54 protein-coding genes and 1 riboswitch (1 of these 55 only partly in view) are annotated in these 55,881 nt (G+C 71.7%); of the genes, 36 read left to right on the top strand and 18 right to left on the bottom strand.

Annotated elements, in window-relative coordinates:
* The 3 genes from HET64_RS02060 to galE form a co-directional block, all read right to left on the bottom strand.
* On the bottom strand, positions 1 to 1,048 hold the 5' portion of the coding sequence (locus tag HET64_RS02060; protein WP_215101559.1) for a bifunctional class I SAM-dependent methyltransferase/N-acetyltransferase. The gene continues 218 nt to the left of window position 1, outside the view; the window shows 1,048 of its 1,266 coding nt (coding positions 1-1,048); it begins with the start codon at positions 1,046 to 1,048; its stop codon lies beyond the left edge, outside the window.
* 239 nt (positions 1,049 to 1,287) lie between these two features.
* Complete coding sequence (locus tag HET64_RS02055) at positions 1,288 to 2,229, bottom strand: cation diffusion facilitator family transporter (protein ID WP_215101557.1); 942 nt, start codon at positions 2,227 to 2,229, stop codon at positions 1,288 to 1,290.
* 180 nt (positions 2,230 to 2,409) lie between these two features.
* Entirely contained in the window at positions 2,410 to 3,390 is a 981-nt protein-coding gene (gene galE, locus HET64_RS02050; protein ID WP_215101555.1) for a UDP-glucose 4-epimerase GalE, read from the bottom strand.
* Positions 3,391 to 3,706: 316 nt separating this feature from the next.
* On the opposite strand from galE, the gene HET64_RS02045 reads away from it, so the two are divergent.
* From HET64_RS02045 to HET64_RS01965, 17 genes are all read left to right on the top strand, one after another.
* Positions 3,707 to 5,461: a DUF5941 domain-containing protein gene (locus tag HET64_RS02045; protein WP_215101553.1), complete on the top strand. Its 1,755-nt coding sequence runs from the start codon at positions 3,707 to 3,709 to the stop codon at positions 5,459 to 5,461.
* Entirely contained in the window at positions 5,458 to 6,195 is a 738-nt protein-coding gene (locus HET64_RS02040; protein ID WP_007452390.1) for a sugar phosphate nucleotidyltransferase, read from the top strand. Before HET64_RS02045 ends, HET64_RS02040 begins: the two co-directional genes overlap by 4 nt.
* Positions 6,183 to 7,244, top strand: a complete 1,062-nt coding sequence (locus tag HET64_RS02035) for an iron-containing alcohol dehydrogenase family protein (RefSeq protein WP_215101551.1) — start codon at positions 6,183 to 6,185, stop codon at positions 7,242 to 7,244. Before HET64_RS02040 ends, HET64_RS02035 begins: the two co-directional genes overlap by 13 nt.
* Positions 7,222 to 8,001, top strand: coding sequence for a CDP-alcohol phosphatidyltransferase family protein (locus tag HET64_RS02030; RefSeq protein ID WP_215101549.1), 780 nt, complete (start codon positions 7,222 to 7,224; stop codon positions 7,999 to 8,001). The genes HET64_RS02035 and HET64_RS02030 overlap by 23 nt, the downstream gene beginning before the upstream one ends.
* A gap of 8 nt (positions 8,002 to 8,009) precedes the next feature.
* Positions 8,010 to 8,882, top strand: a complete 873-nt coding sequence (locus HET64_RS02025; RefSeq protein ID WP_215101606.1) for a glycosyltransferase family 2 protein — start codon at positions 8,010 to 8,012, stop codon at positions 8,880 to 8,882.
* 101 nt (positions 8,883 to 8,983) lie between these two features.
* A complete protein-coding gene (locus HET64_RS02020; RefSeq protein ID WP_069753943.1) occupies positions 8,984 to 9,913 on the top strand; it encodes an ABC transporter permease in 930 nt (309 codons plus the stop codon).
* Positions 9,906 to 10,691, top strand: a complete 786-nt coding sequence (locus HET64_RS02015; RefSeq protein WP_215101547.1) for an ABC transporter ATP-binding protein — start codon at positions 9,906 to 9,908, stop codon at positions 10,689 to 10,691. The genes HET64_RS02020 and HET64_RS02015 overlap by 8 nt, the downstream gene beginning before the upstream one ends.
* A gap of 716 nt (positions 10,692 to 11,407) precedes the next feature.
* Positions 11,408 to 12,319, top strand: coding sequence for a squalene synthase HpnC (hpnC, locus tag HET64_RS02010; RefSeq protein ID WP_215101545.1), 912 nt, complete (start codon positions 11,408 to 11,410; stop codon positions 12,317 to 12,319).
* Between the two features lie 29 nt (positions 12,320 to 12,348).
* On the top strand, positions 12,349 to 13,269 hold the full coding sequence (hpnD, locus tag HET64_RS02005) for a presqualene diphosphate synthase HpnD (protein ID WP_215101604.1): 921 nt from the start codon (positions 12,349 to 12,351) through the stop codon (positions 13,267 to 13,269).
* Positions 13,270 to 13,387: 118 nt separating this feature from the next.
* Positions 13,388 to 14,773, top strand: coding sequence for a hydroxysqualene dehydroxylase HpnE (gene hpnE, locus HET64_RS02000; RefSeq protein ID WP_215101543.1), 1,386 nt, complete (start codon positions 13,388 to 13,390; stop codon positions 14,771 to 14,773).
* 29 nt (positions 14,774 to 14,802) lie between these two features.
* Positions 14,803 to 15,873 carry a polyprenyl synthetase family protein gene (locus tag HET64_RS01995; RefSeq protein ID WP_374105528.1) on the top strand — a complete coding sequence of 357 codons (1,071 nt, stop codon included), beginning with the start codon at positions 14,803 to 14,805 and terminating at the stop codon, positions 15,871 to 15,873.
* Between the two features lie 107 nt (positions 15,874 to 15,980).
* Positions 15,981 to 17,978: a squalene--hopene cyclase gene (shc, locus tag HET64_RS01990; RefSeq protein WP_215101533.1), complete on the top strand. Its 1,998-nt coding sequence runs from the start codon at positions 15,981 to 15,983 to the stop codon at positions 17,976 to 17,978.
* Positions 17,978 to 18,625 (top strand): 1-hydroxy-2-methyl-2-butenyl 4-diphosphate reductase, encoded by a 648-nt coding sequence (locus tag HET64_RS01985; RefSeq protein WP_215101531.1) that lies wholly within the window; start codon positions 17,978 to 17,980, stop codon positions 18,623 to 18,625. The genes shc and HET64_RS01985 overlap by 1 nt, the downstream gene beginning before the upstream one ends.
* Before the next feature lie 5 nt (positions 18,626 to 18,630).
* A complete protein-coding gene (gene hpnH / locus HET64_RS01980) occupies positions 18,631 to 19,650 on the top strand; it encodes an adenosyl-hopene transferase HpnH (protein ID WP_215101529.1) in 1,020 nt (339 codons plus the stop codon).
* Between the two features lie 66 nt (positions 19,651 to 19,716).
* Positions 19,717 to 21,114, top strand: coding sequence for an aspartate aminotransferase family protein (locus tag HET64_RS01975; protein ID WP_215101527.1), 1,398 nt, complete (start codon positions 19,717 to 19,719; stop codon positions 21,112 to 21,114).
* Between the two features lie 81 nt (positions 21,115 to 21,195).
* The gene (locus HET64_RS01970) at positions 21,196 to 21,804 is read left to right on the top strand and encodes a helix-turn-helix domain-containing protein (RefSeq protein ID WP_215101525.1); all 609 of its coding nucleotides are present in this window, start codon (positions 21,196 to 21,198) and stop codon (positions 21,802 to 21,804) included.
* A gap of 64 nt (positions 21,805 to 21,868) precedes the next feature.
* Positions 21,869 to 22,042 (top strand): DUF6126 family protein, encoded by a 174-nt coding sequence (locus tag HET64_RS01965; RefSeq protein ID WP_003964843.1) that lies wholly within the window; start codon positions 21,869 to 21,871, stop codon positions 22,040 to 22,042.
* A 48-nt stretch (positions 22,043 to 22,090) separates the two neighbouring features.
* Here HET64_RS01965 and HET64_RS01960 read toward each other — a convergent pair whose 3' ends face one another.
* On the bottom strand, positions 22,091 to 22,903 hold the full coding sequence (locus HET64_RS01960) for a tyrosine-protein phosphatase (protein ID WP_215101523.1): 813 nt from the start codon (positions 22,901 to 22,903) through the stop codon (positions 22,091 to 22,093).
* A gap of 445 nt (positions 22,904 to 23,348) precedes the next feature.
* Positions 23,349 to 23,509, top strand: a riboswitch (cyclic di-AMP (ydaO/yuaA leader).
* 2 nt (positions 23,510 to 23,511) lie between these two features.
* Here HET64_RS01960 and HET64_RS01955 point away from each other — a divergent pair.
* Complete coding sequence (locus tag HET64_RS01955) at positions 23,512 to 24,465, top strand: LysM peptidoglycan-binding domain-containing M23 family metallopeptidase (RefSeq protein ID WP_215101521.1); 954 nt, start codon at positions 23,512 to 23,514, stop codon at positions 24,463 to 24,465.
* A gap of 161 nt (positions 24,466 to 24,626) precedes the next feature.
* Positions 24,627 to 25,451, top strand: coding sequence for an SGNH/GDSL hydrolase family protein (locus tag HET64_RS01950; RefSeq protein ID WP_215101519.1), 825 nt, complete (start codon positions 24,627 to 24,629; stop codon positions 25,449 to 25,451).
* Between the two features lie 12 nt (positions 25,452 to 25,463).
* Here the strand turns inward: HET64_RS01950 and HET64_RS01945 are convergent, their stop codons facing one another.
* The 6 genes from HET64_RS01945 to HET64_RS01920 are packed head-to-tail and all read right to left on the bottom strand — an operon-like array spanning position 25,464 to position 31,713.
* Complete coding sequence (locus tag HET64_RS01945) at positions 25,464 to 26,387, bottom strand: STM4011 family radical SAM protein (protein WP_215101517.1); 924 nt, start codon at positions 26,385 to 26,387, stop codon at positions 25,464 to 25,466.
* Between the two features lie 7 nt (positions 26,388 to 26,394).
* Entirely contained in the window at positions 26,395 to 27,789 is a 1,395-nt protein-coding gene (locus HET64_RS01940; protein ID WP_215101515.1) for an STM4012 family radical SAM protein, read from the bottom strand.
* Positions 27,786 to 28,616, bottom strand: coding sequence for an STM4013/SEN3800 family hydrolase (locus HET64_RS01935; protein ID WP_215101602.1), 831 nt, complete (start codon positions 28,614 to 28,616; stop codon positions 27,786 to 27,788). Before HET64_RS01935 ends, HET64_RS01940 begins: the two co-directional genes overlap by 4 nt.
* 43 nt (positions 28,617 to 28,659) lie before the next feature.
* Positions 28,660 to 29,817, bottom strand: coding sequence for an STM4014 family protein (locus HET64_RS01930; protein WP_215101513.1), 1,158 nt, complete (start codon positions 29,815 to 29,817; stop codon positions 28,660 to 28,662).
* On the bottom strand, positions 29,798 to 30,757 hold the full coding sequence (locus HET64_RS01925; RefSeq protein ID WP_215101600.1) for an STM4015 family protein: 960 nt from the start codon (positions 30,755 to 30,757) through the stop codon (positions 29,798 to 29,800). The genes HET64_RS01930 and HET64_RS01925 overlap by 20 nt, the downstream gene beginning before the upstream one ends.
* Before the next feature lie 5 nt (positions 30,758 to 30,762).
* The gene (locus HET64_RS01920; protein WP_215101511.1) at positions 30,763 to 31,713 is read right to left on the bottom strand and encodes an STM4015 family protein; all 951 of its coding nucleotides are present in this window, start codon (positions 31,711 to 31,713) and stop codon (positions 30,763 to 30,765) included.
* 174 nt (positions 31,714 to 31,887) lie between these two features.
* On the opposite strand from HET64_RS01920, the gene HET64_RS01915 reads away from it, so the two are divergent.
* Together HET64_RS01915 and HET64_RS01910 are read left to right on the top strand one after the other, a co-directional pair.
* Positions 31,888 to 32,214, top strand: a complete 327-nt coding sequence (locus tag HET64_RS01915) for a hypothetical protein (protein ID WP_215101509.1) — start codon at positions 31,888 to 31,890, stop codon at positions 32,212 to 32,214.
* Positions 32,215 to 32,280: 66 nt separating this feature from the next.
* Positions 32,281 to 33,282 (top strand): DUF6745 domain-containing protein, encoded by a 1,002-nt coding sequence (locus HET64_RS01910; protein ID WP_215101507.1) that lies wholly within the window; start codon positions 32,281 to 32,283, stop codon positions 33,280 to 33,282.
* Positions 33,283 to 33,320: 38 nt separating this feature from the next.
* Here the strand turns inward: HET64_RS01910 and HET64_RS01905 are convergent, their stop codons facing one another.
* Positions 33,321 to 33,977: a TetR/AcrR family transcriptional regulator gene (locus HET64_RS01905; RefSeq protein ID WP_215101505.1), complete on the bottom strand. Its 657-nt coding sequence runs from the start codon at positions 33,975 to 33,977 to the stop codon at positions 33,321 to 33,323.
* Positions 33,978 to 34,091: 114 nt separating this feature from the next.
* On the opposite strand from HET64_RS01905, the gene HET64_RS01900 reads away from it, so the two are divergent.
* Both HET64_RS01900 and HET64_RS01895 read left to right on the top strand, forming a co-directional pair.
* The gene (locus tag HET64_RS01900) at positions 34,092 to 34,532 is read left to right on the top strand and encodes a PPOX class F420-dependent oxidoreductase (RefSeq protein ID WP_215101503.1); all 441 of its coding nucleotides are present in this window, start codon (positions 34,092 to 34,094) and stop codon (positions 34,530 to 34,532) included.
* 104 nt (positions 34,533 to 34,636) lie between these two features.
* Positions 34,637 to 35,842 (top strand): MBL fold metallo-hydrolase, encoded by a 1,206-nt coding sequence (locus tag HET64_RS01895; protein WP_215101501.1) that lies wholly within the window; start codon positions 34,637 to 34,639, stop codon positions 35,840 to 35,842.
* Between the two features lie 83 nt (positions 35,843 to 35,925).
* On the opposite strand, the gene HET64_RS01890 is transcribed toward HET64_RS01895, so the two are convergent.
* Both HET64_RS01890 and HET64_RS01885 read right to left on the bottom strand, forming a co-directional pair.
* The gene (locus HET64_RS01890; protein WP_215101598.1) at positions 35,926 to 36,678 is read right to left on the bottom strand and encodes a MerR family transcriptional regulator; all 753 of its coding nucleotides are present in this window, start codon (positions 36,676 to 36,678) and stop codon (positions 35,926 to 35,928) included.
* Positions 36,679 to 36,824: 146 nt separating this feature from the next.
* Complete coding sequence (locus tag HET64_RS01885; RefSeq protein ID WP_215101499.1) at positions 36,825 to 37,322, bottom strand: hypothetical protein; 498 nt, start codon at positions 37,320 to 37,322, stop codon at positions 36,825 to 36,827.
* 149 nt (positions 37,323 to 37,471) lie between these two features.
* On the opposite strand from HET64_RS01885, the gene HET64_RS01880 reads away from it, so the two are divergent.
* From HET64_RS01880 to HET64_RS01865, 4 genes are all read left to right on the top strand, one after another.
* The gene (locus HET64_RS01880) at positions 37,472 to 37,945 is read left to right on the top strand and encodes a hypothetical protein (protein WP_215101497.1); all 474 of its coding nucleotides are present in this window, start codon (positions 37,472 to 37,474) and stop codon (positions 37,943 to 37,945) included.
* A 152-nt stretch (positions 37,946 to 38,097) separates the two neighbouring features.
* Positions 38,098 to 38,526, top strand: coding sequence for a pyridoxamine 5'-phosphate oxidase family protein (locus tag HET64_RS01875; protein WP_215101490.1), 429 nt, complete (start codon positions 38,098 to 38,100; stop codon positions 38,524 to 38,526).
* Positions 38,527 to 38,617: 91 nt separating this feature from the next.
* Positions 38,618 to 39,547 (top strand): oxidoreductase, encoded by a 930-nt coding sequence (locus tag HET64_RS01870; RefSeq protein ID WP_215101488.1) that lies wholly within the window; start codon positions 38,618 to 38,620, stop codon positions 39,545 to 39,547.
* Between the two features lie 62 nt (positions 39,548 to 39,609).
* Positions 39,610 to 40,101: a nuclear transport factor 2 family protein gene (locus tag HET64_RS01865; protein ID WP_215101481.1), complete on the top strand. Its 492-nt coding sequence runs from the start codon at positions 39,610 to 39,612 to the stop codon at positions 40,099 to 40,101.
* Between the two features lie 92 nt (positions 40,102 to 40,193).
* On the opposite strand, the gene HET64_RS01860 is transcribed toward HET64_RS01865, so the two are convergent.
* Entirely contained in the window at positions 40,194 to 41,639 is a 1,446-nt protein-coding gene (locus HET64_RS01860; protein ID WP_215101479.1) for a glyceraldehyde-3-phosphate dehydrogenase, read from the bottom strand.
* Between the two features lie 425 nt (positions 41,640 to 42,064).
* Here HET64_RS01860 and HET64_RS01855 point away from each other — a divergent pair, with 425 nt between their 5' ends.
* The 5 genes from HET64_RS01855 to HET64_RS01835 are packed head-to-tail and all read left to right on the top strand — an operon-like array spanning position 42,065 to position 46,196.
* Positions 42,065 to 44,209, top strand: coding sequence for an ATP-binding protein (locus HET64_RS01855; RefSeq protein ID WP_215101477.1), 2,145 nt, complete (start codon positions 42,065 to 42,067; stop codon positions 44,207 to 44,209).
* Complete coding sequence (locus HET64_RS01850; protein WP_215101475.1) at positions 44,206 to 44,640, top strand: roadblock/LC7 domain-containing protein; 435 nt, start codon at positions 44,206 to 44,208, stop codon at positions 44,638 to 44,640. Before HET64_RS01855 ends, HET64_RS01850 begins: the two co-directional genes overlap by 4 nt.
* 2 nt (positions 44,641 to 44,642) lie before the next feature.
* Positions 44,643 to 45,014, top strand: a complete 372-nt coding sequence (locus HET64_RS01845; RefSeq protein ID WP_006128964.1) for a DUF742 domain-containing protein — start codon at positions 44,643 to 44,645, stop codon at positions 45,012 to 45,014.
* Positions 44,992 to 45,615, top strand: a complete 624-nt coding sequence (locus HET64_RS01840) for an ATP/GTP-binding protein (protein ID WP_215101474.1) — start codon at positions 44,992 to 44,994, stop codon at positions 45,613 to 45,615. Before HET64_RS01845 ends, HET64_RS01840 begins: the two co-directional genes overlap by 23 nt.
* On the top strand, positions 45,612 to 46,196 hold the full coding sequence (locus HET64_RS01835; protein ID WP_215101473.1) for a GAF domain-containing protein: 585 nt from the start codon (positions 45,612 to 45,614) through the stop codon (positions 46,194 to 46,196). The genes HET64_RS01840 and HET64_RS01835 overlap by 4 nt, the downstream gene beginning before the upstream one ends.
* A 28-nt stretch (positions 46,197 to 46,224) precedes the next feature.
* Here the strand turns inward: HET64_RS01835 and HET64_RS01830 are convergent, their stop codons facing one another.
* Positions 46,225 to 47,247, bottom strand: a complete 1,023-nt coding sequence (locus tag HET64_RS01830; protein WP_215101596.1) for a LacI family DNA-binding transcriptional regulator — start codon at positions 47,245 to 47,247, stop codon at positions 46,225 to 46,227.
* Positions 47,248 to 47,503: 256 nt separating this feature from the next.
* Between HET64_RS01830 and HET64_RS01825 the strand changes: the two genes are divergently transcribed.
* The 3 genes from HET64_RS01825 to HET64_RS01815 are packed head-to-tail and all read left to right on the top strand — an operon-like array spanning position 47,504 to position 50,243.
* Positions 47,504 to 48,367 (top strand): ABC transporter permease, encoded by an 864-nt coding sequence (locus HET64_RS01825; protein ID WP_215101472.1) that lies wholly within the window; start codon positions 47,504 to 47,506, stop codon positions 48,365 to 48,367.
* A gap of 26 nt (positions 48,368 to 48,393) precedes the next feature.
* Positions 48,394 to 49,416, top strand: coding sequence for an ABC transporter substrate-binding protein (locus HET64_RS01820; protein WP_215101471.1), 1,023 nt, complete (start codon positions 48,394 to 48,396; stop codon positions 49,414 to 49,416).
* Entirely contained in the window at positions 49,413 to 50,243 is an 831-nt protein-coding gene (locus HET64_RS01815) for an ABC transporter ATP-binding protein (RefSeq protein WP_215101470.1), read from the top strand. Before HET64_RS01820 ends, HET64_RS01815 begins: the two co-directional genes overlap by 4 nt.
* 73 nt (positions 50,244 to 50,316) lie before the next feature.
* Here the strand turns inward: HET64_RS01815 and HET64_RS01810 are convergent, their stop codons facing one another.
* The 3 genes from HET64_RS01810 to HET64_RS01800 form a co-directional block, all read right to left on the bottom strand.
* A complete protein-coding gene (locus HET64_RS01810) occupies positions 50,317 to 50,763 on the bottom strand; it encodes a hypothetical protein (RefSeq protein WP_215101469.1) in 447 nt (148 codons plus the stop codon).
* Between the two features lie 136 nt (positions 50,764 to 50,899).
* The gene (locus HET64_RS01805) at positions 50,900 to 51,772 is read right to left on the bottom strand and encodes a sugar phosphate isomerase/epimerase (RefSeq protein WP_215101468.1); all 873 of its coding nucleotides are present in this window, start codon (positions 51,770 to 51,772) and stop codon (positions 50,900 to 50,902) included.
* A gap of 8 nt (positions 51,773 to 51,780) precedes the next feature.
* Complete coding sequence (locus tag HET64_RS01800) at positions 51,781 to 55,281, bottom strand: ThuA domain-containing protein (protein ID WP_215101467.1); 3,501 nt, start codon at positions 55,279 to 55,281, stop codon at positions 51,781 to 51,783.
* A gap of 224 nt (positions 55,282 to 55,505) precedes the next feature.
* Between HET64_RS01800 and HET64_RS01795 the strand changes: the two genes are divergently transcribed.
* Positions 55,506 to 55,877, top strand: coding sequence for an MmcQ/YjbR family DNA-binding protein (locus HET64_RS01795; protein ID WP_215101466.1), 372 nt, complete (start codon positions 55,506 to 55,508; stop codon positions 55,875 to 55,877).
* Positions 55,878 to 55,881 lie beyond the last annotated feature (4 nt).

The raw sequence follows: 55,881 nt of genomic DNA, 5'->3' as shown, positions 1-55,881 counted from the left end.
GCACCACGGCCTGCCCCGCGCCCTGCCGCTGGTACGCGGGAGAGGTGGCCACCGGGGCCAGGGCGAGCGCCGGGGCGTCGCCGACCCGGCAGCGGGTGAGCAGCGCGTACGCCGCCGGGGAACCGTCCGGGGCCTCGGCGACACGGCTGAGCCCCGGCAGCCAGGCCTCGGGGTCGGCCCGCAGGGCGTCCACGAGGTCCGCCTCGTCCCGGGTGGGGAACGCGGCCGTGTTGACCGCGTGCACGGCCGCACGGTCCTCCGGCGTCTCCGGACGGGTCTTCCACCGGGGATCGGCCGGGCGCAGCACATACGCGGCGTAGCCGTACTCCGTGCCGTGCTCCCGCCGCACCGCCAGCTCCTCACGGGTGGCCGCGAGCGCCCACTCCATGCCGGGAGTGCCGGGGTCGGCGCTCGCGACCCGTTCGGCGAGCGGTACGTAGTACTCGTCCCAGTCGCTCTCGGGCTGGACCAGCACGGCGTCGACCGTGCAGCCGGCGGCGACGGCCGCCGCGGTGGTCTCCGGCAGGGTGCGCGGGGAGCCGTTGCGGTCCCAGAAGTCGCGCGCCCCGGCGGACGGCGTGTCCGTGGTCCAGACACACTCGGAGATCATCATCGCGCCGCCCGGGGCCAGCAGGCGCTGCCAGTCGCGGACGGCGGTGTCGAACCCGACGCAGTACGCGGAGCCCTCGGCCCAGATCAGGTCGAAGGACCCCGCGGGGAAGGCGGGCCCGGTGAGGTCGCCCATGTCCGCCCTGACGGTACGGACACGGTCGCCGAGGCCACGGGCCCCGGACGCCTCGCGCAGCTCGTCCAGGAACGGCTGGTGCAGGTCGACCGCGGTCACCTCGGCGCCCGCCTCGGCGGCGAGCAGCAGAGCGGCCCGGCCGGGACCGCAGCCCAGGTCGAGGACGCGCGGGCGGTCGGGCAGCGGGCCGGTGAGAGCGAGCAGCCGACGCGTGGTCGCGTCGGAGCCGGGGCTCTGCCGGGGAAGACGGTGGTGCAGGGTGAAGAACGCCTCGGTGCGCGAGGCGTCGGTGTAGTCGGTCAACGTGGGAACCCTTGGGTGTGAGGGTTCCGACCCGATCCGGGAGAAAGAAGCGGACCTAGCCGGAGACCCGGGAGATGAGGAAGGACCGATTGCCGCGCCGGGAAGGCGTCGTCGCGACCGTCATCAACCTCAGCTCCTCTCGAAAGGGTCCCGGTGTCACCGGGTTCCGCTCCACCGCGAGACTCGAACGTCTCAGCGAAACCACCCTAGCACCGGCTCGGCCCGCACCCGGGGGCGCCTCAGTGGCAGAGCCGCGCCTCGTGCTCCGCGTGACCGCTCGGCTCCAGCTGGAAGGTGCAGTGCTCCACGTCGAAGTGGTCCCCGAGACAGCCCTGCAACTCGTGCAGCACCTTCTCGTGCCCTATCGAGTCGAGCATCTCCTGGCGCACCACCACGTGGGCGGAGAGCACCGGCATCCCCGAGGTGATCGTCCAGGCGTGCAGGTCGTGGACGTCAAGGACGCCGGGCAGCTCCGTGATGTGGGCCCGTACCTCCGCCATGTCCACACCCTTGGGCGCCGCCTCCAGGAGCACGTTCAGGGTCTCCCGCAGCAGCTTCACGGTCCGGGGGACGATCATCAGGCCGATCACCAGGGAGGCGATCGGGTCGGCGGGCTGCCAGCCGGTCGCCATGATGACGCCCGCCGAGATGATCACGGCGAGCGAGCCCAGGGTGTCGGCCAGCACCTCCAGATACGCGCCCCGTACATTCAGGCTCTCCTGCTGCCCGCGCGTCAGCAGGGAGAGGGAGACGATGTTGGCCACCAGGCCGACGGCGGCGAACGCGATGGCCAGGCCGCCCTTCGTCTCGGCCGGGGTGATGAACCGCTCGACCGCCTCGAAGACCAGATAGCCGCCGACCCCCAGCAGCAGCAGACAGTTCGCGAGCGCGGCCAGGATCTCCGCGCGGGCGAAGCCGAAGGTGCGGTTCGGCCCGGCCGGACGGTTGGCGAAGTGGATGGCGAGCAGCGCCATCCCGAGCCCCAGGGCGTCGGTGGCCATGTGGGCGGCGTCCGCGATCAGGGCCAGCGAGTCGGAGAGCACCCCGCCGACGATCTCCATGACCATCACGCTCAGCGTGATCGCCAGGGCCACCCGGAGCCTGCCCCGGTACGCGGATGCCGCCGTGCCCGTCGGGGGCGGCCCGCCGTGCGTGTGCCCGTGATCGTGGCCAGCCCCCATGCGAAACGCCTCCAGGTCCGTGCGACGGCGCGGGGCGAAACCGCCCCGGCATGGCCAGTGAACTACGGGCGGGGGGTATCGGGCAACACGGCACTGAACACCGTTGTCATGTGCCCTGACCTGCGGAAACGTTCCGCAGGTCAGGGCGTCGGCGCGATCACCGACGCCACCCGTGACCGATCATGAACGAGCCTCGGGGTGGCGCAGGCACCAGCCCTCCCAGGCCGACTCCACCATCTCGCGCACGCTCCGCCGCGCCGCCCAGCCCAGCTCCTCGGTGATCCGCGCCGACGACGCCACCGCCGTCGGGGCGTCACCGGCCCGGCGCGGCTCGACCACCGGCTCCGGGCCGTGGCCGCCCGTCACCTCGCCGATCACCTCGGCCAGCTCCCGGACCGATACGCCCTCGCCCCGGCCGACGTTCAGCGTCAGGTCGCCGGCGCCCGCTCCGTCCAGCCGCCGGGCGACGGCGAGGTGCGCGTCCGCCAGGTCGGCGACGTGGATGTAGTCACGGACGCAGGTGCCGTCCGGCGTCGGGTAGTCGTCACCGAAGATCCGCGGGGCCTCGCCGCGCGTCAGCCGCTCGAACATCATCGGGACGATGTTGAAGACCCCGGTGTCCGCGAGTTCCGGAGCGGCGGCGCCCGCCACGTTGAAGTACCGAAGACAGGCGGTCGAGAGCCCGTGGGCCTTGCCGGTGGCCCGCACCAGCCACTCGCCGGTGAGCTTGGTCTCGCCGTACGGGTTGATCGGGAGACAGGGTGTCTCCTCCGTGATGAGGTCCACGTCCGGTACGCCGTAGACGGCCGCCGAGGACGAGAAGAGGAAGCGCGGCACCCCGGCCGCGACCACGGCCTCCAGCAGCACGGCCAGTCCGGCCACGTTCTCCCGGTAGTACAGCAGCGGCTTCTCCACGGACTCGCCGACCTGCTTCTTCGCCGCGAGATGCACCACACCGCTCACCGCGTGGTCGGCCAGCACCCGGTCCAGCAGGGCCCGGTCGGAGGCCGACCCCTCCACCAGCGTGACGGCGTCCGGCAGCCGGTCCACGATGCCGCTGGAGCGGTCGTCGAGCACTACGACCCGCTCGCCCGCCGCCACCATGGCCCGCGCCACGTGTGCCCCGATGTATCCCGCCCCGCCTGTGATCAGCCATGTCATGACCGTCACCCTAAGCCGCCCGCCCACCGGCGCCGACCGGCGGTTTGTGGGCCGGGCCCCCGATCGATGATGATGATCGCCAACGCCGCCCGGGCCCGCGGGTTCACCCGTACAGCGCGCAAACGGGCGGTGAACTCGGTCTTCCGTTCATCCGATAGCCTCAGCCGACACGCCGCCGGCCCGCCTCGTGGCCGTGCCGCCGCGTGCCGTCCACGTCAGTGCCAAGGAGTGAGTTCGTCTGTCGACCGCCATTCTCACCGGTACGCCGGTACCCGGGTCGTCGCTCGCGGACGATCTGCGGTCCCTGGGCTTCGACGTGCAGACCGCCGCCGACGCCGGTGACGCCGCAACGCTCCTCGCCGCCGTCCCTGCCGGCCGCCGGGTCGCCCTCGTCGACCCGCGTTTCGTGGGCCACGTCCACGCGCTGCGGCTCGGGCTGACCGACCCGCGCTTCCCCGCCGCCACCGTCCCCGGCGCGCTCACCGCCCAGCCCGAGGCGCGCGGAGCCCTGCTGCGCGCTCTGGACCGCACCGCCGCCGCGGTCGGCGCGGGCGCCCCGGTCGTCGAGCCGGACGCCGACCCCGCGCCCGAGGACCGCACCGTCCCCGGCCGGATCGCCGTCGCGCTGGAGGCCGAGGGCACCGCCGTACAGCGACCCGCCCTCGGCTCGCTCGTCGCGGCCGTCCCCACGGACCCCGAGCAGGAGGCCGCCGCCGTGGCCGGGCTCACCTCGGTCGACGACGAGGCGGTACGGCTGCGCAACGCGGTGAAGGCCCACGACGGGTTCTTCACCACGTACTGCATCAGCCCCTACTCCCGCTACATCGCCCGCTGGTGCGCCCGCCGCGACCTCACCCCGAACCAGGTCACCACCGCCTCGCTGATCACCGCGCTCATCGCGGCGGGCGCGGCGGCCACCGGAACCCGGGGCGGCTACGTCGCCGCCGGCATCCTGCTTCTGGTCTCCTTCGTGCTGGACTGCACCGACGGGCAGCTCGCCCGCTACTCGCTGCGGTACTCCACGATGGGCGCCTGGCTGGACGCCACCTTCGACCGGGCCAAGGAGTACGCGTACTACGCCGGGCTCGCCATCGGCGCCGTCCGCGGCGGCGACGACGTGTGGGTCCTGGCGCTCGGCGCGATGGTCCTCCAGGCCTGCCGCCATGTCGTGGACTTCTCGTTCAACGAGGCCAACCACGACGCGGTCGCCAACACCAGCCCCACCGCGGCCCTCTCCGACAAGCTCGACAACGTCGGCTGGACGGTCTGGGTGCGCCGGATGATCGTGCTGCCGATCGGTGAGCGCTGGGCCATGATCGCGGTGCTCACCGCGCTCACCACCCCGCGCATCGTCTTCTACGCCCTGCTCGTCGGCTGCTTCCTGGCCGCCTGCTACACCACGGCCGGCCGTCTGCTGCGCTCGCTGACCCGCAGGGCCAGCCGCACCGACCGCGCCGCGCGGGCACTCGCGGACCTCGCCGACTCGGGGCCGCTCGCCCAGGGCGTCGCGACGGTCGCGCCGGGCCTCCGGGGCGCGTTCACGGCCCCGGCCGTCGCCCTGCTCGGCACGCTGGTCATGATCGGCGGCGCCCTCCTCCTCCCGTACGGCAGTTGGCTCACCGTCGCCGCGGCGGCGGTGTACGTGCTCCTCTCCGGCCTCGCCGTCGCCCGCCCGCTCAAGGGCGCGCTCGACTGGCTGGTGCCGCCGTTCTTCCGGGCCGCGGAGTACGTCACGATCCTGGTGCTGGCGGCCCGCAGCGACGTTCCGCACGCCGTTCCGGCGGCCTTCGGGCTCGTCTCGGCCGTCGCCTACCATCACTACGACACGGTGTACCGCATTCGCGGAGGCACCGGCGCGCCGCCCCAGTGGCTGGTGCGGACGATCGGTGGACACGAGGGCCGCACCGCGCTGGTGGCCGTCCTCGCCGCCGTACTCACCCACACCTCAGGTTTCACCACGGCCCTGACCGCGCTCGCGGTCGCCGTGGCTCTGGTGGTGCTCGTGGAGTCCATCCGCTTCTGGGTGTCCTCCTCGGCCCCCGCCGTACACGACGAAGGAGAACTCGCATGATCGGCCTCGTACTGGCAGCCGGTGCAGGACGACGTCTGCGCCCCTACACGGACACGCTTCCCAAGGCGCTCGTCCCTGTCGACGGCGACAAGACGGTCCTCGACCTCACGCTCGCCAACTTCGCCGAGGTCGGACTCACCGAGGTCGCGATCGTCGTCGGCTACCGCAAGGAGGCCGTCTACGCCCGCAAGGCCGAGCTGGAAGCGACCTACGGCGTCACCCTCACGCTCATCGACAACGACAAGGCCGAGGAGTGGAACAACGCCTACTCCCTGTGGTGCGCCCGTGACGTCATCAAGCGCGGCGTGATCCTCGCCAACGGCGACACCGTGCACCCGGTCTCCGTGGAGAAGACCCTCCTGGACGCCCGCGGCAAGGGCCAGAAGATCATCCTCGCCCTGGACACCGAGAAGGTCCTCGCCGACGAGGAGATGAAGGTCATCACGGAGGAGGGCAAGGGCGTCCAGCGCATCACCAAGCTGATGGACCCGGCCACCGCGACCGGCGAGTACATCGGCGTGACCCTCATCGAGGCCGAGGCCGCCGAGGAGCTGGCGGACGCGCTGAAGACCACCTTCGAGCGCGACCCCGACCTCTACTACGAGGACGGCTACCAGGAGCTGGTCAACCGCGGCTTCACCGTCGACGTCGCCCCCATCGGCACCGTGACCTGGGTCGAGATCGACAACCACGACGACCTCAAGAAGGGCCGTGAGATCGCGTGCCAGTACTGACCCGGCTCATTCCGTCCCCGGTCGTCGTCGACATCCGGCGCGGCGCCATGGACGATCTGGCGGGTCTCCTGGCCGATCAGCGGATCTCCTCCTCGGGCAAGCTCGCCATCGCGATCAGCGACGGCTCCGGGCGCGCCCTGCGGGAGAGGCTCGCCCCTGTCCTGCCGGGTGCCGACTGGTACTCGGTGTCCGACGGCACGATCGACTCCGCGGTGAAGCTCGCCGACGGCATCAAGGGCAACCGGTACGACGCCGTCGTCGGCCTCGGCGGCGGCAAGATCATCGACGTGGCGAAGTACGCCGCGGCGCGGGTCGGGCTGCCCATGGTCGCCGTCGCGACGAACCTCTCGCACGACGGCCTGTGCTCGCCGGTCGCGACGCTCGACAACGACAACGGGCGCGGCTCCTACGGGGTCCCCACCCCGATCGCCGTGGTCATCGACCTCGACGTGATCCGTGAGGCGCCCGCCCGCTACGTCCGTTCCGGCATCGGCGACGCGATCTCGAACATCTCCTGCGTCGCCGACTGGGAGCTGGCCCACGAGGTCAACGGCGAGGAGATCGACGGCCTGGCGGCCGCGATGGCCCGCCAGGCGGGCGAGGCCGTGCTGCGCCACCCCGGCGGGGTCGGCGACGACGCCTTCCTCAAGGTGCTGGCCGAGGGGCTCGTGCTCACCGGCATCTCGATGTCGGTCGCGGGCGACTCGCGTCCGGCGTCCGGCGCCTGCCACGAGATCAACCACGCCTTCGACCTGCTCTACCCGCAACGCGCGGCCAGCCACGGCGAGCAGGTCGGCCTCGGCGCCTGCTTCGCCATGCATCTGCGCGGTGCCCGCCAGGAGTCCCTCCTGATGGCATCGATACTGCGCCGCCACGGTCTGCCGGTCATGCCGGAGGAGATCGGGTTCAGCGTCGACGAGTTCGTGAAGGCCGTCGACTACGCGCCGCAGACGCGTCCGGGACGCTTCACGGTCCTGGAGCACCTCAACCTGTCCACCGACCAGATCAGGGACGCGTACGCCGACTATGCGACGACCATCAGTAGCTGAACTCCGTCCGGTCGTTCACCCCCCGGGGGTGAAGGACCGGCGCAGCGGCGAGCACTGGGCCGGGCGCATGTACATGCGTGAGGTCTCGCTGCGCGTGGACCGCTACCTGGTCAACACCCGCGTCTCGCCGAACCAGGTCACCTACGTGATGACGCTGGCCGGGGCGCTGGCCGCCCCGGCGCTGCTGGTGCCGGGCATCTGGGGCGCCGTGCTCGGCGTGGTGATGGTCCAGCTCTACCTGCTGTTCGACTGCGTGGACGGCGAGCTGGCCCGCTGGAAGAAGCAGTACTCGCTCAGCGGGGTCTACCTGGACCGGGTCGCCGCCTATCTGTGCGACGCGGCGGTGCTCGTCGGCCTCGGCCTGCGCGCCGCCGACATCTGGGGCGAGGGCCGGATCGACTGGCTCTGGGCCTTCCTCGGAACCCTCGCCGCACTCGGCGCGATCCTCATCAAGGCCGAGACGGACCTGGTCGGCGTGGCCCGCCACCAGGGCGGGCTGCCGCCGGTGAAGGAGGCGGCCTCCGAGCCGCGCTCCTCCGGCATGGCGCTGGCCCGCCGGGCGGCCGGGGCGCTCAAGTTCCACCGGCTGATCCTCGGGATCGAGGCCTCGCTGGTGATCCTCCTGGTGGCCGTGATCGACGCGATCGGGGGCGACCTCTTCTACACCCGCCTGACCGTCGCGGTGATGGCCGGCATCGCGCTGCTGCAGACCCTGCTGCACCTGGTGTCCGTCCTGGCGTCCAGCAGGCTGAAGTGACCTTTCCCATGAAACTGGGCGCGGTGATCATCACCATGGGCAACCGCCCGGACGAGCTCCTCGCCCTCCTCGATTCGGTCACCGCCCAGCACGGTGACCGGATCGAGGTCGTGGTGGTCGGCAACGGAGCCCCGGTCCCCGACGTGCCCGCCGGGGTGCGCACGGTGGAACTGCCCGAGAACCTGGGCATCCCCCGCGGCCGCAATGTCGGCATCGAGGCGTTCGGCCCCGGCGGTGCGGACGTGGACGCGCTGCTCTTCCTGGACGACGACGGGCTGCTCCCCAACCGGGACACCGCCGAGCTGTGCCGGCAGGCGTTCGCGGCGGACCCGAAGCTCGGGATCGTCACCTTCCGGATCGCCGACCCGGACACCGGCGCCACCCAGCGGCGGCACGTGCCCCGGCTGCGGGCCGCCGACCCGATGCGGTCCTCGCGCGTGACCACGTTCCTGGGCGGCGCCAACGCCGTACGGACCCGGGTCATCGCCGAGGTCGGTCCACTGCCGGAGGACTTCTTCTACGCCCACGAGGAGACGGACCTGGCCTGGCGGGCGCTGGACGCGGGGTGGATGATCGACTACCGCGCGGACATGGTGCTGAACCACCCCACCACCGCCCCGTCCCGGCACGCGGTCTACCACCGCATGGTCGCCCGCAACCGGGTCTGGCTCGCCCGCCGGAACCTGCCCGCCCCACTGGTCCCCCTCTACCTGGGGGTCTGGCTGCTGCTGACTCTGGTCAGACGTCCTTCCGCGCCCGCGCTGAAGGCATGGTTCGGCGGATTCGGGGAAGGCTGGACGACCCCCTGCGGGCCCCGGCGCCCGATGAAGTGGCGTACGGTGTGGCGGCTGACGAGGCTGGGCCGACCTCCGGTCATCTGAGAGGCTTTCCTCTGAGAGCATGAGGCGTATTTTCTTTCCGGAACCTGTCCGCCTGAGCCGCGCCCGCGACTGGCTGCGCGTGAAGACGAGAGTTTCAACTTGTGAGTGACACGACCCACGACGGTGGGGTAGCCCTCGGGACCCCGCCGTCCGCCGACGAGGGCCTCGACGCGGCCCAGCTGGCCGCCAAGTACGGCCTGACCGTGAGCGGCGCCAGGCCGGGGCTGTTCGCGTACATGCGACAGCTCTGGGGACGACGCCACTTCATCCTGGCTTTCTCCCGGGCGAAACTGACCGCGCAGTACAGCCAGGCCAAACTGGGCCAGCTGTGGCAAGTGGTCACGCCCCTGCTGAACGCCGCGGTCTATTACCTGATCTTCGGGCTGATCCTGGGGACCAGGGAGGGGATCTCCCACGACGTCTTCGTGCCGTTCCTGGTCACCGGCGTCTTCGTCTTCACCTTCACCCAGAGCTCGGTGATGGCGGGCGTCCGCTCGATCTCCGGCAACCTCGGACTGGTCCGGGCCCTCCACTTCCCCCGGGCCTCGCTGCCCATCTCCTTCTCGCTCCAGCAGCTCCAGCAGTTGCTGTTCTCGATGATCGTGCTGGTCGCGGTCGCCGTCATCTTCGGCAGCTATCCCTCGCTGTCGTGGCTGCTGGTGATCCCCGCCCTGATTCTCCAGTTCTTCTTCAATACGGGCCTGGCCCTCGTCATGGCGCGGCTCGGCTCCAAGACCCCCGACCTCGCGCAGCTGATGCCGTTCGTCATGCGGACCTGGATGTACGCCTCGGGCGTCATGTTCTCCATCCCGGTGATGCTCAAGGACAAGCCGGCCTGGATCGCGGACGTACTGCAGTACAACCCGGCGGCGATCTACATGGACCTGGTCCGCTTCGCCCTGATCGACGGGTACGGCTCCGAGAACCTGCCGGACCACGTCTGGGCCGTCGGCGTCGGCTGGGCCGTGCTGCTGGGCGTCGTGGGATTCGTGTACTTCTGGAAGGCAGAGGAACGGTACGGCCGTGGCTGAGGACAACGCACAGGGGCGCATCCCCACGGTGATCGCCGACGACGTGCACATCGTGTACCGGGTCAACGGCACGGGCGGCGGGCGCGGCAGTGCCACCGCCGCGCTCAGCCGCATGATGCGGCGGGGCAAGGGCGAGCCGCGCGGCGTCCGGAAGGTGCACGCCGTACGCGGCGTCTCCTTCACCGCCTACCGCGGCGAGGCCATCGGTCTCATCGGCACCAACGGCTCCGGCAAGTCGACGCTGCTGCGCGCCATCGCCGGCCTGCTGCCGACCGAGTCCGGCCACGTGTACACGGACGGTCAGCCCTCGCTGCTCGGGGTGAACGCCGCGCTGATGAGCGATCTGACCGGTGAGCGCAACGTCGTGCTCGGCGGTCTGGCGATGGGCATGAGCCAGGACGAGATCCGTCAGCGCTACCAGGACATCGTGGAGTTCTCCGGCATCAACGAGAAGGGCGACTTCATCACCTTGCCGATGCGGACGTACTCCTCCGGCATGGCGGCGCGACTGCGCTTCTCGATCGCCGCCGCCAAGAACCACGACGTCCTCATGATCGATGAGGCGCTGGCCACCGGTGACCGCAAGTTCCGGGTCCGCTCCGAGGAGCGGATCCGCGAGCTGCGCAAGGAGGCGGGCACCGTCTTCCTGGTCAGCCACAACAACAAGTCGATCAGGGACACCTGCGACCGCGCGCTGTGGCTGGAGAAGGGCGAACTCCTGATGGACGGCCCCACCGAGGAAGTCCTCAAGGCGTACGAGCGCGAAACGGGCAAGTAGCCCGAGCGTTCGCCGCGGCCCCCGCCGGGCCGGTCGACACCGTTGGCGAATTCCGGGCCTGAAAGTGACGTCGGCCTTCACCACCCGTCGTGGTCGTGAAGGCCGACGTTGCGTTGTGACGAGCACGATCCGCTGCGCGAGCCTCGTCCCGGTCATGCCCAAGGCGTCGAAGACGTGTCGGCCACACGCGAGCGGATTCGCCTGGAGCGTGCTACGTGCGGCGCGGACATGCCACACCATCAGGATCGAGTGGAGCCGGATCGGCTGCCTGCGCCCGTTCCTGCCCTGCGGCTCCCGACAAGTGCTTACCGGCATGCGCCAACAGCGCCGACCGGTCCGGCGGGGGCCGCGCGGTGCCCGGCGCCGTGCGGACCGTCCGCAGTAGGGGCCCAGGGGCGATCTCCTCCCGGCGGATGACGTCAATTCCGCCACGCGCGGGGAAGGTTGACGGGAACGGCCGGGAAGCGGCGGTGGGCCCTCCACCCCGCCGACCCCCTGTGAGCTGTGCAACGTAAGCTGTAGCGGTGCTGATTCATGGCAAGTAGGGCGATACGCCCCGGCACCGACCACTCTGCCGCAGTGCACTCGGAAGACTGAGCGGCGTGTCCGAAAAGGGTTGTTTTGGGTCAGCAGTGTAGAACGGGAGATGTGACGGCAATGACGGAAGATCTCCAGCTCCGGCGTGGTCTCGCCGTCCCCGCGCCGGGCGGTCCGCAGTGACCTCGACCCCCGAGACGCGCATCGGCGACGCCACCCTCGGCAAGGCCGCGGACGAGAACTTCCCCGTGGCGCCCTTCTTCCTGCCCCGCGCCTGGCGCGCCGACCTGATGGCGGTCTACGGCTTCGCCCGGCTCGTCGACGACATCGGCGACGGCGACCTCGCCCCCGGCGGCGCCGACGCCCGCCGGCTCGGCCTGGAGCCGGAGCAGAGCGACGACCGCCTCGCCATGCTCGACGCCTTCGAGACCGACCTCCACCGGGTCTTCGCCACCACCGGCGAGGAGCCGCACCACCCGCTGCTGCGCGACCTGCGCCCCACCGTGCGGCGCCGCGCGCTCACCCCCGAGCCCTTCCTCGGCCTGATCGAGGCCAACCGCCAGGACCAGAAGATCCGCCGCTACGGCACCTACGCCGATCTCGCCGCCTACTGCGAGCTCTCGGCCAACCCGGTCGGCCGCCTGGTCCTCGCCCTCACCGGCACCGCGAGCCCGGAACGCGTCCGCCGCTCCGACGCGGTCTGCACCGCGCTCCAGATCGTCGAGCATCTGCAGGACGTGACCGAGGACCTGGAACGCGACCGGATCTATCTGCCCGCCGAGGACATGGAACGCTTCCGGGTCACCGAATCCGACCTGGCCGCACCCTCAGCCGGAGCCTCGGTGCGTGCCCTGATCGCCTACGAGGCCCAGCGCGCGAGCGAGCTGCTGACCGAAGGCCTCCCGTTGGTGGGCAGCGTCGACGGCAGGCTCAAGCTGCTCCTCGCCGGATTCGTCGGGGGCGGGCGCAGCGCGCTCACGGCCATCTCGGCCGCCGGATTCGATGTACTGCCCGGACCGCCCAAGCCCACCAAGCCCAGCCTGCTGCGCGAAGTGGGAATCGTCTTGCGAAGAGCGCGTGGAGAGAGGTGAGCCGGACCGTGGAGGGACAGACGACGTACATGTCGCCGCCGGTGCAGGCCGCATACAGTTACTGCGAGGCCGTCACCGGACAGCAGGCCCGTAACTTCGCCTACGGCATCAGGCTGCTGCCGTACGAGAAGCGGCAGGCCATGTCGGCGCTGTACGCCTTTTCCCGTCGTGTCGACGACATCGGCGACGGGGAGCTGGACCCGGAGATCAAGCGGACCCGGCTGGAGAGCACCCGCGAACTGCTGGAGCGGATCCGCAAGGACGCGGTCGACGAGGACGACACCGACCCGGTGGCCGTCGCGCTCGCCGACGCCGCCCAGCGCTTCCCACTGCCGCTCGGCGGGCTCGACGAGCTGATCGACGGCGTCCTGATGGACGTCCGGGGCGCGACCTACGAGACCTGGGACGACCTGAAGGCCTACTGCCGGTGCGTCGCCGGAGCCATCGGACGCCTCAGCCTCGGTGTCTTCGGCACCGCGCCGGGCGCCCGCGGGGCCGAGCGCGCCGCGGAGTACGCCGACACCCTCGGCCTCGCCCTCCAGCTCACCAACATCCTGCGCGACGTCCGCGAGGACGCCGGCAACGGGCGCACCTACCTGCCGGCCGACGACCTGGCCAAATTCGGCTGCTCGGCAGGGTTCCACCGGACCACCCCGCCCCCCGGCTCCGACTTCGCGGGCCTCATCCACTTCGAGGTCCGCCGCGCCCGCGCCCTGTTCGCCGAGGGCTACCGGCTGCTGCCGATGCTCGACCGCCGCAGCGGCGCCTGCGTCGCGGCGATGGCCGGGATCTACCGCCGCCTTCTCGACCGGATCGAGCGGGACCCCGAGGCCGTGCTGCGCGGACGGGTCTCGCTGCCCGGCCACGAGAAGGCCTACGTCGCGGTGCGCGGCCTGTCCGGACTCGACGCCCGCCACATCGCGAAGCTCACGGCCAGGGGGCGGGCCTGATGCGTCCTCTCGGCCCCGGCTCCCGGGCAACCCTCCAGTGGCCCGACGCGTCACTGACTGCGACGATCTCCAGGGTGAGGATCCGGCGATGCGCACCGACCCGGCGAGAGGGGCACGCATGAACGACGAGAGCCCGCGCCCCGTCGCCGTCGTCGTCGGCGGCGGACTCGCCGGCGTCACGGCGGCGCTCCGCCTCGCCGACGCCGGACTCGACGTCACCCTCCTGGAAGGGCGGCCCCGCCTCGGCGGCCTCGCCTTCTCCTTCCAGCGCGGCGACCTCACCGTCGACAACGGCCAGCACGTCTATCTGCGCTGCTGCACCGGCTACCGCTGGTTCCTCGACCGGATCGACGCCACCCACCTGGCCCCGGTCCAGGACCGCCTCGACGTGCCCGTGCTGGACGTCGGCCGGGCCGCCGGACCGCGCCTGGGCCGGCTCCGGCGCACCGGCCTGCCCGTGCCGCTGCACCTGGCCGGCGGACTCGCCGCCTATCCCCACCTCTCGCTCGCCGAGAAGGCGAGCGTGGGCCGCGCCGCCCTCGCGCTCGGCCGCCTGGACCCCGCGGACCCCGAGCTCGACCGCGTCGACTTCGCGACCTGGCTGCGGCGGCACGGTCAGTCGGAGCGAACGATCGAGGCCCTCTGGGACCTCGTCGGGGTCGCCACGCTGAACGCCACCGCCCCGAACGCCTCCATGGCGCTCGCGGCGAAGGTCTTCAAGACCGGCCTGCTCTCCGAGCCCGGCGCCGCCGACATCGGCTGGGCCACCGTGCCGCTCGGCGAGCTGCACGACACCCTCGCCCGCAAGGCCCTGGACACCGCGGGCGTCCGCACCGAACTGCGCGCCAAGGCCGGCTCCCTCACCCGCACCGAGGACGGCCGCTGGAACGTCGAGACGGCGGGGGAGCGGATCACCGCCGACACCGTCGTACTGGCCGTGCCGCAGACCGAGACCCACGACCTGCTGCCCGCAGGCGCGCTGGACGAACCGGACCTGCTGCTCGACATCGACAACGCGCCCATTCTGAACGTGCACGTCATCTACGACCGCAAGGTGCTGCGCAGGCCGTTCTTCGCCGCGATCGGCTCCCCGGTCCAGTGGGTCTTCGACCGCACCCACTCCTCGGGGCTGACGGGCCCCGGGCAGTATCTGGCGGTCTCGCAGTCGGCCGCCCAGGACGAGATCGACCTGCCCGTCGCCGAACTGCGCTCCCGCTACCTGCCCGAGCTGGAACGGCTGCTCCCCGCCGCCCGCGGCGCGGGCATCCGCGACTTCTTCGTCACCCGGGAGCGCACCGCCACCTTCGCGCCCGCCCCGGGCGTCGGGCGGCTGCGCCCCGGCCCCCGCACCCGGCTGCCCGGTCTTCAGCTGGCGGGGGCCTGGACCGACACCGGCTGGCCCGCGACGATGGAGGGTGCCGTGCGCAGCGGCGCCGGCGCCGCCGACGCGGCGCTCCACGACCTCGGCCGCCCCCCAGGACATCCGCTGCAGGAGGCGGCATGAGCAGTACCACCGGAACAAGAGGAGAGTCTGTGACCCCGGCGAATCCGGCTTTCGACACCGTGGCGGACACCGCGGACGTCACCGCGCTTCTGGAGCGCGGACGAGCCCTGTCAGCGCCGGTCCTGCGGGCTGCCGTGGGCCGGCTCGCGCCGCCCATGGACACCGTCGCCGCCTACCACTTCGGCTGGATCGACGCGGAGGGACAGCCCTCGGACGGCGACGGCGGCAAGGCCGTGCGCCCCGCGCTCGCCCTGCTGTCCGCCGAGGCGGCGGGAGCCCCCGCCGAGGCCGGCATCCCCGGCGCGGTGGCCGTCGAACTCGTGCACAACTTCTCGCTGCTGCACGACGACCTGATGGACGGCGACGAGCAGCGCCGCCACCGTGACACCGTCTGGAAGGTGCACGGCCCCGCCCAGGCGATCCTGGTCGGCGACGCGCTCTTCGCGCTCGCCTACGACCTGCTGCTGGAGCTCGGCACCGTCGAGGCGGGCCGCGCGGCCCGCCGGCTGACCACCGCCACCCGCAAGCTCATCGACGGGCAGGCCCAGGACATCTCCTACGAGCACCGCGAGCGGGTCACCGTCGAGGAGTGCCTGGAGATGGAGGGCAACAAGACCGGCGCCCTGCTGGCCTGCGCCGTCTCCATCGGCGCGGTGCTCGGCGGCGCCGACGACCGCACCGCCGACACCCTGGAGGCGTACGGCTACCACCTCGGCCTCGCCTTCCAGGCCGTCGACGACCTCCTCGGCATCTGGGGCGACCCGGAGGCCACCGGAAAGCAGACCTGGAGCGACCTGCGGCAGCGCAAGAAGTCCCTGCCCGTCGTCGCGGCGCTCGCCGCGGGCGGCGAGGCCTCCGACCGGCTGGGCGAACTGCTCGCCGCCGATGCCAAGAGCAACGACTTCGACAGCTTCTCCGAGGAGGAGTTCGCTGCCCGCGCGGCACTCATCGAGGAGGCGGGCGGCCGCGAGTGGACCGCCCAGGAAGCCCGTCGTCAGCACGCGATCGCCATCGAGGCGCTGCACGCCGTCGACATGCCCCACCGGGTGAGGGAACAGCTCACCGAGCTCGCCGACTTCGTGGTGGTTCGAAAGAGATGACAACGCTTCGCATATGACTCGCAGTCGCCGGCCGGCGCCCCTCACCGGGCGCCGGCCGACGGTGACCCCAGCACAGCAGAGAACCGACTGCACGTAAGGGGAAGCTCATGACAGCGACGACCGACGGATCGACCGGGGCCGCGAACCCCGAGGCCACGGCCCACGATCCGACCGACACGACAACCGCCGCGGACGACCTGACCGTCGCCGCGCGTCGGGCCGCGGAACGCTCGGTGGAGCACCTCCTCGGCAGACAGGACGAGCAGGGCTGGTGGAAGGGCGACCTCGCCACCAACGTCACGATGGACGCCGAGGACCTGCTCCTGCGCCAGTTCCTCTCCATCCAGGACCCCGGGACCACCCGGGCGGCAGCCCTCTTCATCCGCGGCGAACAGCTCGGCGACGGCACCTGGAACACCTTCTACGGCGGACCGGGCGACCTCTCCGCCACGATCGAGGCGTACGTCGCCCTGCGGCTGGCCGGGGACCGCCCCGAAGAGCCGCACATGGCCCGCGCCTCCGGCTGGATCAGGGAACAGGGCGGCATCGCGGCCGCCCGCGTCTTCACCCGCATCTGGCTGGCGCTGTTCGGCTGGTGGAAGTGGGACGACCTCCCCGAGCTGCCGCCCGAGCTGATGTTCTTCCCCAAGTGGGTCCCGCTCAACATCTACGACTTCGGCTGCTGGGCCCGGCAGACCATCGTGCCGCTCACCATCGTCTCCGCGAAACGCCCGGTACGCCCGGCACCCTTCGCCCTGGACGAGCTGCACACCGACCCGGACCACCCCAACCCGCCCAGGAAGCTTGCCCCGCCCGCCAGTTGGGACGGGATCTTCCAGCGCCTCGACAAGGGGCTGCACCTCTACCACAAGGTCGCCCCGCGCCCGCTGCGCCGCATCGCGATGAACCTGGCCGCCCGCTGGATCATCGAGCGCCAGGAGAACGACGGCTGCTGGGGCGGAATCCAGCCGCCCGCCGTCTACTCCGTCATCGCCCTGCACCTGCTGGGCTACGACCTCGACCACCCGGTGATGAAGGCGGGCCTGGCCTCGCTCGACCGCTTCGCCGTCCGGCGCGAGGACGGCGCCCGCATGATCGAGGCCTGCCAGTCGCCCGTCTGGGACACCTGCCTCGCCACCATCGCACTGGCCGACGCCGGACTCAGACCCGACCACCCCGCCCTGGTGAAGGCCGCCGACTGGATGCTCGCCGAGGAGATCACCAGACCCGGTGACTGGTCGGTACGCAAGCCCGAACTCGCCCCAGGGGGCTGGGCGTTCGAGTTCCACAACAACAACTACCCGGACATCGACGACACCGCGGAAGTCGTCCTGGCGCTGCGCCGGGTGCGCCACCCGGACCCCGCCCGCATGCAGGCGGCCATCGACCGCGGGGTCCGCTGGAACCTCGGGATGCAGTCCCGCAACGGGGCCTGGGGCGCGTTCGACGCCGACAACACCAGCCCCTTCCCCAACCGCCTGCCCTTCTGCGACTTCGGCGAGGTCATCGACCCGCCGTCGGCCGACGTCACCGGCCATGTCGTGGAGATGCTCGCCGTCGAAGGGCTCGCGAGCCACCCCCGTACCCGCGAGGGCATCGAGTGGCTGCTCGCCGAACAGGAGGCGTGCGGAGCCTGGTTCGGCCGCTGGGGCGTCAACTACGTATACGGCACCGGCTCCGTGGTGCCCGCCCTGATCACGGCCGGACTGCCCGCCGGGCATCCCGCGATCCGCCGGGCCGTCGCCTGGCTGGAGTCCGTCCAGAACGACGACGGCGGCTGGGGCGAGGACCTGCGCTCCTACCACGAGGAGAAGTGGATCGGGCACGGTGAGTCCACGGCCTCCCAGACCGCCTGGGCGCTGCTCGCGCTCCTCGCCGCCGGCCGCCGCGACACCCGTTCGGTCGCCCGTGGCGTCACCTGGCTGACCGAGGCGCAGCAGGCCGACGGCTCCTGGGACGAGCCGTATTTCACCGGGACCGGCTTCCCCTGGGACTTCTCCATCAACTACCACCTCTACCGCCAGGTCTTCCCTCTCACCGCACTCGGGCGCTACGTGTACGGCGACCCCTTCGCCGACCGCGCGACCGCCGCCGAGGGGGTCTGATGGGCGATCCGCGACGGCCCGGGAGCCCCGCGACGCCGCTGCTGGTCGCCTGCGCTCTCGGCATCGAGCAGGTGGCCCTGCGCAGCGGCAGGGGCGCCCCGGGCCCGGTCCGGGTCCTGCGCACCGGAATGGGCCCCCGGGCGGCGGAGGCGGCCGTGGCGCGTCTCCTGGGCCCCGGGGGGATCTCCGACGCCGCCGTGATCGCCTCCGGCTTCTGCGCCGGCCTCACCCCGGGGATGCACCCGGGGGACCTCGTCGTCGCCGAGGAGACCCGGGACGCGGACGGCACCACCCCCTGCACGGGCACCGGCGTGCTGGTCGCCGCGCTCGCCAGGGCCCTTCCGGGCCGCAGGATCCACACCGGCCCGCTGACCGGCTCCGACCACGTCGTACGGGGCTCCGAGCGGGCCGCGCTGCGGGCGGGCGGGGCCATCGCGGTGGACATGGAGTCCGCCGCGACACTGCGTACCGCCCTGTGCCACGGGCCCCGCCCGGTTGCGGCCGTCCGGGTGGTCGTGGACGCTCCAGAGCATGAGCTCGTCCGTATTGGCACCGTACGCGGTGGAATATCGGCGTTCCGCGTTCTTCGTGCCGTACTTCCGGCTTTCTACGAATGGCACCGATCTTTACTGCTCCCCAGGAGGTGAGCCAGATGGCCATGCCGCTCCGTCAGTCCATCAAGGTCGCGACGTATCTCTTCGAACAGAAGCTCCGCAAGCGTGAGAAGTTCCCGCTGATCGTCGAGCTGGAGCCGTTGTTCGCCTGCAACCTCGCCTGCGAGGGGTGCGGGAAGATCCAGCACCCGGCCGGTGTCCTGAAGCAGCGCATGCCGGTCGCCCAGGCGGTGGGCGCGGTGCTCGAATCCGGCGCTCCCATGGTGTCCATCGCCGGTGGCGAACCGTTGATGCACCCCCAGATCGACGAGATCGTGCGCCAGCTCGTCGCGAGGAAGAAATACGTCTTCCTCTGCACCAACGCGATGCTGATGCGCAAGAAGCTCGACAAGTTCACCCCGTCCCCGTACTTCGCCTTCGCCGTGCACATCGACGGACTGCGCGAACGGCACGACGAGTCGGTCGCCAAGGAAGGCGTCTTCGACGAGGCCGTCGCCGCGATGAAGGAGGCCAAGCGGCGCGGCTTCCGCGTCACCACCAACTCCACCTTCTTCAACACCGACACCCCGCAGACCATCATCGAGGTCCTCAACTACCTCAACGACGACCTGCACGTCGACGAGATGATGATCTCTCCCGCCTACGCCTACGAGAAGGCCCCCGACCAGGAGCACTTCCTCGGCGTCGAGCAGACCCGCGAGCTGTTCAAGAAGGCTTTCGCCGGCGGCAACCGGGCCCGCTGGCGGCTCAACCACTCACCGCTCTTCCTGGACTTCCTGGAGGGCAAGGCGGACTTCGCGTGCACCGCGTGGGCGATCCCCAACTACTCGCTCTTCGGCTGGCAGCGCCCCTGCTACCTGATGAACGACGGCTATGTACCGACGTACCGTCAGCTCATCGAGGAGACCGACTGGGAGAAGTACGGCCGCGGCAAGGACCCGCGCTGCGCCAACTGCATGGCGCACTGCGGCTACGAGCCCACGGCGGTGCTCGCCACCATGGGGTCCCTGAAGGAATCCCTGCGCGCGGCGCGGGAGACCATCACCAGCAACCGGTGACACCGTGACGGAGAGGGGGGCCGGTCGCTCCGGCCCCCCGGAACGTACCGAAGGGACGAACGGGCGATGACGGACGGCGGGCACCGGGGCTTCGACCTGGGGCGGCTCCTGGCCGAGCGCGGGGGAGAGCGGTACGAGCTGCACACGCGCCACCTCAACCACCAGCTGCCGCGCATGCTGCACACCATCGGCTTCGACAAGGTCTACGAGCGGGCCGAGGGCGCGTACTTCTGGGACGCGGAGGGCAACGACTACCTCGACATGCTCGCCGGGTTCGGCGTCATGGGCCTGGGCCGCCACCACCCCGTCGTCCGCCGGGCCCTGCACGACGTCCTGGACGCCCAGCTCGCCGACCTCACCCGCTTCGACTGCCAGCCGCTGCCCGGACTGCTCGCCGAGAAGCTCCTGACCCACAGCCCGCACCTGGACCGCGTCTTCTTCGGGAACAGTGGCACGGAGGCGGTCGAGACGGCGCTGAAATTCGCCCGCTACGCCACCGGGAAGCCCCGGGTCCTCTACTGCGACCACGCCTTCCACGGGCTCACCACCGGCTCCCTCTCGGTCAACGGGGAGAGCGGCTTCCGCGACGGCTTCGCCCCCCTGCTGCCGGACACAGCCGTCCCGCTCGGAGACCTGGACGCGCTGCGCCGCGAGCTGAAGCGGGGCGACGTCGCGGCCCTCGTCGTGGAGCCCGTCCAGGGGAAAGGCGTGCACGCCGCGCCGCCCGGCTATCTGCGCGGGGCGCAGGAGCTGCTGCACCGGCACAAGGCGCTCCTGATCGTCGACGAGGTGCAGACGGGCCTCGGCCGGACCGGGGACTTCTACGCCTACCAGCACGAGGAGGGGGTGGAACCCGATCTGGTGTGCGTCGCCAAGGCGCTCTCCGGCGGCTATGTGCCCGTCGGCGCGACCCTCGGCAAGGACTGGATCTTCCGCAAGGTGTACTCCTCGATGGACCGGGTCCTCGTCCACTCCGCGAGCTTCGGCTCCAACGCCCAGGCGATGGCGGCCGGGCTCGCCGTCCTGACGGTGATGGAGGACGAGGAGACCGTCGCGAACGCCCGGCGCACCGGTGACCTGCTGCGCGAGCGGCTGGCGGCCCTGGTGGACCGCTACGAGCTGCTGCACGAGGTCCGCGGGCGCGGCCTGATGATCGGCATCGAGTTCGGCAGGCCGTCCTCGCTCAAGCTCCGCAGCCGCTGGACCATGCTCCAGGCGGCCCGCAAGGGCCTCTTCGCGCAGATGGTCGTGGTGCCGCTGCTCCAGAAGCACCGGATCCTCACCCAGGTCTCCGGCGACCACCTGGAAGTGATCAAGCTGATCCCGCCGCTGGTCATCGGGGACGCGGAGGTGGACCGCTTCGTGGCGGCCTTCACCTCCGTGATGGACGACGCGCACAGCGGCGGCGGACTGATGTGGGACTTCGGCCGGACGCTGGTCAAGCAGGCCGTGGCCGATCGCTGACCGCTCCGCTACCGGAGCGACAGGAATTGCCTCCGAGGCAAGTTATTTGCCTCAGAGGAAAGATCCTGGCCCAATGGAGCCATGAACCCTCCGGACGAAGGGGTGCCGGACGAGCTCCCCGGCGTCGCACCCCGACTGCGCGACCTGCGCCGCGATCGCGGCCTCACCCTGGAGACCGCCGCCGGCCGGGCCGGGCTCTCCCCGGCCCATCTCTCCCGGCTGGAGACCGGCCGCAGGCAGCCTTCGCTGCCGATGCTGCTGGGACTCGCCCGTATCTACGGTACGACGGTCTCCGAGCTGCTCGGCGAGCAGCCGCCCGAACGGGACGCGATCGTCCGCGGCGGCGGCTTCGAGGGGGCGGAGGCCGACGGCTGGATGTACCGGCGCGCAGGCGGATCCGGCCGCGCGATGCAGGCGCTGCGGGTGCGCGTTCCGTACGGGGCCCAGGGTGACCTGGTCCGGGTCCATCCCGGTGAGGAGTGGCTGTACGTCCTGGAGGGGCGGCTGCGGGTCGGGCTCGGCGACACCGTCCACGACCTCGAACCCGGCGACAGCGCCCACTTCGACTCGCTCACCCCGCACCGGATCGCGGCCGTCGACCGCTGCGGCGCGGAGCTGCTCTTCGTCCACTCCCTGCTCCAGAGCCCTGCCGCCGAGCTGTGCCTCGGCAACGCCCTCCACGCGCGCTGACCGGCCGTCCCCGCCGGCTCCATCCTTCGCTCCACCGGCCGCGAGGCCGACAGAGAGGACCGTCATGTCCGATTCCGAGCACTACGACCCGCTGGGCCCCGGCCGCCGCGAGAACGAGGACCCGCAGGAGAAGCGGATGCCGCGCGGTGTCATCATCCGGCTCTTCGCCTATCTGGTGGCGGGCCACGTCATCGCGGGCTTCCTCTACCTGCTCTTCGTGGTGGCCGGGAGCAAGTGACGGCGGTCGGACGACCACCCGCCCCGGACGGATCGCGTCCCGTCCGGGTCAGCCCTGGTCGAGGAGGCGCTCACGCAGCCGCTCCCGGGTCTCGGGGGAGACCTTCAGCCCCTCCGACAGGTAGCGGTCCGTCGTTCCCCAGTTCTCCTCGATGGCGGTGAAGGCCGCCGCGAGGTAGGCGGGCCGCGCCCCGAAGAGCGGGTCCAGCAGCTCCAGCACCTCGGGCGACATGCCGGTGTCGGACGCGTCGGAGCGCTTCACGGCGTAGCGGCGGTGGGGGTCGTTGGACTTGAGGTAGTCCTCCTCGATCGCCTCCGGCCCGACGCCGACCGCCAGCAGGGCGACCGCGATCGAGAGACCGGCCCGGTCCTTGCCCGCCGCGCAGTGCATCAGGGCGGGGACGCTGTCCTCGGCCAGGGAGTGCAGCACCCGGCTGTGCTCGGCGGTGCGGTCCTCGATCGTCGCGCGGTACATCCGGATCATGCGGTCGACGCCCTTGCCGTTCGCGAGGACCGAGCGCAGCTGCTCGATGTTCCCGGCGCTCACCAGCCGCCAGAACTCCGCGCCGTTGGCCGGGTCCGAGAGCGGAATGCTGACATTGCGGACACCGGCCAGCTCGATGTCGTATCCGTCGAGCCGGTGGTCGGCGGAGTGGCGGAAGTCGAAGATCGTGTGCAGCCCGAGCCCGCCGAGGAAAGCCGCGTCCTCGGCCGTGGCGTGTGCCAGGTGGCCGCTCCGGTAGAGCCGCCCGAATGCGGTGCGCCGGCCGTCCGCGGTGGGGAGCCCGCCCACGTCGCGGAAGTTGCGGACTCCGGTCAGCGCGGTCTCTGTCGGCGGGACCTGCGGCACCTGCTGCGTCACGGTGGCTCCTGGGGATCTCTGGCGTCGGCGCGGCTCGCCGGCGAGGGCGCTCCCGTGACGATACGACATCGATTCGACGGAAAATCATCACGGTCGCGCGCCCCGGTGCGGGGTGTCGAGGCGGCCCGCCTGACCCGGCGTCAGGGGTGAGGTCGACTGCATGTCCGTATTGGTGCATTTCGCAGAACATGCCCCGCTAATGGGGGAGATGGGATTTTGGAGGTGAGCGGGATCATACCCGTGACGGTCCGTGGTGAGCGCGCCCCGGAGTATTCCCCTGGCCCGCACGGAAATCCAAGATCCGTAATCCACGGAGTGTGACGGGAAATCCGGGGCGAAATCGAATCGATGATTCCGGTGCGCAACCGGTGGCTTGTTCCGCTCGTCCTCACTCGTTTACGGTCGCCGCAATCCGGACGGACCGCCTAATCCTGCCGCCGCCCGGAATTCGCACCCACCCACTCACGTGCGGCAGGAGCGGGGGAACCAGGTAAGCCGCCGATCCGGAGCGATCCGGACCGGCTCGGGGTGAAGTCGCCGCAACGCGACCGGGCATCTCCAGCCCGAACCCGACAGCTCACCTCGCAGGCGCCGGAGAGGAACTTCCCATGCCCGCAAAGGGTAAGCACCGTCGTCCGAAGTCCGGCCCGATCTCCCGCGGCGTCCTCGCCGCAGGGACCGGCGGCGCCGCACTCGCCCTCCCGCTCATCGGCGCCACCGTCGCGAGCGCCGCGGACCAGGCCGCTCCGGCCGCGAAGCCCGCCGCCGCCTCGGTCGCCGCCGCGCACACCGCCCCGGCCGCCCCCGCCGCGTCGAAGGCCGCCCCGAAGACGTACGCCGTCGTCTCCGGCGACTACCTGGCGAAGATCGCGGCCGAGCACCAGCTCAAGGGCGGGTGGGAGAAGCTCTACCAGGACAACCGCTCCACCGTCGGCGAGAACCCCGGCCTGATCCACCCGGGCATGAAGCTGACCCTCGGCGCCAAGGGCTCCGCCCCGGCCGAGAAGTCCGCGGCTCCCGAGGCCGCCCCGAAGAAGGCCGCACCGGCGCCGAAGGCCCCGAAGAAGGAGGCCCCGAAGGCGGACACCGTCTCCGCCGACGACTCCGAGGGCTCCGGCAGCTCCGCGCGGACCGGCTCCTCCGAGGCCACCGGCTCCGGCTGGTCCGCCCCGCTGGCCAGCGCCAACGTCACCACCCAGTACCGGGCTTCGGGCGCCAGCTGGTCCAGCGGCTATCACACCGGCTCGGACTTCCAGGCCGCCTCCGGCACCCCGGTCCTGGCCATCGGCCCGGGCACCGTCGTCTCGGCCGGCAACAGCGGCTCGTACGGCAACGAGGTCGTCATCCAGCACGAGGACGGCATGTACTCCCAGTACGCCCACCAGACCTCGCTCAACGTCTCCGTCGGCCAGACCGTCACCGGCGGCCAGCAGATCGGCCTCTCCGGCTCCACCGGCAACTCCACCGGCCCGCACCTGCACTTCGAGGTCCGCACCGGCCCGAGCTACGGCTCGGACGTCGACCCGATCGCGTACCTGCGTCAGCACGGTGTCTCCGTCTGACCGAGCACGGCGAGAAGTATGCGAGGGGCGGTGCGCGGCGGCGCACCGCCCCTCCGCTTATTCCGGCTTTACCAAAAACTGACCGGGTGGCCTATCTCACCACCCGTCAACCCCGTATTACGGTCGCGTAGGTCACATCGCACGATGCAATATGAGTGCTTGTGGCAGACGATTCGAGAAACAACCAGCAGCACACCATCGGGTCGTACGCGGCGATTGGCGACAGTTTCACCGAGGGCGTCGGCGACCCCGGCCCCGACGGGACGTATCTCGGCTGGGCGGACCGCTTCGCGGTGCTCCTCGCCGACCGGCTCCCGGCCCCCGACGGGGTGGCCGGCCAGGACTCCCCGCACGGGGACTTCCGCTACGCCAATCTCGCCGTACGAGGACGGCTCCTCGACCAGATCGTCGAGGAGCAGATCCCGCGCGCCAAGGAACTGGCCCCCGACCTGGTCAGCTTCTGTGCGGGCGGCAACGACATCATCCGGCCCGGCACCGACCCCGACGACCTCGCCGAGCGCTTCGAGCGGGCGGTCGCCGACCTGAGCAACGCGGTCGGCACGGTCATGGTCACCACCGGCTTCGACACCCGGGGCGTTCCGGTGCTGCGCCACATGCGCGGCAAGATCGCCACGTACAACGTCCACCTGCGGGCCATCGCCGACCGCTACCACTGCCCCGTGCTGGACCTGTGGTCGCTGCGCTCCGTGCAGGACCGGCGCGCGTGGGACAACGACCGGCTGCACCTGTCGCCCGAGGGCCACACCCGCGTCGCGCTGCGCGCCGCCCAGGTGCTCGGCCACGAGGTGCCCGCCGAGCCCGACCAGCCCTGGCCGCCGCAGGCCCAGCGCAGCCCCTTCGACGCACGGCGCGACAACATCCAGTGGGCCCGCGAATACCTCGTGCCCTGGATCGGCCGACGGCTGCGCGGAGAGTCCTCCGGCGACCACGTCGAGGCGAAGCGCCCGGACCTCCTGCCGCTGTAGCCGTCGAGCCGGTCAGGACTCCAGCAGGGGAAGCGCACGCCGGGACGGGCCCGGCACCACGAGCCCGTCCGGCGGCGTGCCCGCGCCCGGAGGGTGTCCTGCCGGTATCCGCTCCAGGACACCGCCCGCGAACACGTCGTACAGCGGCAGCGACTCCAGATGCACATATCCGATGTGGCAGTCGCACACGGCGAGCGGACAGGCCCGCGGGCCGAGCGCCCGGCGGTAGCTGCCGTCGTAGAGATTGCCCAGCTCCGCCTCGACGAAGTGACAACGCCGCACCGTGCCGTCGCCGTCCACCGAGATCACCGACTCGCCCGTCCGGCAGGGCAGTCCCGCCGAACGGTGCGGATCACGGCTGTAGGGGAACAGCGGATCCAGCTCCGTCCACCGCGCCGCCTCCTCGTCGGTGTAGGTGTGCCCCTCGGCGGCGTTCACCCAGAGGTAGACCTCGCCCGGCAGCGCCGCCCGCAGCCGCCGCGCCTCGTCGAGGTGCTCGTCGAACCCCACCACGCCGACGCTGTAGCGGATCCCTTTCGCGGACAGCTCCCGGCACCTGCCCAGGAACCGCTCGTACGGCGTCTGCCCCGGGTGGTACGTGCACCAGAGCGCGATCCGCTCCGGATCGGCGTCGGCCAGCCAGTCGGTGCGGCAGCTCAGGTTCGTCTGGATCGCCACCCGCCCGATGTGCGGCAGCCGCGAAAGATCGGTCAGCGCCCGCCGGTACCAGGAGCGCACCAGGCCCTCGCCCCACGGGGTGAACAGCACGGACAGCCGGTCACCGGTCCGCTCCGCGGCCCAGCCGGTGAACCGCTCCAGCGCCTCCCGGTCCGCCGTGAGCTGCGCGCGGCTGTCCCGCCGCTTGGCGAACGGGCAGTACGGACAGTCGTAGTCGCAGGAGGCGAGCGGGCCCCGGTAGAGAATCGTCAGGTCCATGGCCCCGTCACTTCCGCTCGTACGCGGCCATCGCGGCCCGCACCCCGGGGGAGAACAACGCGGGACCCAGCGCGTCGGAGTGGGCGAGGCCCGAGGGGGACAGCCTCAGCAGACCGTCCGGCGCCGTCCCGTCCAGCCAGCCCCGGGCCGCGAACCCCGCCAGCTCGGCCCGGAAATCCGCGCCGGGATCCGTTCCGAACCGCGCCCGGTAGTCCGCCACCGGCAGCCCCGCCGCCTGGAGCAGCGACTGCAGCAGATGCCTCCGTCGCGCCTCGTCCGCGTCGACGTACCGGCCGACCTCCGCCCGGGAGAAGTCCTCGGTGGCGGTGAACCGGTCGATGATCGACCGGATCTCCCGCATGTCCACCGCGTAGTCGAAGGAGTAGTGCAGGGCCGCCGTGTACGAACGGGCCCCGCAGCCGAGGCCGATCATGCCGTCGGTCTGGCAGGCGTAGTCCTCGGGACCCTCCTGCTCCCGGGGGGCATCGGTCCGCCGGAACATCCGCATCGACACCTGCTCGTAGCCGTGCGCCAGCAGATGGTCCCGCCCCACCGCGTACAGCCGCAGCCGCTGCTCGTCCCAGGCGGCCTGCTCCAGGGACTCCGTCTCCGCCCGCGCCCGCTCACCGGCCGCCGCGCCCAGGCGGTGCAGGCCGGTGAGCGGGCGCACGTACAGCGGATACAGATACAGCTCCTCCGGCCGCCAGGCCAGCGCCGCGTCCAGCGAGGCGAGCCAGCTGCGCTCGGTCTGCCCGTCGATGCCGTAGATCAGGTCGATGTTCAGCACCGGGATCCGGGCCTCGCGGATCCGGCCGAGCGCCGCCTCCACATCGGCGCGGCGCTGCGGACGGACGGCCGCCCGCGCCTCCTCGTCCACGAAACTCTGCACACCGATGCTGATCCGCGTCGTGCCCCGGTCGGCCAGCACCGCCAGCCGGTCCGCCGTCGCCGTGGACGGGGAGGTCTCCACCGACAGCGGCACCGAGCGCAGGTCGGCGCCCATCCGCTTCTCCGCTATGTCGCAGAGCCGCTCCAGCTCCCCGGCGGTCAGGAACGTCGGCGTGCCGCCGCCGAACGCCGCCGCGGCGAACCGCACCGGCCCCCCGTCGCCCAGCGCGTCCCGCACGGAGAGCGCCTGCCGCTCCAGCGCGTCCAGATAGCGCGTCGTCAGCTCCTCGGGCGCGCCGATCCTGGTGAAGAGGTTGCAGAAGCCGCAGCGGACCTCGCAGAACGGTATGTGGAGATAGAGGGAGAGCGCGTCCTTGGGCTCCGCCGCCCACAGCGACCGCAGCGACGGGCGGTCCTCCAGCGGCCGGTAGGCCGTCTTGTGCGGATAGGCGTAGACGTAACTCTCGTACGGCCGGACGGAGGTGGCCGCTTCCGCGGCGACGTTGGTGGTCATCGGGCTGCCCCCGGAGCGAGCGGTGCGGGTGGTTCGAGGAAGAAGTGGGCGTACGGGACGGTCCACACGGCCGGGTGGCCGAGCCGGTGACCGGTGTAGCCGTCGTCGCCGTAGGCGGTGCCGTGGTCCGAACAGACGATGGCGAAGCACCGGCGACGGCTGCTCGCCGCGGCGAAGAGCCGGCCGATGTGCCGGTCCACGTACTCCAGGGCCGCCGCGTGCGTGGCCCGGGAATCGCCCGCCTCACGGGTCGCCCCGGGCAGATGGAACCAGTTCGGCTGATGCAGGGCTGACACGTTGACGAAGAGGAACAGCCGCTGCTCCCGGGGGAGCGCCGCGACGACCCGCTCCGCCCGGGCGACCTGCTCCTCGAACGAGGTGGGCGAGGCGACGCCGAAGCCGGGCTCCCAGTGGCTCTCCTGGAACATCCCGGGCAGCACCGATCCGAGCGGCCCCCGACGGTTGAAGAAGCCGACCCCGCCGACGCACACCGTGCGGTAGCCCTCGGCGGCCAGCCCCGACACCAGATCCGGCGTGTCGAACACGAACGTGCCGTCCGCCGTCGTCTCACTGCCCGCGAACCGCGCCGCGAACAACCGGGGATGCGGCCCCGGGGAGGCGGGCGTCGGCAGGAAACCGGCGAACATCGCCTGGTGCGAGGCGTAGGTGAAGCTGCCCGGAGCATGCCGCTCCTCCCAGCCGCCCCCGGGCAGATGCCGGGCGAGGTGGGGGAGCCGCCCGGCGGCCGCCAGCTCGACGGCGACGTCGTACCGCAAGGTGTCCAGGGTGACCAGCAGCAGATCGTGGCTGCCCACGACCTCGCCCATGTCGGGCCGGCCGGAACCGCCGGGCAGCGGGGACGTGTCGGGGTCAGGAAGGGGTGGCGGCACGGTGGTTCCTTGCTCGGTCCAGTACGGCGGCGACCTGCGCCGCATAGGTGTTCAGGCCCTCGGCGCCGCTGCCCGGCAGACCGGTCAGTCCGGGCAGCAGATCGCCGAAGGCGTTGACCTCGCCGACGGCGAAGCGCCGCCAGCCGGCCGTGGGCAGGAGGTCGACGCCCACGCAGGGCGTCCCGGGGAAGCAGGCCGCCGCCCGCTCGCACATCGCCAGTGCCTCGCGCCAGCAGCCGCCGGCGGCCGCCACGGCGGCCCGGACCTCGTCCAGGTCGCCGCGCGCTCCGCCCAGATGCAGATTGGTCATGGGGCTCGTGCTCGTCCGCACCACGGCGTGCGTCGCCCGGCCGCCGACCACCACGATCCGCAGATCCGCGGCCCGCCCCCGCTGGGACGCCTTCGGCAGCCAGCGCTCGATGTGCAGCCCGTCGGGGGCCAGCGCGTCCACGACCGCGCCGACCTCCGCCTCCGAGGTGTAGCGCCGCACCCGGAGCGAGTTGAACAGCCGGCCCGACGCGTCCCGCTCCACGGAGGTGGTCGCCCGGACCCGGCCGGGACCCGCCGTCTCCACCGCCAGCACCCCGGAGGCGGATGAGCCGTGCGCGAGCTTCACGAACGCCCGGGGCATCCGGTGCCCGCGCAGCAACTCCCGTACGTCGGACCAGCCGTGCACCGGGGCCGCCCCCGGGCCCGATGTCGGCGAGGCCGGCACGGGGACCCCCGCGCGGTCGAGGAGCCCGTGGCACAGCCGCTTGTCGAAGAGCACGGCGATGTCACCGGGGGAGCCCAGCACCTCGGCGCCGGCGGCCGAGGCCGCGCCCGCCACCGTGTCCACCGCCGCGGTGAAGCGCGCGTACCACCGGGCCGAGCCCTCCACCCGGGTCGGGTCGTCGACCCCGCGGAGGAGCCGCTCCACCTCGGCGTCCTCACCGGGCGAATCGATCCGTACGCTCTCGCCCGGTGAGAACACCGCCTCACCGCGCAGCACCCGGAGCCAGGGCACCACCCGGGCCGGCGGCAGGCCGGCGGAGCGTACGGCCTCCTCGAAGAAGGCGACCCGGCGGTTGTCCGGATTGCCGACGACCGCGAAGCGCGGCACCGGGCCGTCCCCGCCGCTACTCACTGACCGCGACATAGCGTTCCGGTTCGTCGTCCTCGTCGTCCGGGTCCGCGTAGTCGTCCTCGGCCTCGCCCGCCTCGACGACCGCCGGGGCGCACGCGGCCCTGACGCGGTCCAGCACCGGCTCGGTGAGGTAGTGGTGGCGCAGGTCGAGCGTGGCCAGGTGGCTCAGGGGCTGCCCGTTCACCAGGGCCTCGCCGCCCGCGTCGCTCAAGGTGCCCATCGACAGCGCCAGGGTCTCCAACTGGGCCACGACGGGCGCGGAACCCACGGCGGCGGCGATCTCGTCCTGGATCTCGCTGTTCTGCAGCCCCATATGGCGCAGCCGGGGGAACACGCCCCCCGACAGGACCGGCCGGATGTCGTCGAGGGTGGCGTCGCCGCCGTACCACGAACTGCCGAACCACAGGTCCAGACGCTCCAGCGCGGGCAGTTCGCTCGCGGCGACCGCCCGCACCGAAGAGCCGGGCAGGCCCCCGGACTCGAAGCGCAGCGACTTCAGCGCCGCATGGCGCAGCGGGCGCAACCCCAGCCCCTGCTGACCGCAGCCGCGCACGGCGAACTCCTCCAGCAGCGGCAGCGCTTCCAGCACCGGGGTGACGTCGCACATCCGCAGCCAGGAGACCTCGCACTCCTCGCCCACCACATCGGCGAGGAAGAGCCCGCGCAGGGCCGGGAAGCGGTCCGCGTGCGCGACCAGCAGCTCCATCACCGGGGCGAACGGGGTGTAGTCCTGACGCCACCAGGGGCCGATGAGGAGCGCCCGGACCCGCGTCGTGTCCACCGTGTCGAGGAACTGCTCCCACAGCGCGGGGAAGTCCGTGTCCTCGTCGTAGGCGCACTCCAGCCGCCAGGCGACGGAGTCGGCGGCGGGCAGGGACCCGGACGACAGCGCCGGGGTGTGGACCGGCAGTCCGTGGAAGCGGTCGGGATGCCGGATGCCGGGATACGTCATCACGCCTACTCCGAGACGGCGGTGTAGCGGCCCTCGGCACCCCGGTCGCCCCAGGGCTCGCACTTCTCGGAGAGATCGACCCGCACGCCGTGCGGCTCCAGGGCGGAACGGACCCGCTCCGCCAACGCATCGGAGAGGAAGTGGTGGTGGAGATCGAGGAGTTCCAGATGGGTCAGAGGCTGTCCTTCCAGGAGGGCGGCCGCGCCTTCGTCGCCCAGGGTCCCGTTCGACAGGTCGAGCACTCGCAGCTGGGCGACCAGCGGAGCCGAGGCGACGGCCGACGCGATCTCGTTCTGGATCTCGCTGTTGCGCACGCCCAGGTGGTTCAGCCGGGGGAAACGGGTGCCGGCGAGCAGTGGAGCGAGGTCGGCGAGGTCGGTGTCGCCCTCGTAGGCGGACACACCGAGCCAGAGGTCCAGCCGCTCCAGCGCGGGCAGTTCACTGTCCAGCACACCCCGCACCACCTCGGCGGGGAGACCGCCCGCCTGGACGGTCAGCGCCCGCAGCCGCTCGTGCTTCGCCGGCGGGAACACCAGCTCGGAGCCGCCGCGCACGCCGAACTCCGTCAGCGCGGGGAAGGCGGCCAGCAGCAGGGTCACGTCCGACTGCTGGATCCAGGTGATCTCGGCCTGCTCCGCCTCCAGATCCCCGACGAACACCGCCTCCAGCGAGGCCAGCCGGTCGGCGGCGGCGATCACCAGGCCGATCGGCACGGCCGAGGTCTCCTCGTACGCCTCGCCCCACTGGCCGATGACCAGGGCCCGGACGCCGGCCGGGTCGACCTTGTCCAGGAAATCGGCGAACTCCTCCTCCCAGGGCCGGTCGTCGTCGTACGGGTCGACGGAGACACGCCAGGCCACGGCGTCCGCGGCGGGCCGGGCGCCCCCGTCGGACGTGTGCTGGAAGTCGACGACCGGAAGGCCGCCGAACTCGTGCAGATGCTGCGCACCGTACATGGCCCTGAACTCCTGATCCTGGGGACTGGATGTCCGCAAGGTTTATCAAGCCGCACTGACAACGCCGCGACCGGGACCCGTCCGCGGCCGTCGCGGCGGTCCGTTGTCAGACCCTGCCCGTAGCGTTTTTCCCATGGCCGGCACAGCGGGTGCCGCGACCGAGGGGAGACGTCTGTGTACCGGCAGGGCGATGTACTGATCGTGGAGTTGGAGGAGTCGGCGGTGCCCGCCCCCTTCCTGGAGGCCCCGGGCGAACTGCGCGACGGGCGGGGGCGGCTGGTGCTCGCGCTGGGAGAGGTCACCGGGCACGCGCACGCCGTGCAGGGACCCGGCCGGCTGATCCGGGAAGCGGGTCGGTTCGGCCCGATGCTGCTCCATCTCCCCGAGGGCGGGCGGGTGGTGCACGAGGAGCACGCGGTGATCCCGCTCCCCAAGGGCTGGTTCCGCGTCGTGCGCCAGCGGGAGTACGCACCCGGCGCGATCCGCATCGTGGCGGACTGACTCCTCCGCCATGCCGCAGCGGACACAGCTTTCCAGAACGAGCACAGCAGGGGACGGGGACAACCGATGCAGAACGTGAATTCCTGGCGGAGCGTGGCGGCGGCGACCGGCCGCGCGGACCGGGCGGCGGCCGAGGCCGGTGTGCGGCGCGCCTATCGCACCGCGGGCCTGGCCGAGCCGGACCGGATCATCTGGGCCGCATCGCCGCGGGCCGCCGTAGAAACGGTGGAGAAGCTGGCCGACGCCGGACGGTCGGTCCGCGAGGAGGTCCGCACCCGGCCCTGGGCCGAGGAACGCCGCCGGATGTACGACGAGCTGGGCCCGGCGGGCTGGTCGGCGCTCTGGTCCGCCACCGGGGCCCAGCTGTGGGAGACCACGGGCGCACTCGCCGAGCGGATACGGACCGGTGTCGTCGCGGACCTGGCGCCGCGGCCCGAGGACGAGGGCGCCGTGCGGCTGGTTCTCCTGGACGCCGTGCTCGGCCAGCACGACGCCGCCTGGCTCGCCGCCTTCGACGGGCGGGGCGACCGGCTGACGGGCCTCGCGGAGGTGGCCCGCACCGCCGGCTGGTGGTGGCCCTACGAGCACGCCGTGGTCATCAGCGAGCGGCCCGACGTCCTCCACCGCGACGAGGCGGGCCGGCTCGACCACGGCGAGGGACCGGCCCTCGCCTACGGGGACGGCTTCGCCCTCCACGCCTGGCGCGGCATGCCCGTTCCCGCCGCGTTCCTGGCCGAGCTGTCCTCCCTCACACCCGAGCGGATCCGCGCGGAGGAGAACGCGGAGCTGCGCCGCGTGATGCTGGAGTACTACGGCTACGACCGGTATCTCACCGAGTCGGGCGCCGAACCGGTCCACCGCGACGAGACGGGCATCCTCTGGCGCGTCTCCCTTTCCGGCGACGAGGACGTGGTGATGGTCGAGGTGGTCAACTCCACCCCCGAGCCGGACGGCACGTACCGCACCTACTGGCTGCGCGTGCCGCCCGCCACCCGGACCGCGAAGGACGGGGTCGCCTGGACGTTCGGACTGGACGGAGCGGCCTACGCACCGGTGCGCCAGACCTGACCCGAGGAGCCGGGGCGCCGGGCGTTCGGGCGCGGCCGTCAGCCGGTCGCGGAAGGATCCGTTCCGCGGGGCTCGGCGGCCGGCGGACCGGTCAGTTCCGCCGGGTCGATGCCCAGCTCCCGGGCGAGCGCCTCGTCGGTCCACCGCAGCATCGTGGTCCGGGAGAGCGGACCCGCGTACGAGGTGGTCTGCACCGCTATCCCGTCCAGCAGGGCGGTCAGCCGCCAGGCCGCCGACCGGGGATCCGCGCACCGGAACTCCCCGGCCGCGGCACCCTCCTCGATGACCTGGGCCAGTTCCGCCTTCCACCGCTGGTCGAGGTCGCCCGCGACCTCCCGGAGGGCGGGATCGCGCAGGGAGGCCGCCCAGCCCTCGATCCACAGCCGCCAGCCCTTGGCCGGCCCCGTCGGCGCGTACCACCGCACGGCCGTCCGCAGCCGTCGTACGGCGGTGGTGCGGCGGGCCAGCAGCCCGCGGAGATGGGCGAGGTCGGCCTCGGCGGCGTACGCGAAAGCCGCCGCGACCAGCTTCTCCTTGGTCGAGAAGTGGTAGAGGACGAGCGCGTTGCTCACGCCCAGCACCGAAGCCACGTCGGCGATCCGCACGGACGAGACCCCACGGGCCTCGATCTGCCCGACCGTCGCGCGCAACAGCTCCTCACGCCGCTCCACCACGTTCAACCGGACCCTGGCCATCGGGCCACCCTAACCAATACGCCAGGTCAGCGGCGGTGGGACGGCGTCCGACGGAGGCGCCGGCGGATTGCGGCGCACCGGAATCCCCCGGACCTCCCGGACGTTGCATCCTGCATGACGCGCATCGAACCGGCACAGGAAGCACTGCTCCGTCTCTTCGCCGAGCACGACGGCGGAGTCCTGGTCACCCTGAAACAGGACGGACGCCCCCAGCTGTCCAACGTCAATCACGCCTTCTACCCCGAGGAGCGGGTGGTCCGCGTCTCGATCACCGAGGGCCGCGCCAAGACCCGTAACCTGCGGCGCGACCCCCGGGCGAGCTACCACGTCACCAGTGACGACCGCTGGGCCTGGACCGTCGCCGACGGGACCGCCGAGCTGACCCCGCCCGCCGCGGCGCCCGACGACGCCACGGTGGAGGCGCTGATCACGCTCTACCGGGACGTCAGGGGAGAGCACCCCGACTGGGACGACTACCGGCGGGCCATGGTCGAGGACCGCAGGGTGCTGCTCACCCTGCGCATCGACCACGTATACGGGCAACCGCGTGGCTGACGTCGCCGCCGGCCGGGCCGGTTGCCCCGTTCAGCATCTTCTGGGCTCGCCCTGTCGTACAGGCCGACCATAATGAGACGACACCGACTCCCTCAGGAGATGTTGTGACCGGCGCTGACTACTTGCTTCCGTTCCGCACGAAACTGCGCTCGATGCGCACCGAGTCCTTCGGGGCCGATCCGGCCGGAGCGCGGATGGAGCGCATCCGCCGCTCGCCCCATTTCGTCGACGGAGCTTTCCAGAACCCGGTGGGGGCGCGGACCAGGCCCTCCGGGTCCACCGTCGAGTTCGCCAAGATCTACTTCCACAAGGAGCAGCGGGCCCGCAGGATGCCGACGGGCACCGTGCCCGTCCACGCCACGACCCTCGCCGATCTGGCGGCGCCCCCCGCCACCGGGCTCCGGCTGACCTGGATGGGCCATTCCAGCGTGCTGGCGGAGATCGACGGGCGGCGGATCCTGTTCGACCCGGTCTGGGGCGAGCGCTGTTCCCCGTTCCCCTTCGCCGGGCCCAAGCGCCTGCACCCCACTCCGCTGTCGCTGGCCGCACTCGGCCCCGTCGACGTGGTCGTCATCTCCCATGACCACTACGACCACCTCGACCTGCCGACGATCCGCGCCCTGGCCGGCACCGACACGGTCTTCGCCGTGCCCCTCGGGGTCGGGGCCCATCTGGAGCGGTGGGGCGTCCCCACGAGCCGGATGCACGAGCTCGACTGGAACGAGACCGCGACCGTCGCCGGAATCAGCCTCACCGCCACCCCAGCACGCCACTTCTGCGGTCGCGGACTGCGCAACCAGCAGCACACCCTCTGGGCGTCGTGGGCCGTCACGGGCCCGGAGCACCGGATCTACCACAGCGGGGACACCGGTTACTTCCCCGGCTTCCGGGACATCGGCGCCGAGCACGGGCCCTTCGACGCCACCATGATCCAGATCGGCGCGTACTCGGAGTACTGGCCGGACATCCACATGACCCCCGCCGAAGGCATGCGCGCCCACCTGGACCTCCAGGGCGGCCGCCCGCACGGCGTACTCCTGCCGATCCACTGGGGCACCTTCAATCTGGCCCCGCACGCCTGGGCGGAGCCGGGTGAGTGGACGAAGGACGCCGGCGAGGAGGCCGGGCAGGCGGTGGCGTTCCCCCGCCCGGGCGAGCCGTTCGAGCCGGCGGGAACCCTCCCCGTGGAGCCGTGGTGGCGGTCGCTGTCGACCTCCCTCGGCCGCCCGTGGCGCCGCACGGAGAAGCAGGCCGGACCCGGCCCGGCACCGGCGGCGCGAGGCGATCTCGACCTCGCCGGAGAGCGCTGACGGATGACGCGGCGGAGCGGTCCGCCCGTGCCGCGCACCGCTGACGGCCGCCGCCGGAGGACCCGGCGGCGGCCTCGCGCCGGTCAGGCGAGCACGGTGGCCGCGTAGGCGTCGATGGCGGCCCGCTGATACGCGGCCAGGCCCGGGGCGATGGCCTCGTACGCGGCGCGCCACTGCTCGTTGTCCACGCAGGAGCGCCCGATCGCACGGAACTCGTCGGCGGACACCGGGTGCAGTGCCGTGAGTGCCCGGTACTGACCTTCGATCTCGGTCCGTACGGGCTGGGCGTCGGCCGGGGCGCCGGCGGCCATGTGCTCGGCCAGCCGGATCATCAGCGCCGTGCGCTCGCGCTGTCCGGCCTCGGTCTCATCCGGGGTCATGGTGGCGGCCCGGCGGCCGGCCTCCTCGGCGAGGCCGGGGAAGTCGCGCAGGTTCTCCTCGTACCGGGAGGGCTGAACGCCCTCGAACAGATTCTCCGGCCGGTTGATGGCGGTACCGTCCTTTCTGGACTGTTCCAGCTCGGCGATCGTGCGGGAGACGGTCGCGGCCAGGGTGTCCAGCCGGTCCCGTTCGGCGAGCAGCCGTCGATGGTGTCCGCGCAGGGCCTCCACCGTCTCCACCTGGTCGGCGAGGACCCTGCCGATCTCCGGCAGTCCGACGTCCAGCGCCCGCAGCACGAGGATCTGCTGCAGCAGCAGGAGCTGGTGCTCCTCGTAGTAGCGGTGGCCGTTGGAGCCGATCCTGGCCGGTGGCAGCAGACCGATCTCGTCGTAGTGCCGCAGGGCCCGGGCGGTCACCCCCGACATCCGGGCGACCTCGGAGATCGGCCAGTCCATCGCCACGTCTTCACTCCCTCACGAGCGCCTCACGGGGCCGGTTCCTCCGGCCCTGGTCATGACCGTAGAAGCTGCCGTTGCGGCAACTTCAAGCCCGCGTCCGGGGCCGGTCGGACGACCGGCTCACCGGGGTGTGGCGGCCGGATTCAGCACCGGCCCTCCTCGACGGTGACGGAGAGGCTCACCGTGATGTTCTCCAGCGCCGACTCGGGCTCCGGCGGCGACACGCTCAGACAGAACGTGGCGTCGACGTCCTTCGCCGTGACCTCGAACAGGTCGACGGACGGGTCCGCGCCCTCGTCGTAGGGATCGTTCGCGTCGTCGACGTACACGATGCCGCCGGCCGAGGGGCCTCCGCCGCTCTCCTCCACCGCGTCGCGGATCAGCCGGTCGTAACCGCCGGTCCAGGTGCTGAAGGTGTGCCGCTCCGACTCCAGGTCCCGGACTGCCGTGTGTACGGCGTCGCGCAGCTCGCCCTCACTCCACGAGGAACTCGCGTGGAGGTAGTACACGCCCCCGACGGCGAACAGCAGGGACCCGATGATGAGGGCGGCACCGACCGGATGACGCGGGTTGTAGACGTATCGACTTGTTCCCCAGTTCGAGCGGACGAACACCGGCTCGTCGTCATGGTCCTTGCTCATGGGCGGGAGCCTAGGGCTTCCCGTTCGGGGCCTGTCGGGCCGGTCTCCGCCGGGCCGGGGCCCTCGGGGCGGGCCGTGGTGTTTCGGCATGCACCCGACACCACCCGCGACGCAACGATCGGCGGCCGGTGAGCGTCTCCTCGGGTGTGATGGATCTTCCCGAGACCACGAACCCCGTCGACCCCCAGGACGAGCACGAGGACGAGCGAGTGCGGTCCGGCCCGCTGTGGCGTCATGCGCTGTGGGCGGTTCTCGTCACCGCCGCCGGAGTGACGCTCGGGTGGTTGGGCGCCCTGTTCCGCATCGGCCCGGAGGAGTACGGCCTGCCGCCCGCCGCTCCGGGAGCGCTCTGGCCCTACCTGCTCGCCTGGGCCGTGATCGGCCTGGTGCTGGGCGCCGTCCTGCGGTTCGTGGCGGCCAAGGTGCCGGTCTACTCCCCGTCGGAGGTTCTCCTCGGCACCGTCATGATCGGCACCCGGCTGTCCCTGGGCTGGCGGCCGGAGCCCCTCGAAGTCGCGGGCCTGGCCGCGGTCGCGCTGCTCCTGGTGGCCGTCTGGTGCGCCGTCGCCCTGCGCGGGGCGGCCGTCGTACGACGGTCCCAGGACGCTCCCGGCGTCTCCTAGGGTCAGGCGAGCGGGACCGCGGGGTGTCTGGCGGCGGGCCGCGGGACGCCCCGTACGACACGCCGCGCGCTCCGGCGCCGGTGACGGGAGACACGCCCGGCGCGCGGGGCACACTGGGTCAGCCCCCGAATTCCCGTACGAAGGAGCGTGCCGTGGCACTCACCCGTGAAGAGCGCGAACAGTTCCTCGCCGAACCCCATGTCGCCGCCCTGGCCGTCGCGTCGCGGGGCAGCGACCGGGCCCCGCTCAGCGTTCCCATCTGGTACCAGTACGTGCCGGGCGGCGACGTGCGCATCCTCACCGGCCGCACCTCCCGCAAGGCCGAACTGATCGACGCGGCCGGCCGGTTCACCCTCCTGGTCGACCGGCTGGAGCCGACCATCCGCTACGTCTCCGTCGAGGGGCCCGTCGTCGACACCCGCCCCGCCACGCGCGCGGACCTGGAGGAGGTGTCGGCGCGCTACCTTCCGGCCGAGAAGGTCGCCGGTTACGTGGACTTCGCCTGGGAGAACCACGGCGAGCAGGTGGTGATCACCCTGCGCCCCGAGCGCTGGGTCAGCTCGGACCTCGGCCAGGTCTGAGCTCCGGCCGTGCGGCGGAGTCCTGCCCCGGCGGGCCGTACCGCGGGTGCCTTTCATGTGTGGCGACGCCGGCACGGGGGAGGTGCGCCCCATGCACTCCTGGACTCTTGACGACATGCCCGACCTCTCCGGCTCCACGGCCGTGGTCACCGGCGCCAACAGCGGCATCGGTGCGGTGACCGCACTCGTGCTGGCCCGCTCCGGCGCGCGAACCGTTCTCGCGTGCCGCGATCCGGAGCGCGGTCGGCGTGCCGTGCACGCCGTCCGCCGGGCCGCCCCCGGCTCGGACGCCCGGCTCGTCCGCCTCGATCTGGCCGATCTGAACAGTGTGGCCGAGGCCGCGGAGGTCATCGCGAAGGAGGTCGACGGGCGGCTCGACCTCCTGGTGAACAACGCCGGGGTGATGGCGCTGCCGCCACTCCGTACGGCGGACGGTTTCGAGATGCAGTTCGGCACCAATCACCTGGGCCACTTCGCGTTGACCAACCGGCTGCTCCCCGTCCTCGGGGTGCGGGGCCCGGCGCGTGTGGTGACACTCTCCTCGCTCGGCCACCGTATCGGCCGAATCGACCTCGGCGACCTCAACGCCGAGCGCGCGTACAGCAAGTGGCGGGCCTACGGCCAGTCGAAGCTCGCCAACCTGCTGTTCACGAAGGAGCTGGACCGGCGGGCCCGTGCCGCAGGACGGGACCTGGTCGCGCTCGCGGCCCATCCCGGGCTCTCCGCGACGGAGTTGGGTCAGGCCGGGCCGCGTCTGGCCGGGCGGAACTGGGCCGCGAGGCTGGAGCGCACCTCGCGTCTGTACACCCAGCCGGCATCGGCGGGGGCTCTGCCCGTGCTGTACGCGGCGACGCTGCCGGATGCCCCGGGCGGCTCCTACTACGGCCCCGCCCGCCTGGGCGAGACCAGGGGAGCCCCGGCGCCCGCCCGGAAGTCGCGGCACGCCCAGGACCCGGTCATGGCAAGGGCGTTGTGGGACGAGTCGGCCCGGCTGACCGGGCTCGACGCCGACGCCGTGTGACGCGTGCCGGGGCCGCCGAAAACAGGTCGTGCGGCCCCGGGGCGCGTTGATAGGAAGAGGCGATGGACACCGATGCGCTGAATCCCCCGGAGCCACTGGATCCGCTGGACCGTCTGATCGCCGAGCGAGCCTGCGAGCGGCTGGTCGTCGAGTTCGTCCACACGCTCGATCTGGGTGAACCCGGCGAGGTGGCCGAGCTGTTCACCCCCGACGGGGTCTGGGCATGGGCCGAGGGGGACCGGCGGATCGAGGGCAGGGACGCCCTGCGCGCCTACTTCGGCGGCCGCCCCGCCGACCGGCTCTCCCGCCGTCTGTGCACCAACATCCTGGTGACCCTGACCTCCGCGACATCGGCGAGCGCGAGCACGTACTTCACGACGTACCGCGTGGACGGTCATGCCGGCGGGATGCTGCCGCCGCGCCTTCCCGTCCAGGTCGGACACTACGAGGACACCTTCCGCAAGGTCGAAGGGCGGTGGCTCCTCGCCGAGCGGGCCACCTTCCTCGACTTCGGAGGGCCGACCGAACGGCTGGAGCCGGCCGCCCCGCGCTGAGGGGTCCGTCCACCCGCACCGCCCATGCGCCCGGTGCCCGGCAGGAGGCCTGCCGGGCACCGGGAACGTACGCGCACAGAAGCGTGCCGGGGTCAGACCGCCGGGGCCGGGTACGTCGGGTACTCCACTCCGGAGACGTGCTGGACGACCCGGATCACCTGGCACGAGTAGCCGAACTCGTTGTCGTACCAGAGGTAGAGGATCGCGTTGTCGCCGTCGACCTTGGTGGCGCCGGCGTCGACGATCGAGGCGTGGCGCGAGCCGATGAAGTCGCTGGAGACCGCGTCGGGCGCGCTGATGAAGTCGATCTGACGCTTGAGCGGCGAGGCCAGCGACACGTTGCGGAGGTAGTCGAGGACTTCTTCACGGGTGGTCTCGCGCTCCAGCCGCAGGCTGAGGATCGCGATCGAGACGTCCGGCACCGGGACGCGGATGGAGCTGCCGGTGATCGGGGCGTCGAGGTCGGGCAGCGCCTTCGCCACGGCCGAGGCGGCACCGGTCTCGGTGATGACCATGTTGAGCGCCGCCGAACGGCCGCGGCGGTCGGAGCTGTGGTAATTGTCCAGCAGGTTCTGGTCGTTGGTGTAGGAGTGGACGGTCTCCACGTGCCCGCGCAGCACGCCGTACTCGTCCGCCATCGCCTTCAGCGGCGGCACGATCGCGTTGGTCGTGCAGGAGGCGCAGGACAGGATCCGCTCGTCCGGCTTGACCGTGTCGTGGTTGACGCCGTGCACGATGTTCGGGACGTCGCCCTTGCCCGGTGCGGTCAGCACGACCTTGGCGATGCCCGCCTGGAGGTGCTGGGAGAGGCCCTCACGGTCGCGCCACCGGCCGGTGTTGTCGATCAGGATGGCGTCCTTGATGCCGTACGCCGTGTAGTCGACCTCTCTCGGGTCGTCGGAGTAGATCACCTGGATCTCGTTGCCGTTGGCGATGATCCTGCTGTTCGCCTCGTCGACGGTGATCGTGCCCTGGAACTGGCCGTGGATCGAGTCGCGTCGCAGCAGCGAGGCGCGCTTGACGATGTCCTGGCCGGAGCCCCTGCGGACGACGATGGCCCGCAGGCGCAGGCCGTTGCCCGAGCCGGCCTTCTCGATGAGCAGGCGGGCCAGGAGCCGGCCGATGCGGCCGAACCCGTAGAGCACCACGTCACGCGAAGCGCGGCGCTCGATCTTGTTGTCGCCCGTCGCCCCGGCGACGGCCTCCGCGGTGAACTCCTCGACGGAGAGTCCGCGCCCGTCGGCCCGGTACGTCGCGGCCAGCATGCCTATGTCGATCTGGGAGGGGCCGAGGTCGAGCGTCGTCAGCGCCTTCAGGAAGGGCATCGTCTCGGTGACCGAGAGTTCCTCGCCCGCGATCTGCCGGGCGAAGCGGTGCGTCTTGAGGATGCTGACCACCGACTTGTTCACCAGGGAGCGGCTGTGCAGCAGGACATTGACGTCCTGCTCGCGGTGCAGCTTCCCGATGATCGGGATCATCGACTCCGCGATCTCCTCGCGGTGCATCCAGTTGGTGAACGAGTCGTCATTGACAGTCACAAGTTTATCTTTCGAGCTAGGCGGCGCTCATATGGTAACCGGCTGCGCTCTCGCTCCGTCGGGTGGTCCCCTACCTGCGGGTAAACCCCGCACGGGTGCCCCTTGTGCGGCCCCGGCGGGCCTGAAGTGTCCAGCATGTGGGCGGCCTGCCGAAGCGCCCCGGGGCGAATCGGGGTCAAGGTGGCGCAATCGGGCGCGCGTGCGAGAGGTCATACCAGAGTGGGACGGATGGCGGGCAAGTTCGACAACTGCCCGTCGCGCATACGTCATTGACGACTACCGTGTGTGCCCGGTGATCAACGGTGGGCTCATAACGTTCGGGCCTGCCCGACCGATGACCCGCGCCTGACCGACCACCGTAGGGGCCACCGCATGGACGCCGGCACGACCGCCGATCCCCGGTGCCCCCTGTACCGAGGACGCTGATGTCTCAACTTCGCGCACCCGACGCGCGACCGGACCGCCGTGAAGGCGGGCGGCACGGCCGCCCCGGCACGCGCGCCCACTCGGCCACGAGCAGGCCGCGCGCCGCAGGGCCTCCCCCCGACGCCCGCATACGGCCCCAGCTGCTGCGGACCGCACTGCTCCCCGCCATCGCCGCGGTGCTCAGCGGCGCCGCGGCCGTCATCTTCACCGTCCGTGCCGGAGCCGTCGAGGCCTCGCCCAGCCTCTGGGCGGCGCTCGGCGGATCCGGCGCGCTCGCCGTCGCCGCCGTCGCGGCCGCCTACCTCGGCGCCCACCGCGTCGCGGGTCAGGTGCTCGACCGGGCCCTCGCGCTCCGGCGCGCCAGCGCCCAGGGCCAGGCCGAGCTGCAACGGGTGATGGAACAGCTCCGCAACAGGGAAGCCGTCGCCGCCCGGCCGCCCGCGCGGCCCCCCGTGCCCGGGGCCGACGCCTTCGACCTGCTCGGCCAGGAGATGGCGCGGGCCCAGGAAGCCGCCGTCGCCGCCGTCGTCCAGGCGTCCCAGCTCTTCAGCAGCACCGGCAACGAACAGAAGGTCGAGGTCTTCGTCAACCTCGCGCGACGGCTGCAATCCCTCGTCCACCGCGAGATCCAGATCCTCGACGAGCTGGAGCACGAGGTCGAGGACCCCGACCTCCTCAAGGGCCTCTTCCACGTCGACCATCTCGCCACCCGGATCCGCCGCCACGCGGAGAATCTCGCCGTCCTCGGCGGGGCCGTCTCCCGGCGGCAGTGGAGCAACCCGGTCACCATGACCGAGGTACTCCGCTCGGCCATCGCCGAGGTCGAGCAGTACCCGCGGGTCAAGCTGGTCCCGCCGATGGACGGCACCCTGCGCGGCCACGCCGTCGCCGACGTGATCCACCTGCTGGCCGAGCTGGTCGAGAACGCCACGGTGTTCTCCGCCCCGCACACCCAGGTCCTGCTGCGCGTCCAGCACGTCACCGCCGGCCTCGCCCTGGAGGTGGAGGACCGCGGTCTGGGGATGCCGGACCACGAGCAGAAGCGGATGAACGCCCTGCTCTCCGACCCCGACCAGGTCAACGTCGCCCACCTGCTCCAGGACGGCCGGATCGGCCTGTTCGTCGTCTCGGCCCTGGCCCGCCGCCACGGCATCGCCGTCCGCCTCCAGAGCAACATCTACGGCGGTACGCAGGCGGTGCTGGTCCTCCCGCAGTCGCTGCTCGGGACCGACCCCGACGCCCCGCAGCCACCGGACGCCGTGCCCGTGCCGCCCCCCGGAGCCGTATACCGGCCGCCCGTCGAAGCCGGAACACCCGTCGCCCCGCCGCAGAGCGGTACGGCCCGGCCGGCGCATCCGGACGCCCGGGCGTCCACGGACGGCTCGCACCAGGGGCCCGGCCACGGGCCGAACGGCAGCCCGCGGTCCACGGCGGGGGACCACCCGCGGAGCGATCGCCCGCAGCCGCCCGCGGGCGGCGCCCCGCCCCTCCCGCTGCGCGCCGAACGCGTCGACCGCCCCACGCCGCACGCCTCTCCGCCCGAGCACGACGGCCGGCCCGCCCCGGCGGCCACCCACGAGCGCGAGGACCGCCCGGATCCGTCCCGCTCCCGGCCCGAACTGCCCAAGCGGACGAACCAGGAATCCCTCGTCCCGCAGTTGCGCGAGGCACCCGCCCCGCGCGTCGAGGACGAGCACGCCCTGCACGACCCGGGCCTCATGGCGGCCTTCCGGCGCGGCGTCGATCTCGCCGAGGCCCAGACCGCCCGGGAAGAGAGCCCCGACGGCGGATTCGGAGGCACCGGAGGCACGGTGACCGGGGGACAGACCGCCCTCGACGCCGCGCTGGAGTCCCTCTCGCCCCTTCCCGTACGCGGAGCCACCGGCCGGTCCGACGTCCCCGGCCCGGCCGGGGCGTCGCGGCCGGACCACGCACTGCCCGTGGCCGGCCTGCCCGTACCGGACAGCTACCCGCCCGACGCGTACCCGCACGACAGCCCCGCGTACCGGCGCGGCACCTACGCCGAGAGCGCCCACGACCGCGACCCGGGCGAGCCCGGAGCGCTCGCGGCCGACACCTTCCTGCCGGGCCGGGTTGTCCCGGAACCCCGGAAAGACGTCACCTTCAAGGAGCAGACACCATGACGACCGAAATGCCGTCCGGTCAGGTCTCGGACCTGGACTGGCTGCTGAGCGGACTGGTCCAACGCGTGCCCTACACACGCAGCGCGGTCCTGCTCTCCGCCGACGGGCTGGTGAAATCCGTGCACGGCATGGACCCCGACAGTGCCGACCACATGGCGGCCCTGGCCGCCGGCCTCTACTCGCTGGGCCGCAGTGCCGGGGCACGCTTCGGCGACAACGGGGACGTACGGCAGGTGGTCGTCGAGCTGGACTCCACGCTCCTGTTCGTCTCCACCGCCGGATCCGGCACCTGTCTCGCCGTCCTCTCGGGGCGCGAGGCGGACGCCGCGGTGCTCGGCTACGAGATGGCGATGCTGGTCAAGAGCGTCCGCCCCTATCTGACGACCCCGCTGCGGCAGCCGGCCGGGTCACCGTTCACCCCGGGGCACTGAGGATGCCGGCCCCGCAGGACGGGCCCCTGCTCGACGACGCGGCCGGCCGGCTGATCCGCCCGTACACGATCAGCAACGGCCGAACCCGGCCGTCCACCGCGTTCGACCTGCTGTCCCTGATCATGGCCACGGGCATCGAGCCGGACATTCCGCTCGGCCCGGAGCACACCGTGGCCCTCGGCATGTGCGAAGGGCCGATGTCCGTCGCCGAGATCGCCGCGCACCTCCGGCTGCCCGCGGTTGTCGCCAAGGTCATCCTCTCCGACCTGGTCGCCTGTGGCGCGGTCACCGCGCACGCTCCCGCCTTCCATGACATGCCCACCGACCGATCCCTGCTGGAGGCAGTGCTCGATGGTTTACGACGACAGCTCTGATCGCATCCGAACCTCCGAGTTCTTCCCCGTGGCACTCAAGGTCCTGGTCGCCGGTGGATTCGGGGTCGGCAAGACGACGTTCGTGGGCGCGGTCAGCGAGATCGCCCCGCTGAGCACCGAGGAACTGCTGACCCAGGTCAGTGTGGGGACGGACAATCTGGAGGGCGTCGAGTCCAAGACGGCCACCACCGTCGCCATGGACTTCGGCCGCATCACCCTCTCCGAGCAGCACGTGCTCTATCTGTTCGGCACACCGGGCCAGGAACGCTTCTGGTTCATGTGGGACGAACTCTCCCAGGGCGCGCTCGGGGCCGTGGTGCTGGCCGACACCCGGCGCCTCGCCGAATGCTTCGCCGCCGTGGACTTCTTCGAACGGCGCGGCATCGGATTCATCGTCGCCGTCAACGAGTTCGACGGCGCCTACCGCTACGAGCCGGACGAGGTCCGCGCCGCGCTCGACCTCGGGCCCGAGGTGCCCGTCGTCCTATGCGACGCCCGGATCGCCAGCTCCGGCACCGGCGCCCTCGTCACCCTCGTACAACACCTCATCAACGCCACCACGGCGCCCGCCCCACTGCAGACCTTCGGAGCTCACCCGTGACATCGTTCGCCACCGGCCGGATGCTCCTGACGCCCACCGACCGGCACGGCCCGGCCCGCGCGCGGCGGTTGCGCAAGCTGGATCTCGGCGAACGCCCCGACGCCTCCTACGACAACTTCGACGCCTTCGCCGACAAGGTGGCCGAAGTCACCGCCACGCCCTTCTCGATGGTCAACTTCATCGACGAGAACCGGCAGTTCTTCGCGGGACTGCACACCCCGACGGGCAACCGCGGTGGCCGGGACCTCGGTTCGGCCGCGGCGGGCAGCAACCGCGGCAGCCGGTACATGGCCCGCGATCACGGCTACTGCCCGCACGTCCTCGTCCGGCGCAAGGCCCTCGTCCTGGACGACGTCTGCGACTACCCGCGCTTCGCGGGCAATCCGGTGGTGGACGACATAGGCATCCGCTCCTACCTCGGGGCGCCGCTGATCGACCGCACCGGCATCGCGCTGGGCACCGTCTGTGCCGTCGACACCGTGCCGCGTCCCTGGGGCCGGGCCGGGCTCGACACCATCAAGTCGCTCGCCCATGAACTCGTCCGCCAGATCGACGACCGGGAGGGTCACCACCCCCTCTGACACACCCCCCCCGCAGGTGGTGCCGTGCTCAACTCCCGGGCGGAGCACCGGTGCTGCCCCGCAGGACCACGTTCCCCTCGATCCGCAGCACCCGGGAGCGTCCCGCCCCCGACGGCGTCCGCAACGCGAGGGCGATCACCTGCTCGCCCATCTCCGTGAGCGGCAGCGCCACCGTGGTCAGCGGCGGCGACACCTCACGTACGACGGGGATGTCGTCGAACCCCGCGAGCGACATGTCATCGGGGACGCGTACGCCGGCCTCCCGCAGCGCGGCGAGCGCGCCGACGGCCATCACGTCGGTCACCGCGAACACACAGGTCGGTCGCGAACCCCCGGAGGCCAGCAGTGCTCGCGCCGCCGCGTGTCCGCCCTCCCGGGTGAACGCGCCCCGCACCACCCGCTCCAGAGTGATGCCCGCCCGGGCGAGCCCCTCGCGAAACCCCGCCAACCGGTCGGCCACCGTGGTCAGTTCGGGCGGCCCGCTCAGCACCGCGAAGTCCCGGTGTCCCAGCGCCACCAGTGAGGCCGCGAGCGCTGCGGCCCCGGCCCGGTTCTCCGGCTGCACCGTGTCCACCCGCATGCTCCGATGCCGGCTGACCACCGCGACCCGGCCGCCCGCCCGGACATACGGCTCCAGCTCCGCGTCCATCGCCCGCTCCCAGGCGCGGTCCTGGAAGCCGGAGCCGATCAGCAGGATGGCCCGGGCCCGCTGGGCCCGCAGCATCGAGACGTACGCGATCTCCCGGGCGGGTTCACGGAAGGTGGAGGCCAGCATCACCAGCAGGTCCTGCTCGGCGGCGGCGCGCATCACTCCACTGGCGATGCCCGCGAAGTAGGGGTCGCCGACATCGTGGCAGATCAGTCCGACCGTACGGTTGCCCTCGGGGCTCGCTAGGGCCTGGGCGTGGGCGTTGGGGATGTAGCCGAGGAGATCGGCCGCCGCGCGGACCCGCCCGCGCAGATCGTCGCGGACCCGGGTGGTGCCGTTCAGCGCCCGGGACGCGGTGGCGAGCGAGACGCCCGCCTCGCGCGCCACCGCGTCGAGCGTCACATGGGCGGCGGGGGCCCGGCGTCGCGTATCGGGGTGGACCGATGTTTCCCGTTCACTCAACTCGACCCCCAGGGGTGCGGTGGTGGCAGGGCCCCGAAACTTCGGGACGACCTCTTGACCGTGCGAGGGAGCAGTCATTAGCGTGGCGGCACCTTACCAGAAAGCGCTTTCTGAAAGCGCCTTCACGGTGAGGGTCCGCAGCATCGCACTCTTGTGCAGGTCCGCACAACTGCCCCCGAAGTCCAGGGAGTTCACCGTGAGCCAGAGCGCGTTGGCCAAGCGCCCCGCCGATGTGGCGGGGGTCGCCCGCAGGGACGGCCCCACGACCGGGGAACGGCTCGCCCGAGCGGCGGAGCAGAGCTGGCGGCCCCTCACCCTGCTGCTGGCCGCTCTGGTGGTCTGGTGGGTGATCGCGGCCGCCGAGCTGATCGAGCCCTACCTCGTGCCGTCGCCCGGCGCCACGCTCGACGTCCTGACCTCGAAGACCGGGTACCTCTGGCAGCACACCTGGGTGACGACGTACGAGACGCTCCTCGGCTTCGTCATCGCGGTCGCCGTCGGCGTGCTCGCCGCGGTGGTGATGGTCTACTCCTCGACGGTGGAGCGCACGCTCTACCCGATCCTGCTCTTCGCCCAGGTCGTGCCGAAGATCGCCATCGCCCCGCTGTTCGTGGTGTGGCTCGGGTTCGGCATCGCCCCCAAGATCCTCATCGCCGTCCTCATCGCCTTCTTCCCGGTGGTGATCTCGATGGTCACCGGGCTCAAGGCGGTCGACCCCGAGATGCTCCAACTGTCCGCCACCATGGGGGCGAAGCCCTGGCAGACCTTCGTGAAGATCCGGTTCCCGGCCTCCCTGCCGCACCTGTTCTCCGGGCTCAAGGTGGCCGTCACCCTCGCGGTGACCGGTGCGGTCGTCGGCGAGTTCGTCGGGGCGAACGAAGGGCTCGGGTACGTCATCCTCCAGGCCAACGGCAACCTCGACACCCCGATGCTCTTCGCGGGGCTCCTGGTGATGTCGCTGATCGGCGTCGTGCTGTTCGTCGTCGTCGAGATCGCCGAGAAGCTGCTCCTGCCGTGGCACGCCAGCCGGCGTGAGTCCTCGGCCACCACCACGTTCTGAATCCCCGTCGCGAGAAGGGCCAGCCCATGCATGCGCGCAGACTTCTGATCGGTGTCGTACCCCTCGCCCTGGTGGCCGCCACCGCCTGCGGCGGCGAGGAGGCGTCGACCAGTACCAGTGACTCCGGCAAGAAGCTGGACAAGGTCACGCTGACCCTCAACTGGTATCCGTACGGCGAACACGCGCCGTTCTACTACGGCAAGCAGCAGAAGATCTTCGAGAAGCACGGCATCGACCTGGACATCCGGGCGGGCCAGGGCTCCCAGAAGACGGTCCAGGCGACGGCCGCCGGGCAGACCGACTTCGGCTGGGCCGACACCCCGGCCCTGCTCGCGGGCGTCGACCAGGGCGTCCAGGTGAAGAGCCTCGGCGTCTTCCTCCAGACCACCCCCGCCTCCGTGCAGTCCTTCGACGCCAAGGGCATCGACGGGCCGGCCGACCTGAAGGGGCGGACGATCGCCGGGACGGCCGGGGACGCGCTGTCCAAGACCTTCCCGATCTTCCTGAAGAAGAACGGCATGGGGGAATCGGACGTCACCGTCCAGAACACCGACCCGGCGGGCAAGATCGCCGCGGTGATCTCGGGGAAGACCGACGGGCTGCTCGGCTATGCGAGCGACCAGGGCCCGATCATGCAGGACAAGGCGAAGAAGCCGGTCTCCTACATCCGCTTCTCCGAACACGGGCTGAACTTCTACTCCAACGGGCTGCTCGCCGGGCAGAAGCTCCTCAGCTCGAAGCCGGAGGTGGCGGAGCGCATGGTGAAGGCGGTCAGCGAGGCGTGGGCGGCCGCCGAGAAGGCGCCCGAGCCGGCTGTGGCGGCGATGGAAGGAGCCTCCGAGCAACTGCCGCCGAAGGCCGTGCTGTCCGAGCAGTTCGCGACGACGCTCACCCTGCTCCACACGGCGGCCACCGAGGGCAAGGCGCCCGGCGTCAACACCGAGGCGGACTGGCAGCAGACCATCGACGTGTTCGCCGAGGCCGGCATGGTCTCGAAGCCGAAGGCCGTGGCGGAGTACTGGGACACCGAGAAGGCGCTGAAGGGATGACGATGCAGAAGCAGCAGACGACACCGCGCACAGGGCCGGCCGCCGGGGCGGGCCCCGCGGCGGCGGTCCGGCTCGCCGACGTGTCGGTCCGCTTCCGCAGCAAGAAGCGCGACGTCACCGCGATAGGCGAGGTATCGCTGGACGTGGCGCCGGGCGAGTTCGTCGCCATCGTCGGACCGTCGGGGTGCGGCAAATCCACCCTTCTCAAGCTGGTGGCCGGTCTGCTCACCGCCTCCTCGGGGGAGGTCCTGCTCGGCGGCGAGCGTGTCACCGGACCCCGGCACGACATCGGTTACGTCTTCCAGCGCGCGGCCCTGCTGGAGTGGCGCTCGGCGCTGCGCAACATCCTGCTCCAGGCGGAGATCCGGCACATGGAGCCGACGGTGGCGCGCGCCAGGGCCGACGAGCTGATCCGGATGACCGGACTGACCGGATTCGAGGACGCCTTCCCGCACGAGCTCTCCGGGGGAATGCAGCAACGCGTGGCGCTCTGCCGGGCGTTGCTCCACGAACCCCCGGTCCTCCTGATGGACGAGCCGTTCGGCGCGCTCGACGCCCTCACCCGCGAGCAGATGAACACCGAGCTGAACCGGATCTGGCGGACCACGGGCACCACGGTCCTGCTGGTCACCCACTCCATCTCGGAGGCCGTCTACCTGGCCGACCGGGTCGTGGTGATGAGCCCGCGCCCCGGCACCGTCACGGAGATCATCGAGGTGGGCCTGCCCGCCGAGCGCGACTACAGCGAGACGCTGGGCCGCCCGGAGTTCCGCGCCGCGGCGGCGCACATCCGGGATCTGCTGGGCGCGGTGTCCGCACAGGACTGAGGGGCGCCCGAGGGGCGGCGGAAAGCGGTAGAACGGACCGTGCCGGGCAGGCCTCCTGCCCGGCACGGCCGCGTTACGGGGTGCCGGGGCACGCGGTGCGCGGCGGGGCTGACGACCGTACGGTCACGGCGTGGATGCCGGCCGCGCGCAATTTCCCTGCCAGCAGTTCGATCTCGGGCTCGGTGCCGTGATGGCCGCCGCCGAGTATCAGCTCCAGCATCGCCCGGGCCTCGGGGAGTGTCCGGCTGCCGTCGGACCGCAGAACACGCAGGGCAGGCAGCCGCCGGACCGGGAGGTCCGAGACGGCCACGTGGTAGGAACCGTGCTCGGCGAGTATCCGGCCGCGCAGCGGCTCGGGGAGTGTGCCGTCGCACACCAGCGTCATCGCCCCACAGCGGGAACAGAGGTGCTCCTCGTCCCAGTGCAGGCGGCCGTCCACCACGGCCTGGGTTCCCGAACAGCGGGTGGCCGCCCCGCACGCGTCGCAGGTGGCCGGCCAGTGGACCGTTGCGCAGTTCACCGCGACAGCACCTCGTTCGGTAGGCGGGCTCCATGCTGCCACCCCGGAAGGCGCCGGGTGTCCGCCCGGCGCCGAAACGCGGTCCGGCCCCGGGCGCCGTACCGCGCGCCCGGGGCCGGACCGCCGGCACCCTCGCTCAGTAGCGCAGCCGGGACAGATACCGGTAACTGGCCCGCGCCGAGGCGAACGGGTCGGCCGGGGCGTCGTGTTCCACCAGCCACTGCTTGACCCCGCCCTGGCGAGCGGTGTCGAACATGGCCGGGAAGTCCAGGATCCCCGATCCGACGTCCGCGAAGTCCCCGTTCGGGGCCATGTCCTTCACATGGAGCGCGGGGAAGCGGCCCCGGTGCCGGGTGAACAGTTCGCCCGGGTCGGAGGAGCCGCCCTTGGCCGCCCAGTACACGTCCAGCTCGAACCCGACCAGCTCCGGATCGGTCTCGTTCAGCAGGATGTCGTACAGGCTGACGCCGTCCACCACCTCATGGTCGCCGCCGTGATTGTGGTAGAGCAGCTTCAGCCCGGACTCCCGGGCGGCGAGACCCGCCCGGTTGAACTGCCCTGCCACCTCACGGTATCCGTCCGGCGAGTGCAGTGAACCCGGCAGGCTCGGCACCACGATCCACTTGCCGCCGAGCGTGCGGACGTCCTCCAGCGCCTGCGGCAGTCCGGAGCCGGTCACGATGTCGTAGCCGACGTGCTCCAGCACCGCCTTGAGCCGGGTGCGGTCCAGCATCTGCCGGATCGCGGCGGCGGAGTTGCCGTGCCGGCCGCTGACGCCGACCGTCGCGTACCCGATCTCCGCGAGCCGCTCCAGCGTCCCCGCGAAGTCCGCCGCGAGCGGCGTCCGCATGGTGTACAGGTGCATCCCGATCCCCGACGGGGGGATGCGCCGGCAGCCCCGCCGGCCGGCCGCGGCGGCCGGGGCCGCGCCGAGCCCGACGGCGGCCGCCGCCCCCAACGCCGTACCGAGAAAGGCTCTTCGGGCTCCGTTCGCGTGCTTCGTTCCCATGGGGCTCCTCACTTCACGTCGATGCGGACGGCGCCGGTACTCGTGTCGCTCTTGTCGTCGGTGACCGTCAGACGGGCGGTGTAGGCGCCCTTGCGGTCGTAGGTGTGTTTCGCCGTCGCGCCCTCGGGCCCGGACGGCTTCGCGTTGTCGCCGAAGTCCCAGTGGTACGAGGCGATCGTGCGGCCCTGAGCGGGCTTGACCGTGCTGCTCAGCGACACGGCGAGGGGAGCGGTGCCGGACGCGGGCCCCGCCTTCACCGTCACCTTGGTCCCGGCCTTCTTCTCCACGCCCGGACCGTTGAAGTGCAGCCAGTCGACCGAGAGCAGGTCGGCCTTGCCGGGAGCCCAGTCCGGGTTGGTGAAGACGGCGTACAGCGTGGTCGTGCCGCCCGGGTTCTTGAGCTTCGTTGTCGGGGAGATCAGCTTCTCGTAGCCGCCGGTGTCCGGGATCTTCACCGAGCCCAGCAGCGCGCCGGTGGGGGAGCCGGCCCGGAACTCCACCGTGCCGCCGAGCCCGCCGGAGGACGCGCCGACCGTCACGGAGTCGACGCCCTTGAGGCTCACCGGGTCGAAGGCGATCCAGTCGCCGTTCTCGATCTCGATCAGCCGCTTCCCACCGGACGCGTCGGCCCGGCTGCCGATGTCCGCACCGCCGTTCGCGCCGCCCGTCGTCGTACGGTGCTCGGCCTCACGGAAGGAGGTCCGCAGGGTCAGCGAGGTGGAGCCGGTCAGGGCCGGGGCGTCGGGCGCGCCCTTGTCCTCGTACTGTGCGGTGATCCCGTAGTAGAGGTTCTGTCCCGGACCGTGGCTGTCCCCGGCGTCCGTGACGATCTCGCCCGTGCAGCCGGTGTAGTTGTCCAGCGGGTGCAGATGGGTGTCATGGCCGAGCTGCGACTGCACCACGACCCGCGAGCAGTCGATCGGACCACTCCGGCCGTCCTCCTCGTCGGTCACCTTCACCGTGAACGGGATCGTGTCCCCGAAGCTGAAAATCCCTCCGTCCGGCGGCTGTTGGATTGTCACCTCGGGCCTGGTGTTGCCCACCGTGATGTCCTGCACCGCGAGCGCCGTCAGCTCGTCGGGGCCGGTCACGGTCAGCCGGGCGGTGTGCAGCCCCTTGACGGTGTACGTGTGCGTGGGGTCGGCCTCGGTCGAGTCCGTGGTGCCGTCACCGTCGAAGTCCCATGCGTAGCCGACCGGTTGGTCGCCGGGCAGGCCCGAGCCCGCGCTGGAGAACTTCACGGTCAGCGGGTCCGTTCCGCTGTCCCGGTCGACGGAGATCTTGGCGTCGGGCAGCCGGCCGTCGCCGACGTAGTCGATCCGGTAGATACCCGCGCCCTCGTTGCTGCCGCCCCGGCCGGTGCCGCTGCCGAGACCGAAGTCGATGACGTACATCGCCCCGTCGGGACCGAAGTCCGCGTCGAAGGGCTGGTTCCACTCCATGTCCTCGAAGATGCCGTTGATCGACTGGAGGTCTCCCGCCTGCACGGGGTCGAACCGGGGATCGGTGAAGGTCTGGTCCTCGCTCTGGAACGAGAACGTCTTGAACCAGCGGCGGGTCAGCTCGTAGGTGAACGCCTTGCCCTCGAAGTACTCCGGGAACTTGGTCCGGTAGGTGTTGTCCGGGTCGTAGTCGTAGACCGGGCCGCCCATCGGGCCGCCCCCGCCGGTGCCCACCTCGGGGAACTCGGCCGAGGCGGAGTAGGCGTACCAGACCGTGGCGGGCTGGGCCGGCGGCAGCTCCCGCAGACCGGTGTTGTTCGGCGAGTCGTTGACCAGCGCCGAGCAGTCGAACTTCGGCCCTGACGTCTTCGTCGCGAAGTCGTAGTCGTTGAACGGGGTGTTGTTCCCGACGCAGTACGGCCAGCCGAAGTTCCCCGCCTCCGTGATGCGGGTGTACTCGACCGTGCCCTCCGGGCCCCGGTCCGCCTTCGCCTCGCGGGCGTCGGGTCCGTAGTCCGCGACCATCAGGGCTCCGCTCAGCGGATCGGTGGTGATCCGGAACGGGTTGCGCATGCCCATCGCGTAGATCTCGGACCGGGTCCTCTCCGTACCCGGGGTGAAGAGGTTCCCTTCGGGGACCGAGTACGTGCCGTCGTCCTCGGGAGTGATCCGCAGGATCTTGCCGCGCAGGTCGTTGGTGTTGCCCGAGGTCATCTGCGCGTCCCAGGCGCGGCGGCCCTCGCCCTCGTCGATCGGGGTGAAGCCGTCCGAGGCGAACGGGTCGGTGTTGTCGCCGGTCGCCGCGTACAGGTTGCCGTCCTTGTCGAAGGCGAGAGAACCGGCCATGTGCGAGTTGGCCCGGCCCTCACCGCGCAGCGTCGGCACGGTCAGCAGCCGCTTCTCGGACGCCGGGTCGACGGTGTTGCCGTCCGCGGTGAAACGGGACAGGTTCAGCCGCTTCTCGACCTTGTCGGAGTACAGCAGATAGAGCCAGTTGTTCTCCGCGAAGCCGGGGTCGAGCGTCAGCCCCAGCAGCCCGTCCGACTGGCTGGTCATCTCCGGGGTGTACGCGAAGTCCAGCGCGGTGGAGACCTTCATCGTCTCCTGGTCGATCACCTTCAGCTTCCCGGTCCGCTGGGCGAAGAACACCCGGCGGTCGGGGGCGACGGCCAGCTCGAACGGGTCGGCCAGATCGCTCGTGGCGAGCGGGGTCCGCTGGAACGAACCCGTGCGCGTGGCGGTGCAGTCCCCCTCCGCCGCGCCGGCCGCCCACTGGATGCCGCCGAGGAGGTGCTGGACGAACCCCTCCTCCTCGAAGGACGCCTTGTCGTGCCCTCCCGCCGTGAACCACGAGCGGCCCCCGTCGTAGTTCTGGCACCAGGAGAACGGGTGGTCCACGCCCTCGTCCAGCCCCTCGATCCCGTCGCGCACCTTGATCTGGGCGAGGGTGTGCACCTTGGACGTGGGATTGGCGCGCCAGTTGTACCACTCCTCCTGGCGCTCCCAGAGGTCGGGAAGGTGCTTCGTCGAGGGGTGCGTGTGGTCGAGGACCTTGACCCGGCCGGTCTGGGGGGTGGGGTGCTTGTCGAAGATCGCCCCGACCAGCCCTTCGTACCACTCCCAGTCGCGTTCGCTGGCGGACGCGGAGTGCAGGCCGACCCAGCCGCCGCCCGCCCGGATGTACCGCTGGAGTGCGGCCCGCTCCTCGGCGTTGAGCAGGTCACCCGTCTCCGGGGTGGAGTTGGTGTTGTTGAAGACGACGGCCTGGAAGCGGCCGAGGTCGGTGTCGTTGAAGACCGAGGAGTCGGCGGTGGCCTCCACCTCGAAGTCGTGCTCGGCTCCGAGCTTCCGGACCGCCTCGATCCCGGCCGGGATCGAGGGATGGTCGGAGTTGGTCACCTCGGAGTAGACCAGCACCCGGTACGAGGCGGCCGCCTGCGCGCTGGGCGGCGACGCCACCAGCAGGGCGAGGACCAGCGCCAGGAGCGAGGTGACGGCGATGAGGGGGGAGGGGCCGCCGGGGGATCGGCCGACGCGGCCGGCCCGGCGTAACGAACGGCGTCTCATGGGGCGCTCCCTGTGCGGTAGATGCCGACTGCGGGGTGGGTAGAAAGCGCTTTCTGAAGTACGCCGTTCAGAGTAGGTTCAGCTCTCCGACGGGGTCAATGGGTCTGCAGGGCCCACCGTGCCGGGCGGGGCGCGGGGCCCGGTCGCGCGTGGATGTCAGTGCCGGGCGTTACGGTCGAATCCCGGCGACAGGACGCCGGCACCCCTCGAAACGGAGGCCCGGGATGACCGCCGACGCCGCGATCACCGCCGCCGAAGTCCGCTCGGCCGCACTGTCCCTGCCCGACACCACCGAGAAGCTCGCCTGGGGGCAGCCCACCTTCCGGGTGGCGGGCAAGATCTTCGCCTCGCTCGGCGACGACGAGAGCGCGATGGGCGTGAAGTGTCCCCGGGAGGACCGTGCCGAGCTGATCGCCGCCGAGCCGGAGAAGTTCTTCATCCGTGAGGGCCACGACGACCACTACGCCTGGATGCGGGTCCGGCTGTCCGCCCTGGAGGACGCGGATGAGCTGGCCGCCATCCTCGCCGACTCCTGGCGGCAGGTCGCCCCGCGCCGGCTGGTGGCGGCGCACCCGGAGCTGGACGGGTCCGGCTGACGGG

It is taken from the genome of Streptomyces sp. McG3 (assembly GCF_018619185.1).
Lineage (GTDB): Bacteria > Actinomycetota > Actinomycetes > Streptomycetales > Streptomycetaceae > Streptomyces.
Note: the sequence above shows the minus strand (reverse complement) of the source record. Positions and strands in the feature narration are given on the sequence as shown.

What these genes read in the sequence shown, in the direction of transcription:
- HET64_RS01880 (WP_215101497.1), top strand. Translation starts at nt 37,472, where the DNA reads ATGGATCTTCCCGAGACCACGAACCCCGTCGACCCCCAGGACGAGCAC.
- HET64_RS01815 (WP_215101470.1), top strand. Translation starts at nt 49,413, where the DNA reads ATGACGATGCAGAAGCAGCAGACGACACCGCGCACAGGGCCGGCCGCC.
- HET64_RS01890 (WP_215101598.1), bottom strand. Translation starts at nt 36,678, where the DNA reads ATGGACTGGCCGATCTCCGAGGTCGCCCGGATGTCGGGGGTGACCGCC.
- HET64_RS01925 (WP_215101600.1), bottom strand. Translation starts at nt 30,757, where the DNA reads ATGACGTATCCCGGCATCCGGCATCCCGACCGCTTCCACGGACTGCCG.
- HET64_RS02030 (WP_215101549.1), top strand. Translation starts at nt 7,222, where the DNA reads ATGCGACGACCATCAGTAGCTGAACTCCGTCCGGTCGTTCACCCCCCG.
- HET64_RS01850 (WP_215101475.1), top strand. Translation starts at nt 44,206, where the DNA reads ATGACGACCGAAATGCCGTCCGGTCAGGTCTCGGACCTGGACTGGCTG.
- HET64_RS01820 (WP_215101471.1), top strand. Translation starts at nt 48,394, where the DNA reads ATGCATGCGCGCAGACTTCTGATCGGTGTCGTACCCCTCGCCCTGGTG.
- HET64_RS01795 (WP_215101466.1), top strand. Translation starts at nt 55,506, where the DNA reads ATGACCGCCGACGCCGCGATCACCGCCGCCGAAGTCCGCTCGGCCGCA.
- HET64_RS02025 (WP_215101606.1), top strand. Translation starts at nt 8,010, where the DNA reads ATGAAACTGGGCGCGGTGATCATCACCATGGGCAACCGCCCGGACGAG.
- HET64_RS01885 (WP_215101499.1), bottom strand. Translation starts at nt 37,322, where the DNA reads ATGAGCAAGGACCATGACGACGAGCCGGTGTTCGTCCGCTCGAACTGG.
- HET64_RS01900 (WP_215101503.1), top strand. Translation starts at nt 34,092, where the DNA reads ATGACGCGCATCGAACCGGCACAGGAAGCACTGCTCCGTCTCTTCGCC.
- HET64_RS01870 (WP_215101488.1), top strand. Translation starts at nt 38,618, where the DNA reads ATGCACTCCTGGACTCTTGACGACATGCCCGACCTCTCCGGCTCCACG.
- HET64_RS02040 (WP_007452390.1), top strand. Translation starts at nt 5,458, where the DNA reads ATGATCGGCCTCGTACTGGCAGCCGGTGCAGGACGACGTCTGCGCCCC.
- HET64_RS01955 (WP_215101521.1), top strand. Translation starts at nt 23,512, where the DNA reads ATGCCCGCAAAGGGTAAGCACCGTCGTCCGAAGTCCGGCCCGATCTCC.
- HET64_RS01920 (WP_215101511.1), bottom strand. Translation starts at nt 31,713, where the DNA reads ATGTACGGTGCGCAGCATCTGCACGAGTTCGGCGGCCTTCCGGTCGTC.
- HET64_RS01845 (WP_006128964.1), top strand. Translation starts at nt 44,643, where the DNA reads ATGCCGGCCCCGCAGGACGGGCCCCTGCTCGACGACGCGGCCGGCCGG.
- HET64_RS01940 (WP_215101515.1), bottom strand. Translation starts at nt 27,789, where the DNA reads ATGACCACCAACGTCGCCGCGGAAGCGGCCACCTCCGTCCGGCCGTAC.
- HET64_RS01840 (WP_215101474.1), top strand. Translation starts at nt 44,992, where the DNA reads ATGGTTTACGACGACAGCTCTGATCGCATCCGAACCTCCGAGTTCTTC.
- HET64_RS01855 (WP_215101477.1), top strand. Translation starts at nt 42,065, where the DNA reads ATGTCTCAACTTCGCGCACCCGACGCGCGACCGGACCGCCGTGAAGGC.
- HET64_RS01910 (WP_215101507.1), top strand. Translation starts at nt 32,281, where the DNA reads ATGCAGAACGTGAATTCCTGGCGGAGCGTGGCGGCGGCGACCGGCCGC.
- HET64_RS01865 (WP_215101481.1), top strand. Translation starts at nt 39,610, where the DNA reads ATGGACACCGATGCGCTGAATCCCCCGGAGCCACTGGATCCGCTGGAC.
- HET64_RS02055 (WP_215101557.1), bottom strand. Translation starts at nt 2,229, where the DNA reads ATGGGGGCTGGCCACGATCACGGGCACACGCACGGCGGGCCGCCCCCG.
- HET64_RS01905 (WP_215101505.1), bottom strand. Translation starts at nt 33,977, where the DNA reads ATGGCCAGGGTCCGGTTGAACGTGGTGGAGCGGCGTGAGGAGCTGTTG.
- HET64_RS01800 (WP_215101467.1), bottom strand. Translation starts at nt 55,281, where the DNA reads ATGAGACGCCGTTCGTTACGCCGGGCCGGCCGCGTCGGCCGATCCCCC.
- hpnD (WP_215101604.1), top strand. Translation starts at nt 12,349, where the DNA reads ATGTCGCCGCCGGTGCAGGCCGCATACAGTTACTGCGAGGCCGTCACC.
- HET64_RS01945 (WP_215101517.1), bottom strand. Translation starts at nt 26,387, where the DNA reads ATGGACCTGACGATTCTCTACCGGGGCCCGCTCGCCTCCTGCGACTAC.
- hpnE (WP_215101543.1), top strand. Translation starts at nt 13,388, where the DNA reads ATGAACGACGAGAGCCCGCGCCCCGTCGCCGTCGTCGTCGGCGGCGGA.
- galE (WP_215101555.1), bottom strand. Translation starts at nt 3,390, where the DNA reads ATGACATGGCTGATCACAGGCGGGGCGGGATACATCGGGGCACACGTG.
- HET64_RS01975 (WP_215101527.1), top strand. Translation starts at nt 19,717, where the DNA reads ATGACGGACGGCGGGCACCGGGGCTTCGACCTGGGGCGGCTCCTGGCC.
- HET64_RS01985 (WP_215101531.1), top strand. Translation starts at nt 17,978, where the DNA reads ATGGGCGATCCGCGACGGCCCGGGAGCCCCGCGACGCCGCTGCTGGTC.
- HET64_RS01935 (WP_215101602.1), bottom strand. Translation starts at nt 28,616, where the DNA reads ATGGGCGAGGTCGTGGGCAGCCACGATCTGCTGCTGGTCACCCTGGAC.
- HET64_RS01805 (WP_215101468.1), bottom strand. Translation starts at nt 51,772, where the DNA reads ATGGGAACGAAGCACGCGAACGGAGCCCGAAGAGCCTTTCTCGGTACG.
- shc (WP_215101533.1), top strand. Translation starts at nt 15,981, where the DNA reads ATGACAGCGACGACCGACGGATCGACCGGGGCCGCGAACCCCGAGGCC.
- hpnH (WP_215101529.1), top strand. Translation starts at nt 18,631, where the DNA reads ATGGCCATGCCGCTCCGTCAGTCCATCAAGGTCGCGACGTATCTCTTC.
- HET64_RS01965 (WP_003964843.1), top strand. Translation starts at nt 21,869, where the DNA reads ATGTCCGATTCCGAGCACTACGACCCGCTGGGCCCCGGCCGCCGCGAG.
- HET64_RS01930 (WP_215101513.1), bottom strand. Translation starts at nt 29,817, where the DNA reads ATGTCGCGGTCAGTGAGTAGCGGCGGGGACGGCCCGGTGCCGCGCTTC.
- HET64_RS01970 (WP_215101525.1), top strand. Translation starts at nt 21,196, where the DNA reads ATGAACCCTCCGGACGAAGGGGTGCCGGACGAGCTCCCCGGCGTCGCA.